The sequence below is a fragment of the Phytoactinopolyspora mesophila genome, assembly GCF_010122465.1.
Taxonomy (GTDB): domain Bacteria; phylum Actinomycetota; class Actinomycetes; order Jiangellales; family Jiangellaceae; genus Phytoactinopolyspora; species Phytoactinopolyspora mesophila.
Genome location: NZ_WLZY01000015.1, coordinates 57,672 through 114,754, shown reverse-complemented (window position 1 = coordinate 114,754; position 57,083 = coordinate 57,672). Strand labels below are relative to the sequence as shown.

Genomic DNA, 57,083 nt, shown 5'->3' with positions numbered 1-57,083 from the left:
GCCGTGGCGCACCAGCCGGTTGAGCACCTTGCCGAACCCGGCGTGGAACCGGAAGCCGCCGATCTCCGCGGCGATCCGGTCCCGTTCTTCCCGGCTGGCGACGTTGACGCTGGTCAGAGACTGCGCTCGTTCGATCGCCGACGCCTGGGTGAAGTGCACGACGTAGACAGGTGCCCGATGCGTCGTCAGCAGCTCGTCCAGCAATTCGTGAATGGTGTCGGTCGAGTACGAGAACGTCAGCGGCACCGGCCTCGTCGTGGACGCGACGACGGCGACATCACGGCCGGTGCGCCGTCGCAGGTCCTCGTCGAAGAAGCTGACGTCGCCCAGCGTCGCCGACATGAGCAGGAACTGCGCCTTCGGCAGCTCGAGCAGTGGAACCTGCCAGGCCCATCCCCGCTGCGGATCGGCGTAGAAGTGGAACTCGTCCATGACGACCTGGCCGACGTCGGCGTCGGCGCCGTCGCGCAGCGCGATGTTGGCCAGGATCTCCGCCGTGCAGCAGATGATCGGCGCTCCTGCGTTGACGCTGGAGTCGCCCGTCATCATCCCGACGTTGTCGGCCCCGAACGTGTCGATCAGGCTGAAGAACTTCTCCGACACCAGCGCTTTCAGCGGGGCGGTGTAGAAAGTTCGCTGACCTTTACTGAGGGCGGCGAAATGGGCGCCGACCGCGACCAGACTCTTACCGGAGCCGGTGGGGGTGTTCAGGATGACGTGGGAACCGGAGACCAGCTCGATCAGCGCTTCCTGCTGGGCCGGATAGAGGTCGAAGCCACGATCCGACGCCCACGTGGTGAAGATGTCGTAGAGCGCGTCCGGATCGGCGTCTCGCGGTGGTGGTTCAAGCCTGCTCCGAGCCGTGAGGGTGGTTCCGTCCGCCGTCATGCGGTGGTCGCCGGTGCCGGCGTGATCGGATCCGATGACGCGCAGCCGGGGTGAATGATGTTCTTCTGCCCGGCCCGGCCGTGCAAGAGTCGCGGCGTGAGGCTCATGCCAGCACCGCCTCGCTGCCACGCGCTCTCTCGTCCTTCTTCCACGCCTGGAAGTCGTCCTCGATCAGCCCGGCCCGCCAGTACCCGGAGAGGGAGAGGAGATCGCGTTCGACGCCGCGTTCGTTGAGAAGGTAGTGACGCAACCCCTTGACCAGGCCGGACTCGCCGTGAATGAAGACGTGTGGCCGGCCGGGCCGCCACGGTACCGCCTTGACGGCCTCGACGAGGCGGCTGACATCACCGGCAGGATGGCCGTCTCGGTGCAGCCAAGTGATGGTGGCGTCGGCCTTCGTGAACAGCGGCTGCTCCTCGTCGGGGCCGGCGACCTCGATGATCGCGGTGACCGGCGCGCCGTCAGGCATTGCCTCGAGTGCGGTGGAGATGGCCGGAAGCGCGGCCTCGTCGCCGGCCAGGAGGTGCCAGTCGGCCTGTGGGCTAGGCGCGTAGGCGCCGCCGGGGCCGAAGAAGCTGATCTGATCGCCCGGCTGCGCTCGGGCAGCCCAGGGCGCGGCGAGGCCGTCGTCGCCGTGGATGACGAAATCGATGGCGATCTCACCCGCGGCCTGGTCCACATATCGCACCGTGTAGGTGCGGGTGACCGGCCAGTGCTCGCGGGGCATGGTGGCCTGGACCTCGGCGATATCCATGGGGTTCGGATACTGGGCGTCGGGATGGAGGAAGAGCAGTTTGACGTAGCTGTCGGTGAACTCGTTGTCGGCGAAGTCCGCGAAACCCGCACCACCGGCGACAATTCTGATCATGTGGGGCGTCAGCTGCTCGGTGCGCACGACCTCCAGCCGGGTGATGCGGCGGGGACGGCGCGCGGGTCGATCGCTCTGGGCCATATCCACCAGATTATCGCGCTGCTCTGAGACATGCCTGATCCCTCAACCACCGGCCCCTAGATCATTTAGGCGAAGCCTATCCGAGGGTGACGCGCAGGATCCGGTCATCCCCCTCGCGCGGATCGCCGCGGCCGTCGGTGTTGTTGGTCAGCACCCACAGGGTTCCGTCCGGGGCGCCGACGACGTCGCGGAGCCGTCCGTAGTCGTCGAGGAACGCCTGGGGCTCACCGGCCTCGCCGTCGGGGATCGGGATCTGCCACAGGCGCTCGCCGCGCAGCGACGCCATGAAGAGTGTGTCGGCGTGATACGCGAGCCCGCTCGGTGATGCTTCCTCGACGGGCCATTCGTGTTCCGGGTCGATGAAGCGCTCGTCGCCCGCGATGCCCTCGACCTCCGGCCACCCATAGTTGCCTCCGGCCTCGATGAGGTTCAGCTCATCCACCGTCGCCGGGCCGAACTCGCTGGACCAGAGCCGCTCGTCGTCGTCGAAGGCCAGGCCCTGAACGTTGCGCAGGCCATAGGCGTAGACCGGGGAGTCGTCGATCGGATTGTCATCGGGGATCTCTCCATCCGGCGTGATCCGCAGAATGGCGCCGGCGGGGGAGTCCGGGTCTTGCGAACTCGGCTCGTTGCCGGCGTCGCCCGTCGAGACGTACAGCATGCCATCCGGCCCGAACGCGATCCGGCCGCCGTTGTGGTAAGGATGCGCCGGGATCCCGTCGAACACGGTCTCGAACTCGCCGAAGCCGTCGCCGTTGTACGTGGTGCGCGAGACGGTGTTCTCGTCGCCCATAGTGGCGTACACGTACAGCGTGTCGGGCGACTCCGGATCGAAGGCGATACCCAGCAGGCCGCCCTCTTCCGCGCCCTCGACATCGGGAACCTCTCCGACCTCCGTCACTTCGCCGGTGTCGGTGACGTGGACGATCGTGGCGTCGTCGCGCTGCGACACCAGGGCTTCGCCGTCGGAGAGGAACGCGATGCTCCAGGGCGCGTCCAGCCCGGTGACGATCTCGTCGACATCGGTGGGCTCGACCGGCCCGGACACCGGCGTGGCCGGAGGGGAGGGCGTGACAGGTGTGTGACCGTTGGTTTCGTCCGGCTCGGCGGTGTCGTTCGTCGGTTCAGGGCTGGGCGGGTCTTCGTTGCCGTCGTCGTTCCCGTCCCCGTTGCAGGCAGCAACCAGCAGGACGACGGCGGCCATTGCTACTAGTGAACGCGAGGATTTCACCCGTTCAATGCTAAGCACAACGCGGCGCCGAATGCCCGAACTGATTCTCTGGGCACGGTTCTCGGCGACCGGCCCGCCGGGGCCGCGGACGCACGCCCCCGGCAGCTGCCGATACGTTGGGATCGTGACCGATGTGCTGATTCCTTCTCTCGCCGAGGACCTCTCGTTCCCCGAAGAGCTCACGATCCACGTGTGGGACAGCGGCGACCCGCTGCCGGCCGACGACATCTTGTCGCGTATCGAGTACTACGTCATGCCGTACACGTTCGCGCCGGACACCGGTGATATCGCCGCCAAGTTGCCGCGGCTGAAGGTGATGCAGACCTTGACCGCCGGCTACGAGCACGCGAAGCCCTATCTGCCGGATGGCGTCACCTTGTGCAACGCCCGCGGTGTGCACGACGCAAGTACGGCGGAGCTGGCCGTCACCCTCACACTGGCGTCTCTGCGCGGCATCCCCACATTCGTCGAGGCACGCCCGCGTGGTGAATGGACGTTCGGCTTCTACGATGCGCTGGCCGACCGGACGGTGCTGATCGTCGGGTACGGCTCTATCGGTCAGGCGATCGAACGACGGCTCGCACCGTTCGAATGTGACGTGTTGCGGGTGGCCCGTACCGCGCGGGACGGCGTCGCCGGTTTCGCATCCCTGCCGGAACTGGTCGGGCGCAGTGACGTCATCATCCTGGTCTGCCCGCTGACCGAAGACACCCGTGGCATGGTCGACGCGGAGTTCCTGGCCGCAATGCGCGACGGAGCGCTGCTGGTCAACGTCGCCCGCGGGCCGATCGTCGACACCGACGCCCTGGTGGCGGAATTGTCGACGGGGCGGATCCGAGCGGCCGTCGACGTCACGGACCCGGAACCACCGCCCGCCGGGCACCCGTTGTGGACCGTGCCGGGGTTGCTGATGTCGCCGCACGTCGGAGGGTCGTCGTCGGCGTTCCGGCCCCGTGCCCGGCGGCTGATCCAGGGGCAGCTGCAGCGTTATGCGGCCGGTGAACCGCTGGAGAACGTCGTGGCGGGGCCGCTGGCCCGGTGACCTGCGCGGTCACGTGTCAGCCTGCGGGCTGACGTCGGGCGCCGGATCGTTGGGCGTACGGCCTATCGACACACCGGCTTCGTCGCTAGTGTCTGATACCAGGATTCACTTGTGGCATGGGACGGTGAGGGCGATGGGTGAGGTTCTGGTAGCGGTCGGGACCCGTAAAGGCCTGTGGCTGCTGCGCAGCTCGGATCGGCGCTCGTGGGAGGTGGACGGTCCGCATCTGCTGATGAAATCGGTGGCGGCGTGCGCCATCGATACTCGCGGGGAGCGTCCCCGGATCCTGGCCGGCGCCAGCTACGACCATTGGGGGCCGGCTGTCTCCTGGTCCGACGACCTCGGCGCCACCTGGAGTGAAGCCCCGGACGGCAGCGGCGTCCGGTTCCCGGCGGACCTCGGAGCCTCGGTCGAGCAGGTGTGGCAGATCCGACCGGACACGGCGCACCGGCCGGGTGTGGTGTGGGCCGGCACCGAGCCGTCGGCCCTGTGGCGATCCGACGACGGTGGCGAGACCTTCAGCCTGTGTGAAGGCCTGTGGAACCATCCGCATCGGCCCACCTGGGAGCCGGGTGGCGGAGGCCAGGCCTTGCACACGATCCTGCCGCATCCGGCTGACGGCGCTCGGTTGATGGTTGCGATGTCGACCGGCGGTGTCTACGTGAGCGACGACGCCGGTCAGCGTTGGAACCCGTCTAACTCCGGCATCGACGCCGGGTTCTTGCCGGGCGAGGAGCCGGAGTATGGGCAGTGCGTACACAAGGTGGCGCGCGATCCGGTGGATCCGGAGCGGCTGTTCGCGCAGAACCACGGCGGCGTGTACCGGTCCGACGACGGCGGCGAGAGCTGGACATCCATCGCCGGCGGACTGCCGTCGGACTTTGGCTTCCCGGTTGTGGCGCACCCGCATCGTGCCCGCACCGCCTGGGTGCTGCCCCTGACGGCAGACGTGGAGCGGATGCCGCCGGAGCGCACCTTGCAGGTATGGCGGACCGACGACGCGGGTGGTTCTTGGAGTGGATCGGCGTTGAGCCGGCCGGGGTCGTTCTACGGGTCGGTGCTGCGTGATGCCATGGCCGCTGACGACGTTCCGGACGCCGCCGGGGTGTATGTCGGCACTCGCGACGGATCGGTCTATGCCAGCGCCGACGAAGGTGAGTCCTGGGCTGAGATCGTGTCTCACCTGCCCGATGTGCTCTGTGTCCGTGCGGCTGCCCTGCCATAGTGCGCATGCGCTGGCGGCGAGGGCCCCTGCCGGGAGAGGATGGGTGAATGGCTGAGATGACGCTGGAGACAATTGGTACCGATCAGTTGGACGCCGCCAGACGCTCGTCGAACGGCCGCGCATCGACGACGCTGCACAGCGGTGCCCGGCTCCGCCAAACTCTGATGGCTCTGACCACCGGCACCAGGCTCGACGAGCACCAGAGCCCGGGCGATGCCACCCTCATGTGCCTGCGCGGAAAGGTCACACTGCACGCGGGAGAGCGCAGCGTCGTCGTCGCGGAGGGCACACTCGTGGACATTCCGCCGCAGCGGCACGACCTTGTCGCGGATGAGGACTCGATCGTTATTCTCACCGTCGGCTTGGGCTGATGCCTGAGCGACGTCAAGCGTGCGCGTACCCCCGGTAGCCGCCGACGAGATCAGGCACCTCCTCCGTCCGGATCACGGACCTGCCGTCTCCGGTACTGGACTCCGGGTTTAGCGTTGGATGCCATGACCGTGACACCGTCCTCGTCTTCTGCATCTGCCACCGGCTCGGCCGACGCCGCGAACTCGTCGAAACCCGACATCAAGCCTCATTCCCGGGCAGTCACCGATGGTTTGGGCCGCGCTGCCGCGCGCGGCATGCTCCGTGCCGTCGGTATGGGAGACGACGACTGGGAGAAGCCGCAGATCGGTGTCGGCTCGTCGTGGAACGAGATCACGCCGTGCAACCTCTCCCTCGACCGGCTGGCCAAGGCCTCCAAAGAAGGCGTGCACGCCGCTGGCGGTTTCCCCCTGGAGTTCGGCACCATCTCGGTGTCCGACGGCATCTCCATGGGCCACGAAGGCATGCACTACTCGCTCGTCTCGCGCGAGGTCATCGCCGACTCCGTCGAGACGGTGTTCGGCGCTGAGCGTCTCGACGGCGCCATCCTGCTGGCCGGCTGCGACAAGTCCGAGCCGGCGATGCTCATGGCCGCAGCCCGGCTCGACGTGGCCGCCGTGTTCCTCTATGCGGGCTCCATCCTGCCGGGCCGGGTCGGCGACCGTGAGGTGACGATCATCGACGCCTTCGAGGCGATCGGCGCCTGCGCCCGTGGGCTGATCACCCGCGAAGAAGTGGACGAGATCGAGCGGGCCATCTGTCCGGGTGAAGGCGCCTGTGGCGGCATGTACACCGCGAACACCATGGCCAGCGCCGCGGAAGCGATGGGGATGTCGCTGCCGGGCAGCGCGGCACCGCCGGCGGTCGACCGCCGGCGCGACGGTTTTGCCCGCCGCTCCGGCGAGGCCGTCGTTGAGCTGCTGCGTCGCGGGATCACCACCCGCGACATCCTCACCAGGGAGGCGTTCGAGAACGCCATCGCCGTCGTCATGGCGCTCGGCGGTTCCACGAACGCGGTTCTGCACTTGATGGCCATCGCGCACGAGGCCGAGGTCAAGCTCGAGCTCGACGACTTCAACCGCATCGGCGACCGCGTCCCGCACTTGGCCGACGTCAAGCCGTTCGGGCGTTACGTGATGACCGACGTGGACCGTATCGGGGGCGTCCCCGTGGTGATGCGGGCGCTGCTCGATGCCGGGCTCCTGCATGGCGATTGCATGACGGTCACCGGCAAGACCATGGCGGAGAACCTGGCGCACATCGCGCCGCCTGACCCCGACGGCAAGATCATCCACGCGCTGGCCAACCCGATCCACGCCACCGGTGGAATCACCGTTCTGCGCGGGTCGCTGGCTCCAGAGGGGGCGGTCGTGAAGTCCGCCGGCTTCGACTCCGACGTCTTCGAGGGCAGCGCTCGGGTGTTCGACGGCGAACAGGCTGCGATGGAGGCCGTCGAGCAGAACACCCTGAAGAAGAATGACGTCATCATCATCCGCTACGAAGGCCCCAAGGGCGGCCCGGGAATGCGTGAGATGCTCGCGGTCACTGGCGCTATCAAGGGCGCCGGGCTCGGCAAGGATGTCCTGCTGGTCACCGATGGTCGCTTCTCGGGCGGTACCACCGGCCCGTGTATCGGGCACGTCGCGCCCGAGGCCGTCGACGGCGGCCCGATCGCGCTGGTGCGGGACGGCGATCCGATCCGGCTGGACATGGCCGCCCGCAGTCTCGAGCTGCTGGTCGACGACGACGAGCTGGCCCGCCGCCGGGACGGGTGGACGCCGCCCGCCCCGAAACACGAGCGTGGCGTGCTCGCGAAGTACGCGAAGCTGGTCGGCTCCGCCGCGAACGGCGCCGTCTGCGACTAGCTTGTGCGTTGCGTCCTGCAGGGTGAGCGCCAGGGGCCTCGGTTGGCAGGACGCAGCGTAGCGTCCTGCAGGGTGAGCGCCAGCGGCCTCGGTTGGCAGGACGCTGCACTACGTCCTGCAGTGTGGGGAAGGAGCCCAGGAGAGTGGGCAAGGTCCACGACAGCATCTCTGGCCGGTTGCGAGAGTTCATCGAGGCGCAGAAGGTGTTCTTTGTTGCCACGGCGCCATCCGATCCGGGCGGTCATGTCAACGTCTCTCCGAAAGGTGTTGGCGGATCGTTCGCCGTGCTTGACGAGCACACGGTCGCCTATCTCGACTACACAACCAGCGGGGCGGAGACGATCGCGCATCTGCGTGAGAACGGCCGGATCACGGTGATGTTCTGTGCGTTCGACGGGCCGCCGAACATCGTCCGGCTGCACGGCACGGGCCGCTTCGTCACGCTTGACGATGACGAATTCGCCGGCCTGACCGCACACTTCACCGACCTGCGGGGAGCGCGGGCGGTGATCGTCGTCGATGTCCGTCGTGTCTCGGATTCGTGCGGGTTCGGGGTGCCATTGATGGACTACACCGGGGAGCGCGATCTGCTACCGGCCTACGCCGACCGCAAAGGTGAGGACGGGCAGGCGCGCTACCGGGCCCAGCGCAATCGCGTCAGCATTGACGGCCTTCCGGCGTTCGACTACGACCCCGCCCCCGCTACGCCGTCTGACGTCTCAAGCTGACTGCGCGCCTCTCGAGTTTGAAGCCTGAATCCACGGGTATCGGCGTGTGGAGAGTCCTACGATGAGAAAGTAGCCGGTCAGCCAGGTCCAGCCCATCGGGCACACACCTCGGGGCCGCACAATCAGGCGGCGTAACAGCCGCCTCGTTGGGAGGAGTGCCACCATGAGCGCACCAGACAGCCCGGTCAACGTTTCCGGACGCGACGTCGCTGAGCAGCTTCAGCCCGTGCTCGTCGATTTGATCGCGTTGGCCATCAACGGCAAGCAGGCACACTGGCACGTCTACGGTCGCCAGTTCATCTCCGTCCATGAACGTCTGGACGTCCTCGTGGCCGATGCCCGTAGCTTCGCCGACGAGATCGCCGAACGGGTCATCGCACTTGGTGTCCAAGTGGACGGCAGGGCGCAGACGGTCGCCGACTCCGGTGCTGACTTCCCGGAGGGGTTCATCCCGGATGACAAAGTGATCGCCTTGATCGTCGAGCAGATCGACGCTCTGGTCGAGCGCGCGCGGCAAACGCTCGGGCCGCTTGAGTCGATCGACCAGGCCAGTCAGGACATCGTGCTCGGCATGCTCCGGACCATGGAGAAGCACCGCTGGATGTTCGCCGCACACACGAAGTCGTAAGGACGTTCCCGCACTCACCCGCCGCGCGCGCCCGCTGCGCGGCTCCGGTACGTCACCGAGAGGAAGCATCAATGGCACGTGTCGCATTCATCGTCGACGATGTATTCGAAGACTCTGAGTTTCAGGAACCGTACGACCACGTGAAAGAAGCCGGGCATGAGGCGGTCATCGTCGGCCTGTCCGCGGGTAAGGAGATCACCGGAAAGAAGGGCAGCAAGGTCACCGTCGAGAAGGGGTCCACCGATGTCAGCGCGGACGAGTTCGATGCCGTGGTCGTCCCGGGTGGATACTCTCCGGACAAAGTCCGTACCGATGCGAACCTCGTGAGTCTCGTACGGCAGGCTTATGAAGACGGCAAACCGGTTGCCGCCATCTGCCACGCGGGCTGGATGCTGGCCGAGGCCGACATCCTCCGCGGCAAGACGGTCACGTCGTACCACTCGATCCGGACCGACCTGATCAACGCGGGCGCCAACTGGGTCGACGAAGAACTGGTCACCGACGGCAATCTGATCACCTCGCGCACCCCGAAAGACCTGCCGGCTTTCAACGCTGCGCTCGTCGCGGCGATCAAATAGCGGCCAGAATTGAATCAGGACGCCGGACGCGGGGGAGGGAGTCAATGGGCGCACGGGTCGTCGCGGTGAGGTCCAACCAGCCGGACGGCCCATCCCGCCAGGAGGCGCCGGTCCACGCGGTCTTGCGGCAGCTGACTCGTCCCGTGTGGCGGTTGGCATCGTCGTTCCGGGCGATCGGCCTGGTCGGCGCGCTGTGCTTTTTGTGCCTCACCTTCCTGCCGGCTTTGATCCCGCGGCCGTTGGTGCACCAAGCCGTCTTCTCCGGGCTCACGGCCGCGCTCGGTTATGGGTTCGGCCTACTGCTGGCCTGGTTCGGCCGTCGTGCGGGCATCCATCCTGATTGGGCGGACCGGACACGGCGCATGGGGTGGTTCATACTGGCCGGAGCGGCCGCTCTGGCGATCACCGGCTTCATGTTCTGGAGTTTCAGCTGGCAGGCCGAAGCACGCCGACTCCTCGGCATGGCGGAGATCGGTCCTTCCTTCATCGCGGCGCTGCCGCTAGCACTGGTAACCGCGTTGATCCTGGTGCTGCTCGCCCGAGCGGTCAGAGTATTCGCCCAACGGTGTCTGACAGTGCTGAAACGGTGGGTGCCGCTCACGGTGTTTCGACTGGTGACATGGGTTGGGGTAGCCGCTGTCGCGGTGCTGGTGCTCAACGGCACGGCCATGAGCTGGCTGATCACCGGCATGGAGAAGATCGCCATCGCGGCGGATCGCAGGGGAGATCCAGATCTTGTCCAGCCGGTTCTGGCCGAGCGGTCGGGTTCACCGGAATCGCTGGTCTCGTGGGACTCGCTCGGGCGATTCGGCCGGCAGTTCGTGTCCGGAGGCCCGTCGACGGCGCAGCTCGCTGACTTCGCGAGTCGCCGGGCGACTCCGCCCGAGGCGGATGTCGAGGTGCCGATCAGGGTCTACGCGCCCCTGGGGGCGGCGGATAGCCCCACCGTGGGTGCGGAGCTGGCAGTCGCAGAGCTCGATCGCACAGGCGCGTGGGACCGCGCGGTGCTTGTTGTCGCCGCGCCGGCCAGCAGCGGCCTGGTTGATCCCGCCGCCGTCGAGACCATCGAGTTGATGCACGGCGGCAATACGGCGGTGGCGGCGCTGCAATATTCGGAGCTGCCCAGCTGGATCGCCTTCCTCGCAGACCGCCACGGCGCGCCCGAGGCCGGTCAGGCGTTGTTCGAAGCGGTGTACGCGGCCTGGTCCGAGCGGCCCGAGGCGGAGCGCCCGTTGCTCCTGATGTACGGCGAGTCGCTGGGCAGCTTCAGTGGCCATGGTGCGTTCAGTGGTTTGCAGGACATGGTTGTCCGCACCGACGGCGCGTTGTGGGTGGCGACCCCTTGGGGTACGGAGATCTTGCGAGACCTCACGGAGAACCGCGATGCGGGATCATATGAGCGCCATCCCGTCTACGAAGACGGCCGTCAGGTCCGATGGGCGAGCGGAACCGGCGCCGCCGATCTCTGGGAGCTGGGGCCGCGGTGGGAGTTCCCGCGGGTCGCGTATATCCAACATGCTTCGGACGCGGTCGTGTGGTGGTCGTCCGATCTCCTGCTGCACGAGCCGGACTGGATGCGCGAACCCGCCGGCGTGGACGTGCTCCCGGGTCTGCAATGGCTTCCCGTGGTGACGTTCTGGCACGTCACTATGGATCTGTTCCTCGCCGGTGACGTCCCCGCCGGGTACGGTCACAATTATCTGCTGGAGTACGTCGACGGTTGGAGCGCGGTTGCGCCTCCGGACGACTGGAGCGACCACGACGCCGGCATGCTTCGCGAGGTCATCGATGAGCGATTCGCCGATATGTACTAGCGCTGCGGCGTTGTGTGGCACCCGATCTCCGGGCGATAGGCATAGAGGAGGCTCGCGGCGGGTAGCTCTAAACATGTCGGCTTCGCGAACCAGCGCGTGGAGGCGGTAGTACATGGAGCCTTGGATGATCGCCCTGAGTATGGCTGCCATACTGACCGCGATGCTGGTCACGGTGCTGTTGGCCGGTATGCATGTCGATCGCCAGCACGCGGATCCGCGGCCCCGCCCGCCGGCTATCGTCGAAGAGGCCGAACAGATCGTTCGCTCGGAGGCGGCGCGGCTGCGTCGTGAAACCGATCATGGGGAATCAGGCGGCGGGGTAACGCCGTAGATGTGCACGTCGGTGTCCTCGTCCTGCAGGCGGGGATGGCGGCGCGCGAAGCCGGTGCATTCCCGGGCCATGCCGCTGCACGATGAGGGCGAACGCTGGCGGTCCCCGAGCCCATGCCCACGGGCGAGACCAGGTCATCCGCCTGGCCGGTATCGCGCGACCAGTCGCCCACGCGGCCAGTGGCACTTTCTTTGCCGAACGGCCGTGTGACCGACTGGTATATGGGTAACGTGATTCAAGTCACTCGCCAAGCGGCGTGACACTCGTGGCGGCGGCGGTGTCTCCCGACTGTGGGCCGCGTTATACGGCTCGGCGAACATTGACGGAGGGAATGGACTCATGGTGGAGAAGACGGCCAGAAATACCCAGTCAGAGGGAGCGTCGCAAAGCGATCCCCAGCAGTCGAAAGAGGTTGCGACCGATGCCGGTGGTCCGCTGCTGACGGCGCAGGGCCGGACCACCATTGCGGACGGGGTTGTCTCCAAGATCGCCGGCATCGCCACCCGAGAGGTAGCCGGCGTTTACGATCTCGGGGGTGGTACGGCCCGAATGGTCGGTGCCCTGCGTGATCGGATCCCCGGTTCGACCACCAACTTTCAGCAGGGAGTCTCTGTTGAGGTCGGAGAGCGGCAGACCGCTATCGACCTTGACATCGTCGCCGAGTACGGGGTGTCCGTCGTCGACCTTGCCGCAGGGATCCGGCGCAACGTCATCACGGCCATCGAGCGGATGACCGGGCTGGAGGTGACAGAGGTGAACATTGTGGTCAACGACGTCCACCTCGAAGGCGAGGACGAGGACCACGAGCCGCAGGCCCACCGGGTCGAATGAGTTCGCCGAACCCGCCCGGCGCGGAGCCTGAGGTCGTCGACGCCCTTGCGGAGGCGGTACTGGCCGTCGACGGCGTCGAAGCCCTGCATCAAGGCATGTTCGGCGAGGTGGGCAGTTATCTACCCGGCCGCCGAGTGCCTGGAATCAGAGTGCACGAGAACAGCACGGAGGTGCATGTGGTTGTGCGCTGGGGATCACCGGTCAGGGGAACCGCCGACGCGATCCGGCGGGCCGCGGCAGAGGTTCGGCCCGGCCAGGTCGACGTGATGATCGCGGACGTGGCTATGCAGTCCGGCAGCGAGCAAGGCCGGACACCGCCGGAGGAGAAAGGCGAGGAGGAGACATCGTGAATGCCATGACCACCGGCATGTTCGCTGGACTGCTGCTGGGAGTCGCTGCCGCTGCAGGCGGGTTCGGCGGTTTTCTGGTCGCACTGGGGCTCGGTGCCTTGGGGTGGCTCGTCGCCGGGCAGCTGGCGGGTGAGCTTGATCTGCGCGCGGCCGTACGGGGCCGGGAGCGGGACTGACCATGACCCGGGAGGGGGAAGAGACCGGCATGCCATCGGCGATGGAAGGCATCGAACCGGAGGTACCGCCGGCGGACGACCACACGGGCGTGCCGGCTTCTCCGCACCGTGGCCGGCTCCATATCGATGACCGCGCCGTGCGGAAAGTGGCTGAGGAGGCCGCCGCCGAGGTCACCGGCAGAACCGTGACCCGGCAGGGTTTCGCGACGCTCGGTGCGCAGTCCTTACCGCGCGCCACCGTCAAGGTGATTGGCAGACACGTCCGGATCAGTCTGGACGTCTCTACGCCGGACGGTCGTTCCCTGCCGGAGTGGGCCGCCCGGACTCGCGAACACGTCAAAGAACGGGTGGCGGCACTAACCGGATTGACCGTCGACGTCACCGACGTTCGCATCGCCCGGCTGGGTTCCCCCGAACTCGAGGAGTCGCAGCGATTACTGCCGCCGGCGCAGCGCCCGGCGAGACCGGGTCCGGCCCGCGCGGCCGGAGTATGCCTGGCCTTGCTGGTCACCGGACTCGGTGCCGTCGCCCTCTACGACGCGCTGGTCGGGCTGGACGTTCTTGATGGCGGCACGGCGATCGACGCGGCGCTGAACCGGCTTGACGGCATGGAGCCGGCAAGCTGGATGCTCGCGGCCGGCCCGGGGATCGCACTCGTCGGCCTCTGGCTGGTACTTGCGGCGTGCTGGCGGCGGCCCCGGCGGTCGCTGCCGGTGACGTCGGACACCGGTGTGTACGCGTCGCGTCCGGCCGTCGAAGGGTTGGCGATCGATACCGTCGCTCAACACCCCGGCGTCGTGAAGGCGCGTGCCAAGGTACGCGCCAAGGCTGTGATCCTTCGGCTCGACACCGACGGAGAGGCGACGGCGGAACAAGAGGTGCGCGACCGCGTCGGTGAGCGCCTGTCCCGTCTCAGCGGTCCGCCCGAGATCCGGACTTCGGTGCGGCGGACGGGGATCTCCAGATGAGACGTCCAGGTGCGGTCCTCGAACGGACGGCGGTATTCGCCGTCGGTGTGGTGCTCATGGCTGCAGGCGCGGCGGCGGTGGCGTGGGAGCTGGACTGGATACCAGATGCGCCCGACCAGCTGGATGTGACCGTCGTCGCCGAGCGGACCGAGGCGGGCTGGTGGCCATGGGCGGCGGGCGGCGCCGGTGTGATCCTGGTCGTCGTCGGGCTGTACTGGTTGTTCGCCCACACCCGGCGGCGCACCATTCACCGGCTCGAGCTCTCCGGATCCGACCCTGGCGGCCGGCTGACGGTGGATAGCTCAGCGGTGGTCGAATCGGCACGCGCGACGCTCGAAGGAGCGGCGGGCCTGCAGTTGCGGTCGGGCCGCATCATCGACGCCGACCACCGGGAACGGTTGGTGGACCTGCGCGTTGGCATCGACCCCGGGGCCGATCTCGGCGAAGCCGCGGATGCGGCTGAGCGAGTGGCCGCGGAGCTCGCTGCCAATCTCGGACCCGACTCGGCTATTCGATACCGGGTGATCCTGGCCGGGCAGGGGAAGAAGTCGAAGGTGAGCCGGGTGCAATGAGGACATCGTCGTCTCGGACGACGGTTCGCGCTGGCTACGGCTGTGCCGAGTGCTGGGCTACAACCACGGAGGGAAGGGGCACTCATGGGTGCTGACGACAAGGTCAAGAACGCCGCCGAAGACCTCACCGGCAAGGCGAAGGAAGCCTGGGGTAAAGCCACCGGCGACGAGGAGAAAGAAGCCGAGGGCAAAACCGACCAGGCCAAATCCGACGTGAAGAAGGCCGGCGAGAACATCAAGGACGCCTTCGACCGCTGAGGTATGGCTAGCGGGGCTACTTCACCCACGAGCGGTGGTCGTCGTCAAACGGGGGCGGCGACCACCGACCCCCCGGTGACCGGGAGGCATCACAGAGGGCGTTCTCGTATTGTGGCGCTGGGAGAATCACCCACAGGCGCGTTCGAAGGATGCTGATGGCAGAAGTCCAGGAATTGCCAAACGTGCCTGCGCGGCGGGTCGGAGGTACAGACCTTCTTGTCGGATTGCTGTGGACGTGGCTCGCGATCGCCGTGGTGCTGGGATTCTGGGGCGCGGTGGGGTTCAACGACGCAGGCGGCTTCGTCGTGGGCGCCGTGATTGGCACCGTGTATTGGGTGCCCGGCGCTGCGGCATGGCTGGTGAGCACGTGGGCGATTGAGCCGTGGCTGGTGCGCGGCGTCGGGCTAGTGCGCATGTTGTGGCCGTACGTCGTGGTCGGCGCGTTGATTGGTATGGGGTACTCCTTGGTCGCAAGCTCCAGCATCAGGGTCATCGCGGTAGCGCTGGGCGTCGTGGTTTCCGTCGTGGCACGTCTCCTGGCGGAGCGTCGAAGCCGGCGGAGGCACGATCGGCGCCCCCGATGGGCAGACAAGTTCGTGTTCTGAGTGGTCATGCCAAACTCTTCCGCTATCCGGGCGCGACCGGAATGCGGACGTCGCGTCCGGATGATGAGAAATCTGGTCGATGCACTTGACGGGTGCTCACACGGTGGGTCACGGTACTTCCGTGCGACTCGACATTCTCGTACTTCACTAGCGCGTTCGACGACGTATCGTCAACGCGCTACCCCTCGTGAGCCTCCGGGCCGAGGGGTTTTTTGTTGCTAGGGGAGTTTCGAACTCAGCGGGGAGCACGTGATGGCACGGGACAACGAGGCAGAAGAGGCCGACATGGTGCAGGAGAACGGTGACGCCGGGGCGCGTGAGCGCCGCGACGACGCGACAACGATGACAGGAGCGGCGAGCCTGATCCGCTCGCTCGAGGAAGCGGGCGTCGACACCGTATTCGGAATTCCCGGTGGCGCGATCCTTCCTGCTTACGACCCCATTTTCGATTCCCAGCAGATCCGGCACATTCTCGTGCGGCACGAGCAAGGCGCCGGGCACGCGGCCGAGGGCTATGCGCTGGCCACGGGCCGGGTGGGTGTGTGCATCGCGACGTCCGGCCCGGGAGCCACCAACCTGGTGACACCGATCGCCGACGCTTACATGGACTCCGTTCCCATGGTGGCGATCACCGGTCAGGTGGCCAGCGCGGCCATCGGGACCGACGCCTTCCAGGAAGCCGACATCCGCGGTATCACCATGCCGATCACCAAGCACAACTACCTGGTGACCGATCCGGCCGAGATTCCCCGCACGGTGGCCGAGGCGTTCCACGTCGCTTCCACCGGCCGGCCCGGCCCGGTACTGGTGGACGTCGCGAAGGATGCCATGCAGGCGACCACCGAATTCGAGTGGCCGGCGATGCTCGACATGCCCGGATATCATCCGACGACACGCCCGCACGCCAAGCAGATTCGCGAGGCGGCCCGGCTGATCGTGACCTCGAAGCGGCCGGTGTTGTACGTCGGTGGCGGTGTGCTGCGGGCCAAGGCATGGGCGGAGTTGCGCCAGCTGGCCGAACTGTCCGGGCTTCCCGTCGTCACGACGCTGACGGCCCGGGGTGCGTTCCCCGATAGTCACCCGCAGCATCTGGGTATGCCCGGCATGCATGGCACCGTCGCCGCCGTCACCTCGTTGCAGAAGTCGGATCTGATCATCGCCCTGGGCGCCCGGTTCGACGATCGCGTGACGGGCAAGTTGTCGTCCTTCGCGCCCGGAGCCACCGTCGTGCACGCTGACATCGACCCCGCCGAGATCTCCAAGAACCGGGTCGCCGACGTGCCTATCGTGGGCGACTGCAAGGAGGTCATCACCGATCTCATCGCCGCGGTGCGCGCCGAGCACGCGGCGGGCCGGCAGGGCGACTACGCCGGCTGGTGGAGTCAGCTCGGCCAGTGGCTCGAGCGGTACCCGCTCGGGTTCACCGCGCCGGACGACGGCTCGCTCTCACCGCAGCACGTCATCCAGCGGCTGGGCCAGATCGCCGGGCCGGACGCCCTGTACGTCGCCGGTGTCGGACAGCACCAGATGTGGGCATCGCAGTTCATCTCATACGAGAACCCAGGCACGTGGCTCAACTCCGGCGGACTCGGCACCATGGGCTTCGCGGTGCCGGCCGCGATGGGCGCCCAGGTCGGCAAACCGGACTCCACGGTGTGGGCCATCGACGGCGACGGCTGCTTCCAGATGACCAACCAGGAGCTGGCCACGTGCGCGATCGAAGGAATCCCGATCAAGGTCGCCGTGATCAACAACGCCAGCCTGGGCATGGTCCGGCAGTGGCAGACGCTGTTCTACAACGCCCGCTACTCCAACACCGACCTGCACAGCCAGCGCATCCCCGACTTCGCCAAGCTCGCCGAGGCCTACGGCTGCGTGGGCCTGCGGTGTGACACCGCCGAAGACGTGGACGCCACGATCGAGAAGGCCATGGCGGTCGACGACCGTCCGGTGGTGGTCGACTTCGGTGTCCACCGCGACGCCATGGTGTGGCCGATGGTGGCGGCCGGTACCAGCAACGACGAGATCCAGATCGCGCGGGGGATGGCGCCCGTTTGGGACAGGAGTGAAGAAGAGTGAGCAAACATACGCTGTCGGTGCTGGTCGAGAACAAGCCCGGCGTGCTGGCGCGGATCGCGTCGTTGTTCTCGCGGCGAGGATTCAACATCGACTCGCTGGCGGTGGGCCCCACCGAGTATCCAGCGGTGTCGCGGATGACCGTCGTCGTCGATGTCGAGGACTCGCCGCTGGAACAGGTGACGAAACAGCTGAACAAGCTGGTGAACGTCATCAAGATCGTGGAGCTGGACTCCACGGCCTCGGTCCAGCGGGAACTGCTGTTGCTGAAGGTTCGCACCGACAACGAAACCCGGCCGCACATCCTGCAGACCGTGGAGCTGTTCCGGGCGAAGGTGGTGGACGTCGCCACCGACGCCGTGACCATCGAGGCAACCGGGTCGCCCGACAAACTCGACGCGTTCCTCCGGGTCCTCGAACCGTACGGGATCCGTGAGCTCGTACAATCCGGCGTGGTGGCTGTTGGGCGCGGTGCACGGTCCATCACCGATCGCACGCTGCGCCCGCTCGATCGCCTCGAACGCACCGCCTAACAAATCGTGATCGTGATCCGATCTGAGCCCTCGGAGGTGGTGATCGTGAGCGCATTCGTGTCGCTATAGCGACCTGATGCCGCACACGATCACCTGGTGCGAGGGCGTGGAAGCGCTCACGATCATCGGAAGACGTGCACCAAACCCAGAGTGAAGGAGAAGCCCAAAGTGGCTGAGATGTTCTACGACAATGACGCCGACATGTCCGTGATCCAGGGCCGGGTGGTCGCCGTCATCGGCTATGGCAGCCAAGGGCACGCCCACGCGCTGAGCCTGCGTGATTCCGGCGTCGATGTCCGCGTCGGCCTGAAAGAAGGATCGAAGAGCCGCGCCAAGGCCGAGGAGGAGGGCCTGCGCGTGGTCACCCCCGCGGAGGCTGCCGCGGAAGCCGACCTGATCATGATCCTCGCGCCGGACCACGTTCAGCGGCACATCTACACCGAGGACATCGAGCCCAACCTGCAGGATGGCGACGCGCTCTTCTTCGGCCACGGCTTCAACATCCGGTTCGGGTACATCAAGCCCCCGGCCGGCGTCGACGTCGCCATGGTCGCGCCGAAGGGCCCCGGCCACCTGGTACGTCGCGAGTTCGTCGACGGCCGCGGGGTGCCGGTGCTCGTCGCCGTCGAGCAGGACGCCACCGGCAGCGCCTGGCCGCTGACTCTCGCCTACGCGAAGGCACTCGGTGGTTTGCGGGCCGGAGGCATCAAGACCACCTTCACCGAGGAGACCGAGACCGACCTGTTCGGCGAGCAGACCGTGCTGTGCGGTGGCGTGTCGCGGCTCATCCAGAGCGGCTTCGAGGTCATGACCGAGGCGGGCTACCAGCCCGAGGTCGCCTACTTCGAGGTGCTGCACGAACTCAAGCTGATCGTCGACCTCATGTACGAAGGCGGCATCGCCAAGCAACGCTGGTCCGTCTCCGACACCGCCGAGTACGGCGACTACACCACCGGCCCGAAGGTGATCGACGAGTCGGTGAAGCAGCGGATGCGCGACGCTCTCACCGCGATCCAGGACGGCTCCTGGGCGGCCGGCTTCATCGCCGACCAGGATGCGGGTGCGCCGGAGTTCAAGCGCCTGCGCGCCGAGGGTGAGTCGCACCCCATCGAGGCCACCGGCCGTGAGCTGCGCCAGCTCATGAGCTGGGTCAAGTCTGACGACGACTACACCGAGGGCACAGCCGCGCGCTAGCCGTCGACGCACGCTCCCGTATCGGTGATCGTCAGTACGCTGTGGTCGTTGAGTCGCGGCCACAGCGCACTGTCGATCACCTGAGCACGACCACAGCGTACTGACGATCACCGAGGGCGGAGCCCCCCACAAGAGGGGCGCCACATCCGCCACCAGCGCTACGTCCGCGCCACATCAACGCCGGATCGGCATCGCTGATGCGTGGGACGACGAGACCAGCCACGGCGTGCGGGGCATGTCACCAATCGGGCGTAGGCTCGGAACTGCCATGGTGACCCTGATGCGTGAGCCGGCGCCGGCTCTAGCGCCGTTCGTCGACGTCCTCTGGTACGTCGATGAGCCGCTGCCGCCTGGCCGGGAGCGGGCCGTGCCCAACGGGTCCATGCAGATCGTCGTCAACCTCGGCGCCGACGTCTTGCGCTGGTACGACGGCGACGGTCTCGCCACCATGCACTCGACTCGCGGCAGCGGGCTCTGCGGCGCCATCGCGCATCCGGTCGGCATCGACACCGCGGACCAGCGAGCCAGCGTCGGTGTGGCATTCCGTCCCGGTGGTGTGGCGCCGTTCTTCCACCCGCCGGCCGACGCCCTGGTGGAGCCGGTGATCGGCCTCGACACCCTTTGGGGCCGCGACGGTGCCTCGCTACGCGAACGCCTGTTGGAACAGCCCACCCCCGAGGCCATGCTGCGGACTCTGGAGAGGCTGCTGCTGGCCCGGGTGATCCGGCCGGAGCTGATGCCGAGGCTCGATCGGTTTCCACCCCCGAGCCGCCGGAGCACACCGGCGCCCCGCGACGGCATGGGTTACGCGATCGGCGCGTTGGGGCAGGGCGCGACCATCGGCGCCGTCGTGGACCGGCTGGGTATGACACCGTCGACGTTCACCCGCCGGTTCCGGGCGGCTGTCGGGCTCAACCCGAAGCCGTTCGCCCGGATCAGGCGACTGCAACGGGTCCTCGGCGGGTTACGCGGCGAGACCGAGCAAGACTGGGCCGCCGTCGCTGCTGATCACGGCTACTTCGATCAAGCACACATGATCAACGAGTTCCGTGCCCTGACCGGCGTGACGCCAGGTCAGTACCGTCCGCGGGCTCCGGGCGAGCAGAACCACATCCCGCTCGGCCCGTAGGTGTCGGCCGGCGGACCGCCGCGAAGGGCGTCGTCGTTCCGCACTTCAATACCGCGAGGTCGTGTTCAAAGCCGTCTCCGGCGCTGAATGAAACCTCGCGGTATTGAAGTCGCGGTCGTCAGCGCGGTGGGATGCAAGAAATTCCAATCACGACGACGTTCCGACGACGCATCCTGGACCCATGAGTGAATCGACCGTTGTACCCAAGCTGGTCGTCGCCGGCGCTGACCACGCGATCGAGTTCTACCAGAAGACCCTCGGCGCGGAGCTGACCGTCCGATATGCCGCGCCAGGCGGCTCAGTCGTCTTCTCCGAGCTGCGGATCGGCAATGCGTCGATCAGCGTCAAGGACGAGGACGGTGTCGACAAGGCGGCTATCACCATTGGCGGGTCACCGATCATCCTGACGCTGAACGTCGACGATCCCGACGCGGTCGCGACGGCGATGCAGGAGGCAGGTGCGAGTGTCGTCTTCCCGGTCGGGGACATGCCGTACGGAATGCGGCAGGGCCGGGTCCAAGACCCGTTCGGCTTCCAGTGGATCGTCTCCCGGCGAACCGAGAACCTGACCCCGGACGAGGTGCAACAGCGCCTTGATGCCGGCACCTGACCGGCGACGACGATCCGGAGCCGGCAGCGCCCGAGGTTCACATGCCGAGCAGACGGCGCAGCTCGCGGGTCTTGCGGCGCGAGACCTCCACCCGGCTGCGCCGTTCGTCGTTCATGACGAGCACCAGCGCGCCCTTGAAATCCGGTATCAATTCGCGGACATGGTCCAGGTTGACCAGATGAGACCGGTGCGCACGGAAGAAGTAGCGTCCGAGCCGCCGCTCGAGCTCGTTGAGTGAGAAGCTGACCAGCACCCGCTCGTTGGCGAGCTGCAGGTAGGAGTAGCCGCGGGCCGCCGTGGCGTAAACGATCGACGACTCGTCGACCAGAACCGTCCGGTCGCCGTGCTGCACCGGGATCCGGCCCAGCGGATCCGATTGGCGCGCACCGGAGGGTGGAGGTTGATCCGGCTCGGAGTCCTCAGGCGGATTCGACAGCGCCCGGTCCAGGGCCCGGCCGAGCCGTTCGGCGTCGAACGGCTTGACCAGGTAGTCCACGGCCTCGAGGTCGAACGCGTCAACGGCGTGGTCCGGATACGCCGTGGTGAAGATGATCTTCGGAGGGTTGGGGGAATCGCGCAGCGCCGCGGCAACCTCGAGGCCGGTGCCGCCAGGCATCCGGATGTCGAGTAGTACGAGGTCGTAGCTCAACGAACGCAGGAGTGTCAGAGCCTCTTCGGCGTTGGTCGCCTCGCCTACGACCTGCACCTGGTCGAACTGGGTCAGCAGGTAGCGCAGCTCCGCACGGGCTGGAGCCTCGTCGTCGACGATCAAACAGCGGGCAGGCACGTCAGCTGGTCACCCCAACGGAATTCGCAGGTCGACGACGGTGCCTTCACCCTCGTCGGACTGGATGTCGAGACGATAGCGGTCTCCGTACAGGGCCGCCAACCGTGCGGAGATGTTCGGCAGGCCAACGCCGCCTTTGGCGACGCCACCCTGGGCAACGCCGTCGTTGGCGGCACTCGCACCGCCGGTGAGTTCTTCGAGTACGTCCTTGGCCATCCCGACGCCGTCGTCGGCGACGCGGATCGACGTCGTGCGCGTCAGCGGGTCCACCCGGGCCTTCAGCGTCACCGTCCCGCCGTCGACCTTGTCCGCCAGCCCATGTTTGACGGCGTTTTCCACCAGCGGCTGGATGGTGAGCACTGGGACGTGTGCGGTGAGCACCTGCGGGTCGACGTCGTAGCGTACGCGTAGCCGGTCGCCATAGCGGGCTTGCTCCAGAGACAAGTACGTGCGCACGAAGAAATACTCCTGGCTGAACTCCGCGAAGTGCCCCTCCTGCCGCACTGCGTATCGGAAGAAATCGGATAGCCGGAGCAGAAGCTGTCGCGCCTCCTCGGGGTCGGTTCGCGCCTTGGACGTGATGGTGTTCAGCGTGTTGAACAGGAAATGTGGGTTGATTTGGGCGCGCAAGGCGTCGAGCTTGGCGTCAACGGCCAGTTTGCGCTCGCGGTCGAACTCGGCGAGCTCCAGATGCAAGGACAAGATCCCCGCCAGACCCTCCACCAGGCTTCGATGCGGCGGATTGTCGTCGAGCCGGTAGACCTTCAGGGTCCCGACGACGCGCTTGCCGTTGGTGAGCGGAGCGACGACGGCCGTCTGCAGCGGGCAGCCCAGTTCGGGGCAGCCCAGCTTGGACTGCTTGCGCACGACGGCGGTCTTGCCGCTGGCCAGGACTCGGGCCGACGACTCGGTCTGCGGCGGATCGCCCACCGTGTGATGGTCCGATCCGGGGCCGACGAACGCCAGCACCTGGTCGCTGTCGGTGATCGCCACGGAATCGCCGCCGAGCAACGGATGCAGCAGCTGAGCCGTACGATGCGCGGCCTCAACGGTGAGGCCCGAGCGCAGCGGGATGGACCGGCCCACGGCAGCGATGGTGCGTCCGTGCCTGCCGGGCTGACGGCGGGCGCTGCGGGTACTACGCGCGCTACGCAGCCCGCGCAGGGCGGACGGGTAGCCCACGGTCAGTACGATGCTGAGCCCGACACCCGCCAGCAGCGTCGGGCCAACGCCGAGCGGCGGGTCGGCGATCACCTGTGTGACCAGGTAGACGACGGCCCAGTTCAACGTGACAGCCCCGGCAAGGGGAAGGCTGCCGTTGCTCATGGCTGCTCCTTCTGAGGGCCGCTCACGCCGTCGATGGTAAGCCGGGCCAGCCTCTCGGCCTGGCGGTCAGCAGCGGTGCCGTGCAGCTTGAGCCACAGCTGATCGAGGTCGGCCGGCGGCCGGGTGCGCAGCGAGACCACGATGGTGACCAGCGCCGCCAGCGGCGCGGCGAGGATCGTCGGCGTCATTAGCATCTCGCCGATCCCGCGACCGCCAACGACGGTCCCGGTGGCGAACATGGTGATGGCCGCGATCGCGCCGGTGATCATGCCGGCTACCGCACCCGGCGCCGTCGTCCCACGCCACCAGATGGTGAGGATGAAGACCGGGGTGAGCGCCGAACCGGCCAGTGCGAAGGCCCAGGTGACCATGGTGGCGACGATGGATGGCAGTAGCGCGGTCATGGTGTCCGGCCGCAACCCGAGCGCGAGCAGCGCGGACAGCAGAGCGACGACGAGCACGGCGGCGCGACCAGCCCAGAGCGCCTGACCCTGGGTGGCGCGCGGGTTGATGTGCCGCTCATAGACATCGTGTCCCCACGACGCCGCCGAAGCGAGCAGGAGTCCGGCGATCGTGGACAGCACAGCGATCAGCGCGCCGGTGGCGACGAACCCGAGTCCGGCCTCGCCGCCGTAGAGGCGGCCGAGCACCAGCAGCGCGTGTTCCGGAACCCGTAGGACGCCGTCGACGGTGAGGTCGTCGAGCCAGGGCTCCTCGGGCGCCGCGGCCTGGATCAGCGAGCGGGCGGCGGTGCCGAGCAGGACCGCCAGGGCGTAGAAGAGGCCAGCCATGCCCAGGACCCACACCGTGGTCATCCGCGCTGCGGTGCCGGTGGGGCTGGTGAAGTAGCGGTTCATGATGTGCGGCAGCCCGGCGGTGCCCATGACCAGCGTCATGATGAGTGCGAACTGTCCGAGGTGGCCGTAGCGGCCTCCGGGCTCGGCGAAATAGATCGGCTGATCGTCGTTGAGCCGGTTGGGTTCGGCTTCCAGCTGCCATTCGCCGCCGACGAGCGACGGGTTGGTGAGCGGCTCGGTGCTCAGCTCGGACACGGCGTCGGGATAGTTGAACCCGGATCCGAGAACGGCGATGGCCAGCCAGACGAACGCGGCGAGCAGCAGGAGGAACTGCACGGCCTGCGTCCACGTGGTGCCGCGCATCCCGCCGAGTGTCACCAACGCGGTGATCAGCGTCGTCGAGATGAGCACACCGGTGGCGTAGGGCGACAGCCCGGCGATCCCACTGCCGACCAGCAGCTCCCAGGTGATGCCGCTGCCTACGGCTTGCGGTACCAGGTAGGAGAGGATGATCAGCTGAACGACGGTGACGGCGGTGAGCCGTACCCGGGATGACTGCAGCCGCCGGGCCAGGAAATCCGGGATCGAAAACTCGCCGAACCGGCGCAGCGGAGCGGCGACGAACAACAGAACCGGGATGAATCCGGCGGCGAAACCGGTGGCGTACCAGACGCCGTCGAGCCCGGAGACGTAGACGGCGGCGGCGACGCCGAGGAAGGATGCCGCCGAGAAGTAGTCGCCGCAGATGGCGCACGCGTTGGTGACTACCCCGACGCGTTGTCCGGCGAGGTAGAAATCGAGCGTCGAGGCCCGCCTCGGCTGAATGAAGATGCCGACGACGACAACCGTGATCAGCAGCGCGACGAGGACTATCACGCTGGCGGTGATCACGGCGAGGCTCCGTCGTTGTCCGACGAACCACCGAGCATGCGATCCTCGACGGCGTTCGAGAGCCGGGCAGCGGCCACCGAGATCACGAAGAAGAAGACGTAAAGTCCGAACGCGGCCATCGCGAAATTCGGGCTCATACCACCCAGCAGCCTGCCCTCGGACCACCAGTCCAGCGCGAGCGTGAGGAATGGGACCAGCAGCACCACGCCCAGGAAGACCGCGCAGTGGCCGATGGCCACCCGGCGCAGGGTGCGCACCGTCGCGTCGACCTCGGCCGGCATGTCGTACTCGTCGGGAGAGTCGAAAACCCAACGCCGCGCCTGGTCAGCGTCGTGAAGCGGGCCGTCGTCCGCGGACGACGACGGCCGCCGCGTCTTTCGCCAGCGCCGTGCCACGCAGGGCACTCTAGCGCCGACGGGCCTAATCAGGCACTTTTCCAGATGCGGATGGCGGCCCGGACGAGCAGGACGGCGCCGCCGCCCACCATCACCAGGCCGATACCGGGCAACAGTTTGCCCCAGGTGTCGGTGGCCGCGGACAGCTCGATGAGCCTCGCCAGCTGCCAGAACACGAAGAAGCCGGCGACGACGCCGGGGACCAGTGCATGCGCCAGCGCTACGCGGCGGTACGGCAGCAGCGCACCGGCGAGGGCGATGGTGCCCATACACAGCGTCCACAAGCCGGCACCGACGGTACCGGACAGACTGCCGGCCGGAGTCTGGACCCACGGCAGCAGCGAGCCGATAGCGACGAGCAGGCCGCCGAACAGCATAGGCGCGCTACCGACGTGCATGATCCGGCGGCGGGCGACGGTGGTACTGGCAGTGGCAGTCACTCGGGGCCTCCCGGGCATTTCCGTCGAGCGTCGGTGGCCGCAGTCGACAGCGGCCCACCGCCTACGCAGGCGATGTAACTGGATGTTCTCGGAGCTTAACCCGGCGTTTACCCCGGGCGGCAGTGTTCATCCGCCAGAGGTCGGTATGCCCCGGCGAGTGGTGTGTCAGCGCTGATGAGCGGCGAGCGCTGCGGGAGCGTGCCCTCCGCCGGCCCCGCTCGGACCGTTCGAAAGCCGAAACCGGCCGCTCGTCCGGGTGGGCCTTGCCGCGCTGGAGGCCGGGGCGATTCCTTATGTCTACCACCGCCGGTGGGTGCGCCGTCGGCGTTGTGCCAAAGGTCTCAGCAATTTTCCGGTCTCAACGAATTCCGGCGCCTCAATGAAGGGAGCTCGGACGTGACACAAACGGAGCTAGCCGGGAAGGATGGTCCACCGCAAGCGCCTGATGATTGGCGACGCCTCTACTGGCGCCGAAACCTGCGGCTGATGGCCATCTTGCTCTTCATCTGGTTCGCCGTGTCCTTCGGATGCGGGATCCTCTTCGTCGAGCAACTGAACGAGTTCACCTTCTTCGACTACCCCCTTGGGTTCTGGTTCGCCCAGCAGGGATCGATCTACACGTTCGTTGTCTTGATCCTCGTCTACGCGCTGCGGATGGACCGGCTCGACAAGGAGTTCGGTGTGGACGAGAACGGCGCCGACGACGACGGCGCTGTTGCGAGTGCGGGTGTCATTCACACGGATGTCGACGGCGACGTTGAAGGGGGACGGCAGTGAGCGAGATTCAGGCCTGGACCACAGTCTTCATCGTCCTGTCCTTCGGCACGTACATCATGATCGCCTGGCGCAGCCGGGTGAAGGAGACAGAAGGCTTCTATGTCGCAGGCCACGGCATCCCCACCGTGGCGAACGGCGCGGCCGTCGCCGCTGACTGGATGTCGGCCGCGTCGTTCATATCCATGGCCGGTCTGATCGCGTTCCTCGGATCCGACGGGTCTATCTACCTGATGGGCTGGACCGGCGGCTACGTGCTGCTGGCTTTGCTGCTTGCGCCATATCTGCGCAAGTGGGGGAAGTTCACCGTCCCGGAGTTCGTCGGCGACCGGTATTCCGAGCTCGTCCGCACCATCGCCGCCGGCGCGGCGATCATCATCTCGTTCACCTATGTCGTCGGTCAGATGAACGGTGGCGGTATCGTCTTCAGCCGCTTCCTGAACATCGGCATCAACGGCGGCGTGGCCATCGCTGCGGCCATCATCTTCATCTACGCCGTGCTGGGCGGGATGAAGGGCATCACGTGGACGCAGGTCGCCCAGTACACCGTGCTGATCACCGCCTACCTGATTCCGGCCGTGGCGGTGGCTCAGACGATCACTGGTATTCCGGTGCCGCAGGTGTCGTTCGGGCAGGTGCTCGACTCGCTGAACTCGCTCGGCACCGAACTCGGCATGAACGAGTACACCCAGGCGTTCACTGAACGGCCGCAGATTGACATCTTCCTGGTGACGATGGCGCTGATGATCGGTACGGCCGGACTGCCGCACGTGATCATCCGGTTCTACACCACGAAGACGGTCCGGGGGGCACGTTACTCGGCGTTCTGGGCCCTGTTCTTCATCGCGCTTCTGTACACAACCGCCCCCGCGGTCGGCGCGTTCACCAAGTTCAACCTTCTCGAGGGCGTGAACAACACCCCGGTGGCCGAACTGCCGCAATGGATCGAGAACTGGGCGGCGACCGGGCTGGTCACCATCGCCGACGACGCCGAAGTCATCCAGTCGGTCGGCAACAACGCGGCCTCCGGTGCGGATCTCATCGTCAACAACGACATTCTGGTCCTTGCATCACCGGAGATCGCCGGGCTCCCGGCACCGATTGTCGGCTTGGTCGCCGCCGGCGGCATGGCCGCCGCGATGTCCACAGCGGCCGGTCTGTTGCTGGTGATCTCGTCGTCGGTGTCGCACGACTTCTACTTCCGCCGGATACGCAAGACCGCGAACGACCGGGAGCGGCTGCTGGTCGGGCGGATCGCCATGGCGGGAGCGGTCGGCATCGCCGTGATCGCGGGAATGAACCCGCCGGCGTTCGTTGCGCAAGTGGTCGCCTTTGCCTTCGGTCTCGCGGCGGCGAGCTTCTTCCCAGCGCTGATACTCGGCATCTTCTGGAAGCGGTGCAACGCTACCGGGGCGGCGTCGGGCATGATCGCGGGTCTGCTGCTGACCATCACGTACATGGTGTACACGCTCGAAGTGTTCGGCACACAGGCGAACGACCACATTTTCGATATCAGCCCGGAGGGTATCGGCGCGATCGGCGCGTTGGTGAACTTCACCGTCGCGATCGTGGTGTCGAAGCTGACGGCGCCGCCCTCGGCGGAACTCACCGAGATGATCGAGCGGATCCGTTACCCGGCGGCCAAGCGTCGGGTGCCCGTGGCGGATGCCCCTGGTCGCACGCAAGACGGGGCGGCCTAGCCCGACCGGGAGGCCTAGCCCCGCCCGCGAGGCCTAGCCCGGCAACGGATGCGGGCGACCGGCAACGGAGAGGCTGACGACACCTGTACCTGTACCTGTACCTGTACCTGTACCTGTACCTGTACCTGTACCTGTACCCCCTCTCCCTCCCGGGTGATCGTCAGTACGTTGTGGTCGCTATGAGGTGATCGTCAGTACGTTGTGGCGGTTGCTCAGCAACCACAACGTACTGACGATCACCGAATCGCGGCCATATTTCCCTGACGATCACCGAGGGTGGGCGGGCGGGAACGGGGGCCACCCCGCAACACGCGGCGATGCCTTGCGAGGCTGTTGAGAGAAGGTCAGGCGTTGGCGAAGGTGTTGATCTGGCCGGGGGAGAGCGCGTGATCGATCACCATGACCGCGGCTCCGACGATGCCCGCGCGTTCCCCGGTCCGTGACTGCACGATCCGCAGATGCTGCGTGGCCAGCGGCAATGAACGCCGGTAGACGACTTCCCGGACACCTGCGATCAGGTGCTCGCCAGCCTGGGACAGCGAGCCGCCGACGACGATCACCGACGGATTGAACAGGCTGACCGCGGCTGCCAGCACACCACCGATGTCGCGCCCGGCCTGCCGCAACAGCTGAAGCGCCTCGAACGAACCACCGCGGGCCAGAGCGACGACCTCGCGGCTGCTCGTGGCATCCAAGCCATGCTCGCGTAGTGCCGTGGCCACGGCCGTGCCGCTGGCCACAGCTTCGAGGCATCCCGTGTTGCCGCAGTGACAGGGGGTATCGTCTCCCAAACCGGTCCACACCGCCTCGTCGGACTCGGAGTGGCGTGGAACCTGAACGTGCCCGAGGTCACCGGCCGCTCCCTGTGCGCCGCGATGCAGGTGCCCATGGCTGATGAGGCCGCATCCGATGCCGGTGGCCACCTTGACGAACATCAGGTGGGGTGCGTCTCGCCAGTGAGAGAAATGCTCGCCCAGAGCCATGATGTTGACGTCGTTGTCCACCAAAGCCACCGTGCCGAGCTGTTCTTCGAGTAACCCCGCGACGTCGAACCCGTCCCAGCCGGGCATGATCGGCGGGCTGACGGGGCGTCCGGTCGAGTGCTCCACCGGACCGGGCAGACCCACACCGATACCGGCCAAACCGGTTGAGGAACGCCCGGTGTCTTTGATCAGCTGCCGTCCGTGCTCGACCACCCAGGCCAGGACCTGCTCGGGTCCGGCCGCGACGGGCAGGTCGACGCCGGTCTCGGTGAGCAGCGCGCCCGCGAGATCGGTGACGGCGAGACGGACATGGGTGGCGCCGATGTCGGCGGCGAGGACGATCCGCGCTTCCGGGTTGAACACGAACTGCGTGGGTGGGCGGCCGCCGCTTGAGGCGGCCTTGTCCGCAGGGCTGATCAGGTTGGCTGCGAGTAGCGCGTCGACGCGCTGGGTGATGGTCGACCGGGCGAGGCCGGTCTCACCCGCCAACTGGGCGCGTGTCCGCGGACGCCCGTCGCGCAGGAGCTGGAAGAGTGCGCCGACGCCGAAGCGCGGATCAGCCCATGCGGCCTCGGGTGCGGGGCGGGTCGTTTTTGCCACACCGGGGGGTTCGGTCAGGTCGGGGCCAGCCGGATGGACATCCTGCCGGCGAACAGCGGTGCGGGCGTTGGAGCCGGTTGCGTCGTCGCTCGATGGATCCCACATCGAACTTTCCTCCTCCGCCCGGCCTGGGTGGGCTGATGGGCGATGTTTGATCTCCGGCAGGTTTCGCACGTCAATCCCAGTCAAACACTAAACCGCGATGTGTGCGTGAGGCCGGATTTGATCGGCATACCCTCTAGATGACGACTATAAAGCAACTTATGCTTGGCCATCAGACATTAGTGGGCGCGCGGTAGCCGAGGACGGGGATACTCACCGTGCGGTCCGCAAGACGTCCGAATGAGGGAGCGAGCATGAGCCGACCGATCACTCTGTTCACTGGGCAGTGGGCAGATTTGCCGTTCGAGGAGGTGGCCCGGCTGGCGTCGGAGTGGGGGTACGACGGGTTGGAGATCGCCTGCTGGGGTGACCATATGGATGTGTGGCAGGCGGTGGAGGACGATTCCTATGTCCGCTCGCGCCTGGACATCCTGGAGAAGTATGGGTTGAAGGTCTGGGCCATCTCGAATCATCTCAAGGGTCAGGCGGTGTGTGACGACCCGATCGATATCCGGCACCGTGGCATTCTTCCGGACCGGATCTGGGGCGACGGCGAGGCTGAGGGGGTGCGGCGGCGGGCGGCTGAGGAGATGAAGCACACGGCCCGGGCGGCGGCGAAACTCGGGGTGGACACGGTGGTGGGGTTCACCGGGTCGGCGATCTGGAAGTATGTGGCGATGTTCCCGCCGGTGTCGCAGGAGGTGATTGATGCTGGTTATCAGGATTTCGCTGATCGGTGGAATCCGATCCTGGATGTCTTCGATGAGGTGGGGGTGCGGTTTGCCCACGAGGTGCATCCGTCGGAGATCGCTTACGACTACTGGTCTACGGTGCGCACGCTGGAGGCGATCGGGCACCGGGAGGCTTTCGGGCTGAACTGGGATCCCAGTCACATGGTGTGGCAGGACATCGACCCGGTCGGGTTCTTGTGGGATTTCCGGGACCGGATCTACCACGTGGATTGCAAGGACACCAAGCTCCAGGTCGGCAACGGCCGCAACGGTCGCCTCGGGTCGCACCTGGCCTGGGCGGACCCGCGGCGGGGCTGGGACTTCGTCTCCACCGGGCACGGCGACGTCCCGTGGGAACAGGCATTCCGGATGCTGAACTCGATTGGCTACGACGGCCCGATCTCCATCGAGTGGGAAGACGCGGGCATGGATCGGCTCCGCGGTGCGGCCGAAGCCATTCAGTACATCCGTGCACAGCTGTTCGACGCACCGACCGATGCTTTCGACGCCGCGTTCTCCTCCGACTCCTGAGTTGCTCCTGACTCCCGCCTGACCCGGCTCGTTCCCACTCACCCGTCACATCCTCAAACCCCTGGCCGATCCCGTCGTCCGCCCCTTTCGTCCAACTCGTCGCCCCTGTCGTCCAGTTGATCATGGGCAGATGTGACCTAAACAAGGTCGAACACCCGACATCCGCCCATGATCAACACGGATCGGCGGCTCTCGTAGGAGGTCCATCGCATGTCCACGCCGTTGGCGGTCCAGCTCTACTCGGTACGTGACCACATCACCAAGGACAGGGATCGGGTGCTGAGCCGCTTGGCCGAGACAGGTTACGGCGCGGTCGAGCCGTTCGCCCCGAGAGATGACCCGTCGGGGTTCCGCACCGTAGCCGACGATCTCGGATTGCAGGTGTGTGCAACGCATGCTTCAGAGTTGGTGCGGGGTGCGGACGCTTCCGAGGTGTTCGACGCGGTGAGCACTCTCGGCACGTCGTTGGTCATCGTTCCCGGTGGCATCCCCAAGGAGGAGTTCACCACGGGCGACGGCCTGAAGCGGGTGGCCGACGTTCTCAACGACCTCTCCGAACGTGCTGCCGCCCACGGGCTGGAGCTCGGTTACCACAATCACGAACACGAGCTGGAGTCCATGTTCGACGGCCGGCATGCGCTCGACGTGCTCGCCGACCTGCTGACACCTGACATCTTCCTCGAGATCGACACGTACTGGGCCGCCGTCGGCGGAGCCGATGTCCCGGCTCTGCTCCAGCGGCACGGGGACCGGGTACGCCTGCTGCATGTGAAAGACGGGCCGGTGGTCCGTGACGAGCCGAACGTCGCCGTCGGCGAAGGAAGGATCCCGGTCGGGGAGTACCTGGCGGCGGCGCCGCACGCATGGCGGGTGGTTGAGTTCGACAAATGCGAGACGGACGTGCTCGACGCGCTCGAGCGGAGCCTGACCTATCTAGCCACGCTCGACTAGATGATCATCTAGTTGGGGCGGTTCGTCGTGAGTGCGGGAGTTGAGGCGGGAATGATCAGCGGGATAGGCAGCGGGCCAGTTGGTGTGGCGATCGTCGGATCGGGCGTGATCAGCAAGGATTACCTGAAGAATCTCACGCAATGTCCGGATGTGGTGGTCGTCGGCGTGGCCGATCTGGACGTGGCCCGAGCCGCCGGCGTCGCGGCAGAGTTCGGCGTGCCGCATGCCGGAGACACTGCGTCTATTCTGGCCCGCGACGACGTGGAGATCGTCGTCAACCTGACCATACCGGCAGCACATGGCGAGGTCGCACGGGCAGCATTGGCTGCTGGGAAGCATGTGTTCGGGGAGAAGCCCCTGGTCACAGAGGTTGAAGACGGCGAAAAGCTGGTCGCCGAAGCAGCTGAACAAGGACTGCGGATAGGGTGCGCGCCGGATACCGTCCTGGGTGCCGGAATCCAGTCGGCGGTTCGGGCCGTGGGCAGTGGCGTGATCGGGACGCCTGTGGCAGCGACCACCGCGATGCAAACGGCCGGACCCGACCTCTGGCACCCTAGCCCCGAGTTCCTGTTCCAGCGGGGCGCCGGCCCGCTGTTCGACATGGGGCCGTATTACCTGACCGCGCTGGTTTCGCTGTTCGGCTCCGCCCGCCGGGTCGCGGCCACCGCGCGCCAAGCCCGGGCCGAACGGGTGGTGGCTACCGGACCCAAAGCCGGTACGCGTTTTGCCGTCGAGGTGCCCACCCACGTCAACGCTTTGATCGAGTTCACGAGTGGACCCAGTGCGTCTTCGACGTTCAGCTTCGACACCACGGCACGCCGGATGCTGGTCGAGATCGCGGGCACAGAAGGCACTCTGAGCGTGCCGAACCCGGGATCCTTCGACGGGGCGCTCAAGGTCTTCGAACCCGGCGCCGACGAGTGGCGTGACCTGCCGGTAGCAGGAACCACTCTCGGGCGGGGAACCGGCGTGGTCGAGATGGCGAGGGCCATCCGGGCCGGCCGGCCGCACCGGGCATCGGGAGATTTGGCCCTGCATGTGCTCGAGATGATGACGGCCATGACGTCGTCGGCCGAGAGCGGCGAATTCGTGACGCTTCGCTCGGACGTGGCACGACCGGAACCGCTGTCCGCGGATTGGGACCCACGAGAGGCCACGCTCTACTGAGTGGGTTTATCGCGGTCAGCGGGTCTGATCGACCAGCCGCTCCATGAGTCCCAGCCCCTGATCGATGTCGCTGCCGAGCGGCCAGAAGATCTCGGTGACACCGAGTTTCTTCAGCCTGGGCAGGATCTCGGCGACCTGATCCGGGGAGCCGACAGGAGTGGCGTCGCCTTCGGCCGGCGCGGCGCTGAGCGGCTGGTTGACCCGTACGACGACCGGCAGTTCCGCGGGATCGATGCCGGCATCGCGGGCGGCGGTGTGGAAGGCGCCGATGGAGCTTTCGAGGCTCTCCCAGCCGAACCAGAGGGGATTCAAGCCCAGCTTCGTCCGGGCGGTGCGCCGAATCGAGGCTGGCGTAGAGGCGCCGACGATGATCGGGGGACCGCCGGGTTGCGCGGGTTTGGGATTCACTTTGGACGGGGTGATCGAGTAGAACTTGCCGTCGAAACTGACGGGATCCGGGCCCCAGACGGCGCGCATGGCCTCGATGAATTCACCGAAGCCCGCGCCTTGCCGGGCCATGTCCACGCCGGCTGCGTCGAACTCCTGCGGCATCCATCCTTGGCCGAGGCCCGCGATGAGCCGGCCGCCGCTTAGTTGGTCGAGCGTAGCCATACTCCGGGCGAGAGCCACCGGGTTGTGCAGGAGCGCGACTATGACACTGGTGCCCAGCCGCACGCGGCTGGTTCGGCCTGCCACGTAGGCCAGGGTCTCCAGCGGCGAATACACAGTGTGGTAGATCTCGGGCATCGGGCCCTTCCGCCCGAACATGTCGACTTCGCCCACGGGACTGAGCAGCCGTTCGAACGACCAGAGCGAGTCGAGGCCGATACGATCCGCGGCTTCGGCGACCGTGGTGATCGCGTCGGACGACGCGTCCGGGCCGGCGGTTGGAAGGGACAGGCCGATTTTCACCATGGTGCTCCTAGACATCGTGGGGCGAGCTGGATGCGGCATGCGCACCCGTAGTCCGGGACTCTACAGCCGTAGCGCGCTTTAGTCACGAGTGGTTGGGCTGGGTGGTCGTCTTGTTAACAGTGGGCATGGTATATGCGATGCGTGCCGCGAGGTCGTTGATTCGTCCAGCGTTGGGCGCATGTGACCGGGAGGATGCCCAGGTCAGCAGTGACTAAGGCCCGTTTCGGCGCGACTTGGGCGCCTGTGGTTCGGTGAGATGTCGCCAGAATTTCGCGACAAGAATCTTGTTTGTAACCATCTGAATAGTTAAAGTTAACGCTATTCATGCGATTCCCTCTCATCGATGCCGTGCTGAGGAGCGTTTATGACCAACCGCCCGCATGCCGACTACTCGAACGACGGCGCCTCGGATGCTGAGTGTCAGCTGCCCGCCCCGTCGGGACAAGGACCAATGAGCCGTCGCCGTCTGTTCCGCATCGGAGGTGCTGCCGCGGCCGCCGTGTCCGGGATCGCGTTCGGAGCAACGGCGGCGCCCGCGGGGGCGACGGCTGCGCCCGCATCGGCCGTCCGAGGCCAGCCGCCGGTATCCAGCTGGTTCGATCTCGACGAGCCGGGCAGCCCGCTCTTCGTCAACCAGCGGCTGCGGGATTTCCGGACGATCATGCAGTCGTTCGCGGTCGACAGTGTTGGTGGGCACGTCTATGTCGTACAGGTCACCCAGGCGGGCACGTCGTTGCCGGGCGACGAACCCGGTGACGAGGAATACGCGCGCCGCGCTGCTCGTGGCGACCTCACGATGACCAAACTCGACATGGCCGGCAACAAACTCGGGCACATGTATCTGAAGCGGTTCGGCCACGGTGTTGCCATCGGCGTCGAACGCAGCGGCGACTCGGTGCATTTGTGGACCGAGATCGACGCCGTCACCGAGGGAGCCAACGGCTGGGGAACACGGCTGGTCCGTTTCCCGTTCGAAGACGGCGGGGTGATCGACGCCGACGTGACTCCGGGCCTGCAGCGGCGGGAGTTGTTGCCGGGGGTCGATCGCACGACGGTGAACGTCGACCCCGCCTACAACACTCTGGTGATGCGTTACCGGCGAGACGGCGGATTCCGCTATGCGCTGTTCCGGCTCAGCCATGTCCGGCAGGCTCGGCCGTCGTATACACCGATTGCCGATGTCGCGCAGCCGGATGAGCTGATCGGCACCGTCTTCCAGGGATTCGCCAGCTTCGGACAGTACCTGTACTTGCTGGACGGGCAGATCTACAGCGACTCGAACCCGCCGGAGGAGAAGGGCAACGTGCACCTGACCCGGGTCAACTGGCACACCGGCGAGACGGAGCAGCGGGTGCACACGATCGACGGTCACGAGCTGCACCGGCGGGAGCCAGAGGGGATGGGTGTGTGGCTGGACGAACCCGGTGATCTGGGCTCCGCCCGGCTCGGTTTCGCCTTCGGCACCAGCCTGAGCGCTGACCCTGCCGAGGACCGGTTGTGCACCATCTTCTACAAGGATTCTCCGCGCCGTTGACGCCCGCGGAAGTGACGACGACGTGATGCGGGGCCGGCCAGCTGATGAGACCTCAGCGGTCGGCCCCGGTCATTGCGAGAGCTCGTCCAGCACGTACTTCTGGATGGCGATGACCGCCGCCCCTCGAGCCCACTCGAGAAAGCCGAACTCCCGGACGTCGATCTCGATCGGGCTCGCCTGTGGGTCGCGTTGTTGTTCGATGCGGCGCTGTATCGCGACGTGGGCGACGTGGGCAAGCCGTACGCCGTCGCCGGCGATGATGACTTTGTGTGGCATCGTCAGATTGCCTACGAGGGCGACCATCTCGCCGAGCGCGCTCCCGGCGTCATCGACCACCCGGCGAGCGGCGGGGTCGCCCGACTCCGCGAGGTCGAGGCATTCGTCGTACGAGAGCTGGCGCTTGTGTGCTACCGAGACCGACGAGCAGATGGCCCCGATCGACAACATCGCGTACGAACAGCCGCGGTGGCCTGAGGGGCACAGGGGGCCCATCGGATCGAGCGGCAGATGGCCAACGAGTCCGATGCCCATGTCAGGGCTGAGAACCAACCGGTCGTGCACCACGAGACCGTAGCCGATGCCCACACCGATGGTGATGACGGCGAATCGCTCGCACTGCCGGCCCGCGCCGAACCAGTGCTCGGCCTCCGTCACCGCCACGACGTCGTTCTCGATGACGACGGGGAGGCCGGTCCGGTCGGTGAGCAACTGGGCCAGCGGCACGTCGCTCCATTCGAGATATGGAGCCGTCGTGACGATGGCGTTGTCCGCCGAGCTGCCCCCGAGACTCACGCCGAGCGCGGCGACGCCACCCACTTGACCTGCCAGATCATCGACGAGTCGCTGGGCCGTCGCGACGACGTCCTCCGGCCGGTGGCTGGTGAGCACCGCTGTGTCACTGGCGACCACTTCGGCCCGCAGCGTGGTGAGCACGGCGTGGGCCTCGTCGCCGGTCAACTTGATGCCGATGAAGTGACGTGAGGACGGCACGACATCGAGCAACACGGCGGGGCGCCCGATGCGGTTCTCGGCGTGTGTGCCGATCTCGGTCAGCACGCCCATGTCAAGTAGCGGTTTGGACAACCTGGTGAGGCTCCCGGCCGACAGGGAAAGCCGCCGGGCGAGCTCTGCGCGTGACAAGGGTCCGTGGTACAGGACCTCCAGTGCCACCGACCGGGCTGGATCCGTGAGCCCGTTCCACAACGGCCGCGCCGCTCTCATCGCAGCCTCCTCACGCGTGTCGGGACGACAGTCTAGCTGTCCGCTTTAATTCTGAGTCAACAAATATTACGGAGACGCAGGTCACGTTTCCCTATCTAATTTCGCCGGCACATGTCCGGCAGGTGAACTATTGACAAGTATAAGTTCCGTAGCAAAACTAATCGGCACTTGAAGGCCACGCCGGGAGAATCCATGACCCTTGACGAAAACGCCGAGCTGATCCACTGCCGGGCGGGCGGTACGAGCCTGCTGCTGTCGTGCCTGGAGCATCGGCTGCCGCATGTCGTGTACTGGGGAGGCGACCTGGGTGAGCTCAGTCCGGCAGAGCTGTCCGCGGTGGCGCTCGCCAGACGGCCGCAGCAGGTGTACAACACGGTGGACGTCGACGTCCCCGTGGGGCTACTTCCCGAACCGGCCTACGGGTGGATGGGAACGCCGGGGCTCGCTGGCCACCGTGACGGCGCGGCCTTTTCGGCGCTCTTCACCGTGGAGTCCGTCGAGAGGGACCGCTACCCGAACAGTTCTGACATGGCTCGCGGTGTGACCGTCGACGCGGTCGACACCGCAGCCCGCCTCCGGTTGAAACTGGAGATCGGCATCACCGCGGCCGGCCTGGTCCGAATGCGGGCGAGCGTACAGAACTCGGGTGACGACGTATATGTGGTCGACGCGTTGACACTGGCGCTTCCGGTTCCGGCGTCGGCGACTGAGATTCTCGACATGACCGGCCGCCACCTGCGAGAACGTAGTCCGCAGCGGTCGCGGTTCACGACGGGAACCTACCTGCGGGAGAACCGTCGCGGCCGCACCGGACTCGACGCGACGCTTCTGCTGGCTGCCGGCGAGCAGGGCTTCGGGTTCCGTTCGGGCGAGGTCTGGGCGATGCACGTCGCGTGGAGTGGAAACCACCGGGTGCTGGCCGAGCGCACTCCGGGCGGCGACGCCGTGCTGGCAGGGGGCGAGTTGCTCCTTCCCGGCGAGGTCCGGCTCGGGCCGGGGCAGTGGTACACCGCACCGTGGATCTATGGCTCGCACGGCACTGGGCTGGACGAGCTGTCGAGCCGATTCCATCGGCACCTGCGTCAACTGCCTGGGCATGCGCGCGCGCCGAGGCCGGTCACGTTGAACACTTGGGAGGCGGTCTACTTCGATCACGACCTGGACCGGCTGACCGAGCTTGCGGATCGGGCTGCCGAGGTCGGGGTGGAACGTTTCGTGCTCGACGACGGTTGGTTCCGCGGCCGTCGCGATGACCGTGCCGGCCTCGGCGACTGGTACGTGGACGCCGACGTCTGGCCCGACGGGTTGCGCCCGCTGATCGACCACGTCACCAAGCTGGACATGCAGTTCGGCCTGTGGGTCGAGCCGGAGATGGTCAACCCGGACTCAGACCTGGCACGGTCCCACCCGGAGTGGATCATGGCGGCCGCGGACCGGCTGCCTCCCGAAGCCAGGCACCAGCAGGTGCTCAACCTCGGCGATCCAGGTGCGTACGCCTACATTCTGGAGCGGTTGGATGCGCTACTCAGCGAGTATCCCATCGGATACCTCAAGTGGGATCACAATCGGGATCTTGTGGACGCCGGCCACCGGCCCGACGGTGCTCCCGCGGTGCATCAGCAGACGCTCGCCACCTACCGGTTGATCGACGAACTCAAAGCCCGGTACCCGGGGCTCGAGATCGAGACGTGCTCCTCCGGTGGCGGCCGGGTTGATCTCGGCATCCTCGAGCGAACCGATCGGATCTGGGCGTCGGACTGTAACGACGCACTCGAGCGGCAGCAGATCCAGCGCTGGACCGCACTGCTGGTGCCCCCAGACATGATCGGGGCACACGTGGGCGCCACGGTGGCGCACACCACCGGCCGCCGGCACCCCTTGGGATTCCGGGCCGGGACCGCACTGTTCGGCCACTTCGGCATCGAGTGGGATCTGACCGCGGCCGCCCCGGAGGAACTGCGTGAACTGGCGGACTGGGTGGATCTGTACAAGCGGATCCGGGAGCTGCTCCATAGCGGCGACGTGGTGCGAGATGACCATTTCGACCCAGCGGTCCTGGTACACGGCGTGGTGGCCACCGACCGCTCCAGAGCGATCTATGCGCTGGCGCAGCTCGCCACGAGTGAGCAGGCACCCACGGGGCTTGTCCGGTTACCCGGGTTGGATCCGGCCGCGCGTTACCGGATCGCACCGCTTCCACCGGGCGATCGCATCGACGGCCCGACCCGTTCGCCGCTTCCGTGGTGGGAGAACGGTGCCGTGATACCCGGCCTGGTCGCCTCCCGCGCCGGGGTGCAGGCGCCGACGCTGTACCCCGAACGGCTCGCCTTGATCGAGGCGGTCCGGGTCGATCCTCTCGACGGTCACCTCGTTGAGGGGAGGTGAAACGGCGTGAGCGCGGACACGGTCTCCGGGAAGATCGCGAGCGGGCGAGCGGCTGGGCAGAGGGGGCGTTACGGCGACCTGCGAATCGCCCTCGCTTTCCTGATCCCCTCGGCCACCGGGTTCGTCGTGTTCTATCTGTGGCCGACCCTGCGGGGCTTCTACCTCAGCTTGACCGACTCCACGCTGCTGGGTGAGGCCTCGTTCATCGGCTTCGACAATTTCGAGCGGCTGGCCAACGATCCGCTGTTCTGGAACTCGCTGCGGGTCACCATGCTCTACGTCGTCATCAACATCGGCGTGCAGACCGTGGTCGCCCTGGGTATGGCAGTCCTGCTGCACCGGCTGACCACGTCGGTCGCCATCCGCGGGCTCGTCCTGCTGCCGTACTTGGTGGCCAACGTCATCGTCGCGCTGGTCTGGTTCTGGGTGCTCGACTACCAACTGGGCATCGTCAACCAGCTGATCGACTGGTTGGGTTTGGGGCGTATCCCGTTCTTCGGCAGCGAGAACTGGGCGATTCCCACGATCGCGCTGATCAACGTGTGGCGGCACATGGGGTACACCGCGCTGTTGATCTTCGCAGGGCTGCAGATGATTCCCAAGTATGTCTACGAGGCGTCGGCCATCGACGGCGCGTCGGAGTGGCGGACGTTCTGGTCGGTCACACTGCCACTGCTGCGTCCGATCATGGCCCTGGTGCTCGTGTTGACCGTCATCGGTTCGTTCCAGATCTTCGACACGGTGGCCGTGACCACGTCGGGCGGGCCGGTCAACGCTACCCGGGTCATCTACTTCTACATCTTCGAGCTGGCCTTCGAGCGCTTCGACTTCGGCTACGCCGCCGCGATGTCCGTCGTCCTGTTCCTGATCCTCGGCGGCGTCGCCATCGCGCAGCTGAAGATGCTGCGCGCCGGCGAATCCGACCTGTCATGAGAGGAGGTGCTTAGCGCATGACCGTGCTGACCGGCACCGACCGCGCGACGCGTGCCAACGACGCCGAGCCGGTAACCCGACGCCAGATCAACTGGGGGAGGGTCGCGGCCTGGACCGCGCTCGTCGTCCTGCTGATCGTGACGATCTTCCCCTTCTACTGGATGTTGCGCACGTCGCTGTCCAACAACCGCTCGCTGGCCGCGGAGGCCGGCTCGTTCCTGCCCGCCGACTTCACGCTCGGCGCCTTCCGGCGGGTGCTCGGCCTGGCGACGACCCAGGAGGCGCTCGCCGAAGGCGGCTCCGGCGCCAGCGTGAACTTCTGGCTGTACCTGCGCAACTCGATCATCGTCGCCACGGTGGTCACGGTGGGCCAGGTGTTCTTCTGCGCGATGGCGGCATACTCCTTCGCGCGGCTGCGCTGGCCCGGCCGGGACCGCGTGTTCTTCGTCTTCCTCACCGCGTTGATGGTGCCGCCGATCTTCACGACCCTGCCGAACTTCATCCTCATTCGCGATCTCGGCCTGCTGAACACGTTCGCCGGGATCGTGCTGCCCACCTTGCTCATGACGCCGTTCGCCATCTTCTTCCTCCGGCAGTTCTTTCTTGGTCTGAGCCGGGAGATCGAGGAAGCCGCGATGATCGACGGCGCGGGGCATGTCCGTATCTTCTTCCGGCTCATCATCCCGATGTCGTCGGCGCCGATCACGACGCTGGCGATCCTCACCTATATCAACGCCTGGAACGACTACATGTGGCCGTTGCTGGTCGGTCAGGACGAGAGCGTCCGTGTCCTGACCGTCGCCTTGGGTGTGTTCCGTTCCCAGACCCCGCAAGGCAGCCCGGACTGGGCCGGGCTGATGGCGGCCACGTTGATCGCGGCCTTGCCCATCGTCGTCCTGTTCGCGGTGCTGGGGCGCCGAGTGGTCAACTCCATCGGTTTCTCCGCAGGCAAGTGACGTCACACGACTCCATAAGACTCTCGAACGCCTTTCGAAGAAGGGACCCACCTGATGAAGACAACGGTTCGAATCGCCGCCGGGCTGGTGGCCATACCTCTGGTGGTCGCCGCGTGCGGTGGCGATGACAGTACGGCCGAGGGGAGCGGCGGGCAGATTTCCTACTGGCTGTGGGACGCCAACCAGTTGCCCGCCTACCAGGAGTGCGCGGAAGCTTTCCACGAGTCCGGCACCGACGTGCAGGTCACGATCGAGCAGTACGGCTGGGACGACTACTGGAACCAGATCACCACGGGCTTCGTGGGTGGGACGGCGCCGGACGTCTTCACCAACCACTTGGCCAGGTATCCACAATTCGTGGCGCAGGATCAGTTGCTCGCGCTGGACGAGTATGTCGAGCGCGACGGCGTCGACACGTCGATCTATCACGAAGGGCTGACGCAGCTCTGGGTCGGCCAGGACGAGCAGAGATACGGACTGCCGAAGGACTGGGACACGGTAGCGATCTTCTACAACTCCGAGATGGTGGACGAGGCCGGCCTCTCGCCGGAGGACATGGCGAACCTGGAGTGGAATCCTGACGACGGTGGCAGCTACGAAGCCGCGATCGCGCGCCTGACGGTCGACGCGAACGGTGTCCGGGGTGACGAACCGGGTTTCGACAGCAACAACGTGGACGTCTACGGCCTCGGCCTGGCCGGCGCCGGTGAGGGCTTCGGGCAGACCGAGTGGAGTATGTACGCGTTCAGCAACGGCTGGACGCATACCGACGAGAACCCGTGGGGATCGCAGTTCAACTACGACGACCCGGCCTTCACCGAGATGGTTGACTGGTGGCGCGGACTGATCGAGAAGGGGTACATGCCGAGCTTCGCGATCGCCGACGCGGGGGTCAGCATGATGGAGAGCTATGGCGCGGGCAACTACGCGATGGTGACCGAAGGCAGCTGGAACACCGGCGCTTACATCGAGCTCACCGGCGTGGAGACAGCGTTGGCTCCTACACCGGTCGGTCCGGCGGGGGAACGGGCGAGCATGTTCAACGGCCTGGCCGATTCCATCTGGGCCGGAACCGACAACCCGGACGGTGCCTGGGAGTGGGTGCGGTTCCTCGCATCCGCCGAGTGCCAGGACATCGTGGCCTCACACGCCGTCGTCTTCCCGGCGATCGAGGAGTCGACCGAATTGGCTGAGGCAGCATTCAGCGAGCGAGGCATCGACGTGTCACCGTTCACCGTGCACGTCGAGGAAGGCACGACGTACCTTGCCCCGATCGCTGACAAATGGGCGGAGGTGACCGCGATCATGGGACCGACGATGGATTCGATCATGTCGTTCTCCGCGGACACGACGGCGCTCTCGGACGCCAACGCTCAGGTCAACGCTCTCTTCCAGTGACTCCCGCCCATGATCATTGGCTTTTACACCACGGATAGCGTGGGGTAAAAGCCAATGATCATGGGCGGACGAGGCGGCCGTCGCGAATCTCGTAGCCGTTCTCGAACAGCAACGGCGGGTGATCGGTGGTGAAGCCGTCAACGCCGAGTTCGACCGCGTCGTTCAGCTGCCCGGCGGTGTTGACCGGCCACACGTTGAAGTGGAGTCCGCGCTCTTGTGCGGCCCGGGCCAGCTCACGGTCGGTACCGGTCCAGCCGACCAGTACTCGCTGGGCTCCGAGTTGATCAGCGCGGTCCAGAAGCTCGGGTGAGCCGGTCTTGCTGATCAGCCCGACGACGGTCGACGGCAGCTCGCGCGCCAGGATTGCGACGATCTCCTCGTCGAAGCAGCACGGCGACAGCCGCTGGATCTCCTCTGGGCGCTGAGCCAGCAAAGCCACCAAGGGCTCGATGACAGCCGGATCCTTGATCTCGATCTGGAGGCGCACGTCGGTGCCGTCGAGGACCTCCTCGAAGGTCGGAATGCTCTGCCCGTTCCCCGCATCGAGAGCGCGGAGCTCCTCTGCGGTGAAATCAGCGACCGCGCCGGAGCCATCGGTGGTCCGGTCGACGGTGGTGTCGTGGATGACGACGATCTCCCCGTCTTTGGACAGCCGGAGATCCAGCTCGATCTCATTGGCTCCTTGCTCGGCGGCGAGCCGGAACGACGCCATGGTGTTCTCCGGGGACACGCTCATTGCGCCGCGGTGCCCGCAGTTGGTGAAGTCCATTCATCCTCCATGTCTCATGTTGCGTCCTGCAAAGCGAGCCCTCCGGCGCCCGGTCTGCCGGACGCAACACGCAGTCCGGGTGCGGCACCCTAGAAAGTTCCATTGCCCGGATCTTCACCGGACCCTCTAGCCGAAGTACCGTTCGTAGCTTTCCTGAATGCCTTCGGCGCCACGCTCGAGTTCTTCGGCTACGCCGTCGAAGACGCTCTGCACATCGGCGCCACCGCTGCTGAAGATCTCCTGCAGGCCACTGATGATGATGTCGGTGCCATTCGGTAGGTAGGAGCGGATCGCGTCGCTGCCCTGGGCCATCGGCAGCTGTTCGATCGCCGTGCTGCGGTTGGGGTCCTCCGCGATTTGCTCGGCCAGTTCGGGTTCGTCGACGGCGGCCTTGATGATGGGTAGGTACCCGGACGCCAGCGTCCATTCCGCGGCATTCTCAGGCTGGCCGAGGAACTTCATCAGCTCGAAGGCGGCGTCTTTGCGCTCCTGCGGGACGTCGCGAATCAGGGAGAAACCCATACCGCCCGTGGGCACGCCCGTGTCTACCTGTGCCGGCAAGAACGAGGTCCCTACCTCGAAGTCGGCGTTCTCGTAGATGCCGCGCAATGCTCCGGTGGAGGTGATCGTGGTGGCCACCACGCCGGTGCCGAAGTCGGTGGCCGAACTCTCGGCCATGTAACCCATGTCGTCTTCGAAGATGAACCGTTGCTGCCACTCGGCGGCATCGACGGCACCGCCGGTGTTGATAGTGACATCGAGGCCATCGGAGAGGCTGCCGCCGAACTGCCAGGCCGCGGACATGAATTGCCAGTCGTCGTCGCCGGTGAAGGCGTGCACCTTCAACGGCTGGCCCTGGACGGTCAGCTTGGACAACTCCTGACCCCACTCGCGCAGCTCGGTCCAGGTCTCCGGGCCGCGATCCGGCAGGCCGACCTCATCGAAGGCGTCTTTGTTGTAGTAGAACAGCGGCGTGCTCCGCCCATAGGACAACCAGTACAGCTCGTCGCCCACCAGGCCTTCGTCGAACAACGCCTCGATGTAGTTGTCGCGATTGAAGTCGTCGGTCAGGTAGCCGTTCAACGGCTCCAGGACGTCGTTGAGGAGGAACCGGCCCCAGAAGGTGTCGGCCAGCATCATGATGTCCGGCACGGCGCCGGCCCGCAAAGCTGCCGTCAGCTTGGGCGAGGACTCATGGTAGTTCCCCTGGAACTGCACCTCGGCGTAGATCGAGTCTTGCGACTGATTGAACTTGTCCACCAGTGCGTCGAGGGCCTCGCCGTTGACGCCGCCCATGGCGCTCCACATCACCACGTTGACATCACGCCCGCGGTACTCGCTGGGTGGGCTGATGTCGACTTGACCGAGCTCGTTGCCGCCGTTGCCGTTACCGTCGTCGGAGGTGACGCCTCCCGCACACGACCCCAGGATCGGCACGCTCAGGCCGGCGGCGGTCATCCCGAGGAAGGACCGGCGACTCGGCCGGCGGAAGTCATTGTGGCGTGGAAGTCTGTTTCTCATGGTGGTACACGTCCTTTCAATCGAACGTCGAGTGATACACGAGTTGGCTTAGCCCTTGACGGCTCCGCCGGTCAGACCGCGGACGATGTGCCGCTGAGCGAAGAGGAACAGGATGAGCATGGGGAGCGCCACCATCACGGTGCCGGCCATGATCGCTCCCCAGTTGGAGTAGCCCTCGGTGGTGCGCAGGTAGAGCAGGCCGATCGGCAAGGTACGCATCTCCACCGTGTTGGTGACGATCAACGGCCAGATGAAGTCGTTCCACATATCGACGACGGCGATGATCCCGACGGTCACCAGCATGGGCTTGCACATGGGAAGCACTACCTGCCAGAGCGTGCGCAGGTGCCCGGCGCCGTCGACCTTGGCCGCTTCCACGATGTCTCTGGGCAGCGTCATCATGTACTGCCGGAGCAGGAACATGCCGAAGATCGAGCCGGCGCTGGGGATGATCAGTCCGAGGTAGGTGTTGACCCAGCCCAGGTTGGACACCGTGATGTAGTTGACGATCAGCGTCACATTGTTCGGCACCATCAGCGCGCCGAGCATGGCCAGGAACAGCACGTTCTTGAACGGGAAGCGCAGGAACACGAAGGCGTACGCGGTCAGCGTGGCGTTGACCAGCTTGATAGCCGCGCCCCCGCCGGTGACGATGATCGAGTTGATGAAGAAGTTGCCGAACGGCGCCGCCTGCCAGGCGTTGGAGAAGTTCTCCACGTGTGGGCGCAGCGGCACCCACTGCGGAGGGTACTGGTAGATGTCGCCGGGCTCTTTGAGCGCGGAGGAGAACAGCCAGTACAGCGGGCCGATGAACAGCAGCGCGACCGCTGCCAGGGCGGCGTAGACGAGGACCCGGCGTACGACGGTCTCGCCGACGCGGATGTTGATGCCCTTGCGCCTCGATCGGGCTTCCCGCGTCGCGTTCCGCTCGCCGGTGGCCAATTGTCGGCTCATTGGTAGTGGACCTTCCGCTGCGCGTATTTCGTCTGCAGCCCGGTGACGATCAGCAGGATGACGAAGAGGATCATCGCGCTGGCGGCCGCTCGGCCGGCGTCAGAAGCCTGGAATCCCTGCTCGTAGATGTACCAGGACAACGTGGTGGTGGCGTTGCCCGGCCCGCCGCCGGTCATGACGGCGATCATGTCGTAGGCCTGGAAGGTTCCGATGATGGTGATCACCAAGACGAAGAACGTGACCGGGGACAGCAGCGGAAGGGTGATCCGACGGAACGTCGTCCAGGCCCGCGCGCCATCGAGTTTGGCCGCCTCGTAGACGTCTTCGGGCAGACTCTGCAGCCCGGCGAGGTACACGATGGCGACGAATCCCACGCCCTTCCACAGGAACACGATGATCAGGCTGGCGAGCGCCCAGTCGCTGTCGGTGACCCAACGCGGCGAGGAGAGTCCGACCTGGTTGAGGACGAACCGGGACAGCCCGTAGTCCGGATTGAAGATGAACAGCCAGAGTGTGGCCACCGCCGCGCCGCTGACGATATGCGGTGCGAACGCGACGGTCCGGACGAAGCCGCGTCCGCGGGCCCTCTGATTGAACAGCACTGCCAGCGCGAGCCCGAGAACGACACTGCCCACGACGACGGTTCCGGTGAAGACCAGCGTGTTCCACATGACGGTGTGGAAGTTCGAGCTGGTCAACAGGCTCTGATAATTGTCGAGCCCGACCCATTGGGGCACCCCCGACAGCATGTTCCACCGGGTCATGCTCAGATAGGCGTTGTAGATGACCGGCCAGTACTCGAAGGTGGCGATCAGCAGCAGGTTCGGGGAGATCAGCAGGAGGAACAGCAGGTACTCGCCGCGATTTCGGCGCCGTCGGCGCCGCGTTCCGAGCCGGCCTCCGCCGTCGGCCGGCCCGGCTCCCCGCCCGGTGACCGACGGCGTCGATGCCGTGATGTGAGACGTCAACGAATGTGCCTTCCGCGTGTCTGACAGGTCAGTACTGCCGGCTCCGATCGCCGTGCACAGCACCGATCGGAGCCGACAGTAACAGAATTAACATCACAGACGATAGATGTAACGGGAAATAGAGAGCGAAATGTGAGTGTCCTGGTCGCGACTCCCGGTTGAAGACGATCATGCGCGAAGGTTGGCTGGGTGCGCCACACACCTTCTATGCTGGGTTTTCATCCTGGCAAACGCTGTGAGACGTGCCACTGGCGGTATGTGTGCGCGATCGACGCGGCCCGCCCACGGTGCGTGATCACAATGTGGTAGCTCACCAGATCAACTGTTATCTCGTTGTCCAGAGCCGCTCGAGAATGCTGGTCGCGGGTCGCCGTCGACTCTGGGCCGTTGGCCGGGGCCGGGGTGGCGGCGGTCAGGTGTGCCTGGGCGCTGCCATCACTTGGGTGAGCGTGACGTCCAGGGTTTCGCTGATCTCGCGGATGATGCCCTGATCGGCGGCGGCGTCGACGATCAGCTGGTGAAAGTCGGTGGTGGGCCCTAGGCGGTGCAGGGCGGTCCTGCCGATTTTGGTGTGATCCATGAGCAGTACCCGGCGTCTTCCCGCTTCCATCATCGCGCGCTTGACCATGACGATCTCGGGCTCTTGGTGGTAGGTCGTGTCCGCCGTCATCGCGGACGTGCTGAGGAAGGCCAGGTCGACGTTCAGGGTATTGATCGCCTCGATGGCGCCCATGCCCAGAAATGCGTCATGGGTGCTGTTGTAGTCGCCGCCGATGCCGATCAGATGGACGTCCGGCACCGAGCGAAGGGTCTCCATGATGGGCAGGTAGTTCGTGGCCACAGTCAGTGGGCCGTGGTTGAGGCTGCCCAGCCGCCGGGCGACGAAGAGGTTGGTGGTGGAGGTGTCGAGCATGATGGACATGCCGGGTTCTATGGTCGACAACGCGGCCTCGGCCAGGGCTGTCTTCTCGCGCACCTGCACGCGCAGCCGGTATTCGGAGCTGCTCTCGAACACGGTGGAGGGTTGTGCTGAGACGCCACCGTGGAACTTCCGTACTACGCCGCGCCTGGCGAGCTCGTCCAGGTCTCGGTGGACTGTCATCAGGCTGGCGCCGGTCAGCTCGGTCAACTCGCCGGCCGTCGCGACACCGTTGGCCAGAACGTGCGCGATGATGTTCTGTTGCCGCACTTCGCGGGCTTGCGTGCGTTTCGACGGCGCGCCCTTGCCGCCACTGTTGGCCGTCATGTCACAAGTCTGTCCTAAATGAGCCCGTCGTGGGCGTGCGCCGTGGGGCTTGATGGTCGATTCTTCATGGGCTTCCCTCCACTCTCTATCGATCTGTAGTGTATCTTAACAGCGAACACTGTTATCAACCCAGCACGCAAACGTTAAATATGTGCGTGGGTGGGCCCGTGAATGTAGCGATTCCAGTTCGTGCGGTCGCGAGGTGCCGACTGCGCAGGACGACCACTGGAGGTCCGGATGGAGGCGGTGAAGGCGGAGCGGACGTGGGTCGGTATCGACCTGGGTACCCAAAGCGTCCGCGTAACCGTGGCCGCCGACGACGGCAGAGTGCTGGCGTTCGGCTCCGCGCCGCTGGACAGCCTGCGCCGTGCTGCGCAGGAGCGCCAGCACGAGCAGGATCCACGGCAATGGTGGGCCGCTGTCGGCCAGGCATCGAGGCAGGCCTTCGCCGCGTTGGCGCCTGCCTCCCGGCGGCTTCCCGTCGGAGCCGCCGCAATCTGCAGCACTTCCGGAACTGTGCTGCTCGTCGACGGCGGTGGAACGCCGCTGACAACGGCGCTGATGTACGACGACACTCGCGCCGCGGACGAGCTGACCACTATCCACGCCGTGGCCGACGCCATTCCCGAGAGCGCGGATGTCCAGGTGTCCTGGGCGCTGCCGAAGATCGGCTGGCTCTTCCGCCACCATCCGGTGAGCGCCGGCGCCTATGTCGCCCACAGTGCAGACGCGGTTGCCGCGAGGCTGGTCGGCCACCGGGTGCACACCGACACCAGCCACGCCCTCAAGTCCGGGTACGACGTCGTGGACAACCAGTGGAACGATGCACTGATCACGGCAAGCGGGATAGACCCCGGGGCGCTGCCCGAAGTGGTCCCGCCTGGCACCGTTCTCGGCACCGTCGAGCCCGCCGCCGCCCAGCACACCGGCATCCCCGCCGGGACACCCGTCGTCGCCGGAATGACCGACGGCTGCGCGGCGCAGATCGCGGCCGGTGCCCTGAGTCCCGGCGCGTGGAACTCCGTGCTGGGGACCACCCTGGTGCTCAAAGGTGTATCGACCCAGCTGATCGAAGATCCCGATGGGGCCGTTTACAGCCACCGGCATCCCGACGGCGGCTGGCTGCCGGGCGGTGCCTCGAACGTCGGCGCGGGAGTCATCAGCGAAGAGTTCGGTGGTCAGGATCTCGACGGGCTCAGCGCGGCGGCCGAGGCGTTCGAGCCGGCTGGTGCCGTCGTCTACCCGCTGACAGCGCGCGGCGAGCGGTTTCCGTTCGTCGATCCGGACGCGGTGCGTTTCGAGATCGGCACCGTGCGTGGCATGGCCGAGAGGTATGCGGCGGTCTTGCAGGGTGTGGCGTACGTCGAACGGCTGTGTTTCGAACATCTCGCCGCCATTGGTGCCGACACCACTGGGGAGATCAGCATCACTGGCGGCGCCACGAGAAGCAGCTATTGGAATCAGCTCCGGGCCGATGTGCTCGGCAGGCCGCTGGCGCTGCCGGCCACTCCCGAACCGTCGTTCGGAATGGCCGTCCTGGCGGCCGCCGACGGTGGGAGTGTCGCGGCGAGCGCGGCGGGGATGGTGTCGCGGCGAGACGTCGTCGAACCACGGCCCGGTGCTTACGAGCGCTTTGCGGACGGTTATGTAAGGCTCTGCCAGGAACTCCTTCGCCGTGGATACATCAAGGACACGTTCACCACCAATCTCTCGCGGAGTACGTCATGACAGCCCTGACGACGATCACCCTCGCCCGCCACGGGCGCACCCCCTGGCACGAAGGCAACCGTTACACCGGATCCAGCGACATCGGCATCGACGACGAAGGGCGGCGCCAAGCGCGCGCACTGGCTGCCTGGGCGCGTGAAGCCAAACCAGATGTCCTCTACGCCTCCACCATGCTGCGGGCCCGCCAGACCGCCGAGCCCATAGCCGAAGCACTGGGCCTACCGGTGCAGACCGACGAGCGCTTGCGCGAACTGGACTTCGGGGACGCCGAAGGGCTCACCCTGGCCGAGCTGCGACAGACGCATCCGCGGGCCGTCGAACTCTTCCTGACCGACGCCGCTGTACATCACCTGCCCGGTGGCGAGCACCCGGAGCGGGCCGCGGACCGCGCCACCGAGGCGCTGACCGAGATCGCCGCCCGGCACGCCGGCCAGGAGATCTTCGCGATCTGTCACAACACCATCCTCCGGCTGATCGTCTGCCGGTTCACCGGGATCCCGCTCGGGACCTACCGCACGGCTCTGCGCGGGATGGCGCCGACGGCCACCATGCAGCTCTCGTTCCGGGCCGACGGCGCCGTCACGCTCGAGTACTACAACCGGATACCCGCACTCGCTGCCGCCGCGCCGGCGTCGTCGTCGGAAGAGAAGGAGACGGCCGATGTCCAAGGCTCCTGACCCGGCGCCGGGGCGCAACTCGCGGACGAACCGGCAGAGCCGGATCGCCGACTACGTCCTACGCGAAGGGTCCGTCTCCGCCAGCCAGCTCGCCGAGCTCTTCGACGTCAGCCTCATGACCGTGCACCGTGACCTCGACGAGCTGGAACGCCAGGGCGTCGTGCGCAAATACCGGGGCGGTGTGAGCGCGCAGCCGTCGAGTGTGTTCGAGAGCAACGTCGCCTACCGGCTGCGGACCGCCAAGGCGGAGAAGGCGGCCATCGCGCGTTACGCCCGCACCATGATCGAGCCCGGTATGGCCGTCATGCTCGACGACTCGACGACCACGCTCGAAGTGGCCCACCTCCTGCCGGACACCACCCCTCTGACCGTCATCACGAACTTCCTCGAGGTGATCAAATCGGTCAGCCAGGTACCGGGTGTCCGGTTGATCTCGCTCGGGGGCGAGTATTACCCGACGCACGACTCTTTTCTGGGGGTGCCCTGCATCGAGGCGATCGGCTCGCTACGGGCCGACGTGCTGTTCACCTCGACCTCCGCCGTGTCGGCGACTCATGCGTTTCATCAGGAGCAGGAGATCGTGCTGGTCAAGCGCGCCATGATGCGCTCCGCGGTGCGCAAGGTGCTGCTGATCGACCATACGAAGCTCGGTGGCACTGCGCTGCACCAGCTGGCTCCGTTGACCGATTTCGACGATGTCGTCGTGGACGACGGTGCGCCTGCCGACGTCATCCGGGCGCTGCGAGATCGCGGCGTCAACGTACACGTCGCCGACTACCCCCCGTGATCATGAGCAGCTCCGCGCCCCACACCCCCGTGATCATGAGCAGGATCGTGACGCTATGGCGACGCAGATCTGCTCATGATCACCGGGAGCGGAGGCGCGGAGCTGCTCATGATCACGGGACGAGTCGCGCGCGTTGCCGCCAACGATCAGGAAGGAGCGCTCATGTACATCGGGGTCGACATCGGGACGTCGGTGACCAAGGCCGTCGGGTACGACGAGTCCGGCGCTGAACTGTGTGTGCACGGCGTGCCGACCGAGCTGCTCTATCCGGGCGACGGGCGGGTGGAGCAGGACATCGACGCGGTGGTCGACTCGGTGGCCGAAGTCGTTCGGGCCGTGGTCGGTCAATTGCCGTCGGCGCCGGCGTTGGTAGCACTGACCGGACAGGGCGACGGCTGCTGGCTGCACGACGACGACGGTGCTCCGGTCCGCCCGGCCGCGTCCTGGCTGGACGGTCGCGCGGCGGACGTCGTGCGGCGATGGGACCGGGACGGCACCGCCGACCTCATCCTCGAACGAAACGGCGGCATGGTTTTCCCCGGGGCATCCGGGGCGATCCTGGCCGCGCTGGACCGGCAGGAGCCCGATGTGCTCGATCGGGCGACGACGGCTACCCACTGCGTGGGCATGGTCTTCCGGCGCTTGACAGGTGAGCGGCTCGTCGATGTCTCGGATGCCTCCTACCCCTTTCTCAACCCGCACCGTCGCGAATACGACGACGAGATCCTGCGCGCTTGCGGGCTGGCACACCGAGCGGACCTGCTGCCACCGGTGGTGACCTCCGGTGGTCCGGCAGCGCCGCTGTCCGGTGAGGGCGCGGCCCTGCTGGGACTCCCGGCCGGGACGATGGTGAGCGCCGGACCGTACGACCTGCTGGCCTCGGCGCGGGGCAGCGGCGTCGTCGACCCCGGCGACGGGCTGCTGATCATCGGCACGACGCTGGCCTGCCAGGTGGTGACCGCCGACCCGTCACCCATCCCACATCGGGCCGGGCTGCTGCTGGGTATGTGGAACGAGGGCCGGTGGATGCGAGCGATGCCGGCCATGGTGGGGACTGCGTCGCTGGGCTGGCTGCTGGACATCACGGGTTCGTCGGTCGCCGAATTGACCGACCTGCTCGACGGGTCGCCACCTGGTGCACGGGGCGTCCGGGTGCTGCCGTACTGGTCGGAGTCGGGCGAGCGAGCACCATTCGTGGAGGCGTCGGCACGTGGGCGTTTCGACGGGTTGCACCTCTCCACCTCGCGCGCGGATCTCGTGCGCGGTCTCTGTGAGGGCTTGGCGTTCGCGGCCCGGCATTGCTTTGACGCCGCCGGACTGGGTGACCGGCTGGCGGTCTGCGGTGGCGGGGCCCAGAGCGCGACGTGGACGCAGTTGTTCGCCGACGTGCTTGGCCGGCCGCTGGAGGTGGTGGATGTGCCGCAGGCTGGAGCCTACGGCGCGGTGCTCTCTGCCTTGGAGTCACGCGGCGAGACACCGGACTGGCCGATTCCGCGCCGTACCGTCGAGCCGGCCGCGGCGCACCGCCAGCACTATGACGACGCTTTCGGCGACTACCTGGACCGGGTCGACCACGCTCGCGCTCACTGGTCCCGGTGATCGTCAGTGCGTTGTGGTCGCGAAACAACCACCGCACCGCACTGTTGATCACCAACTTGCGACCACAACGCACTGACGATCACCGATAAGGGGTGGGAGAGCGAGTGCGAGGACGAGAACGATGAGGAGTGAGATGAACGAACAGTGGCCGATCCTGCTGGCCGGGGATCATTTCGTGCGCAACGACATCCTTGAGGACCGGTTGCGCCGTGAGGTACCGCGGCAGCACGAGCTGGACATCCGCACGATGACCCTGCCGTGGCCTCTCGTGCCGTTCGGCAAGGTGGGTGAGGTGGATGAGGCGTCCGACGTGGAGGAGAGCCTGACTGAGCTGGTGGGGGACGCCCAGATCGTCGTCACTCAGATGGCGCCGTTCACCACCCGGGTGCTCGACGCCGCCACGGCGCTGAAGCTGATCGTTTGCACCCGCGGCGGCCCGGTCAACGTGAACGTCGAGGCGGCCACGGAGCGGGGAGTGCTCGTGTGCAATACGGCCGGGCGCAACGCGGTAGCCGCGGCCGAGCACGCCGTGACCCTGATGCTGAGCACGTTGCGGGCCATCCCACGGATTCACAACGGGGTGGCGGCCGGTCAGTGGCGCAGCGATCTCTACGCGTACGACGAGTGCGGTTCGGAGCTGTCCGGCTCGACCGTCGGGCTCATCGGCTACGGCGCGATCGGTCGCCGAGTAGCCCGGATCCTGCAGGCGTTCGACGCCACCGTGATCGTGAGCGACCCGTTCGTCGATCCCGCGGACCTGCCGCCCGGTGTCGAGCTCGTGGACCTACCCGCACTGCTGTCGCGTAGCGACGTCGTCACCTTGCACTCCCGGCTGACGCCTGAGACGGCGAACATGATCAACCGGGAGACGCTAGGTGCCATGCGCCCCGGCAGCTACCTGGTCAACACCGCACGTGGCGGACTGGTCGACTACGAGGCACTTGCCGACGCTCTGGAGACCGGGCAGGTGGCCGGTGCCGGGCTCGATGTCTTCCCTGCTGAGCCGCTACCCGAGGGATGGCCGCTACTGTCCTCCGACCGAGTGGTCATGACGCCGCATCTGGCCGGCGCGACCCGGCAGACCGCACATCGCGCCGCCGATCTGGCGGCGGCTGCCGTGGCCGCGTTCGTCGAGGATCGAGAACTTCCTGGCGTCGTTAATCCCAAAGCCGGGCGAACTGGGTAAAGGGACGGTTAAACCTCCCGAGCCGGGAACGTGAGACAATGGGGAGTGGACGTAAGGTAAACACAAGGTGAACGGAAGATGAATGGCTATTGAAGAGAGGTCGACGATGAAGGCACCCTGGCGGCGTTTGAAGACGTCGTGGCGTGCCCGCGGAGACTCGAACCTGTCTGCCGCGCTGACCGGACAGGTGCGCGCCGCCCGTGAAGGCGCCGCTCTGACGAAGGCCATGGTGAGCAAGAAGATCGATCCGGCCGAAGCGCGCGCCCAGATCGCCGAAATCGAGCATCGCGGCGACGAGCAGCGCGCGGAACTGGTCGAACAGTTGTCTCGGACGCTCGTCGCGCCGCTGGACCGCGAGGACCTGTTCCGGCTGTCGCGGTCCATCGACGACATTTTGGACACCATCCGCGACTTCGTCCGGGAAGCAGACCTTTACCAGATCGAGAAGCGCCGGACCTACCGGCCGTTCCTGGACAGCGTGGTCGCGGCGATCGAATCTCTCGACGACGCGGTCGAGTCGCTCTGGACGAAGCCACAGCGGGTGCCGCTCAAGGCGCTGGAGGCGAAGAAGGCCGCTCGGATGATCGGCCGCGCTTACCAGGACGAATTCGCGAAGATCATCGATGGTGGTGTCTCGCCGCGGGCGCTCAAGCACCGGGAACTGATCAAGCGCTTGGACATGGTCGGAATCCGGATCAACGAGGCTGCCGACGTTCTCACCGATGGCGCGCTCAAGCGCGGCTACTAGGGGTAACAGAGCACCAGCGCGTGTTGGCCACCAGGCGGTGGGCGACACGCATTGATGACACGCGCGCCTCAGCGGCGTCGGGACAGGTGAAGGAGGACAGTGGCGCCTGAGGTGCTGATCGCCGTCGCGATCGCGTTTGCCATCGTGACCGGTGCGAACGACGGCGGCGCATTGATCGCCCCTGGTCTGCGGGTCCCCGGCCTGTCGGTGACCATCAGCCTGCTGATGCTGACCGCGGCGCTCGTCGCCTACCCGTTGTTGATCAGCACGGCGGTCGCGCGCACCATGCTCAGCTCTATCGTCCCGGCCGACCCTGACGGCGCGACGGCGCTGGCCGTCGGGTTCCTCGCTGCCGTAAGTGTGGTGACCGCGCTGGCCTGGTTCGGCCTGCCGACCAGCCTGACGCTCGCCGTGATCGGTGGCATCGCCGGAGGAGGTATCGGAGCCGGGCTGGCCGTCGGGTGGAGCACGGTCCTGCGGGTGCTGGGCATCGGGCTTGCCGCGCCGGTGGTGGGTATGCTTCTGGCGTTGCTCGGTGCATGGGTATGGCGCTCGCTGCGCGGTGGGACCTATTTGTCGACGGTGCGCCGGGCCCACATCGCCGCGTTCGCCGCGCAATGCGCCGCCTACGGCGCCAACGACGGCCAGAAGATCCTCGTGCTGTTCTTCGCTGCCAGCGTCGCCGGCGGGCACGGCGTGTCGCTGGCCTGGTGGGTATACCTGGTGGTGGCTGTCGCGTTCGTCGTCGGCGCGCTGCTCGGACTGCCCAAGGTGGCCCGGACCGTCGGCAACGGCATTCTGAGCACCCGTGCCACGCATACCGTCACCGCCGAGTTTTCCGCTGCCGCGGCGGTCCTGGGCAGCGCAGCTGTGGGGACACCGGTGAGCATGACGCAATCCATCGCCGGAGGTTTGCTCGGTGCTGGAGTACACGACAGTATCCGGCGGGTGCGCTGGCGCGTGGTGCGCAATCTGGGGATGGCATGGGTGGTGACGCTTCCGGCGAGCTTCGGCCTCGCCGCTCTCGCCGGGCTGGCCGTGGCGGCGCTGACGAGCTGAGCGCGAGCCTGGGCAGCGCGCCAGACTCTTCATCTGACGAATCCTGCGAATGTTGTGCAGAATGTTGGCATGTCCGTGCGCGAGTTCGAGGCGGCCCTGGTGGGCCAGGACGCCGGGCCGGGATGCGGTTTCAAGCTGCCGTTCGACCCGAAAGGCGCGTTCGGCAAAGCGCGTGCTCCGGTGCGTGTCTCTGTCAATGGCGGGCCGTGGTTCCGGACCACGGTTGCGGTCTACGGCGGCGCGGGGTGGGTGGGGCTCCGAAAGGACCAGCGCGCCGAGCTGGGGGTGGATGTAGGCGATACCGTGCAGGTACGGATCGGGTACGACGACGCGCCGCGGGAGGTCGAGACTCCGACAGAACTGGCCGACGCGCTCGCCACCGATCCCGAGGCACGAGCTGCGTACAACTCGCTCTCCTACTCGCGCCAGAAGGAGTATGCGGCCTGGGTGGCCGGGGCCAAGCGCCAGGAGACACGCGACGCCCGGGCGGTCAAAGCGCTCCAGCAGCTTCGCGGCGCATGACACTCGGCCTGCTCGATTGACCCGATGGTCTCGTTTCCCTCAGCGTGTTACGTGGTGCTGCTTCGGTCGACGTTCCGCTTGGCTTCCTCGGCGCCCAGCATGAGGCCCCATTCGGCAGCGCGCTCCATCTCCCCGTCCACTGTCGGTCCGGTCATTTCGGTGACGCGGAAGCTCTGCGGGCGCGCGATGATGTCGAAACCGAGCCGGCGAAGTCGCCGTGCCGCGGCCCGTGCCGCGGAGCCCGGGACGCGAAGGCGGTTCACTCGCGTGTCGAATGTGGCGGCGGCGGTGCGTGGCGAGACGTGCGACATGGCCTCGAGCCATTCACGGATGCCTCCACCTGGCGAGACCAGCTCGTTCTCCGTCTTGTCAGCAGCCGTCCGCCGGGTGTCGGGCCGCGACATGCCGAAGGCGTGGGTGGGGCCACCGACGACGATGAGCTGGAAATCAGGCCCGAGCTCGGTCGGCGCTTCACTCACTTCCACGACCTCCACCGTCATGTGGGGCGCGAGGCCCTCGGCAATCGATGTGGCGATGGCGAAGGTGTTGCCGAACATGGATTCGTAGACGATGAGTGCGCGCATGGGCCGGCTCCTCGGATGGGTGGTCACTTAGAGGATGCGGCCGCGGGGCCGGTCCCGGGCAGGGCCGAAAGTCCCGACTTGCGCGGACGTTTGCGGCATCCCGCCGCTTCCCGATGATCGTTGGCGGTTTGCTTATGTGGGGGTGGACGTACGGCCTCAACGATGTCGTCTACGTGACGTCCACCTGTGAACCGCGCGTCGTCGCTTCAATGCCGGCCCGGCGCTTCACCGACGACAACGCCGGACTGGCGGTCGCTGTCGGGGC

General features: G+C 66.6%; 55 protein-coding genes and 1 pseudogene (1 of these 56 only partly in view). 39 read left to right on the top strand and 17 right to left on the bottom strand.

Going from position 1 to position 57,083, the window contains the following annotated elements; translation table 11 throughout:
* From F7O44_RS28035 to F7O44_RS28025, 3 genes are all read right to left on the bottom strand, one after another.
* Positions 1-888: the 5' portion of a DEAD/DEAH box helicase gene (locus F7O44_RS28035; protein WP_162453630.1), read on the bottom strand. The gene continues 1,656 nt to the left of window position 1, outside the view; only the first 888 of its 2,544 coding nucleotides appear in the window; its start codon is at positions 886-888; its stop codon lies off the left edge, out of view.
* Between the two features lie 103 nt (positions 889-991).
* Entirely contained in the window at positions 992-1,840 is an 849-nt protein-coding gene (locus tag F7O44_RS28030; protein ID WP_162453629.1) for a siderophore-interacting protein, read from the bottom strand.
* A 76-nt stretch (positions 1,841-1,916) separates the two neighbouring features.
* On the bottom strand, positions 1,917-3,071 hold the full coding sequence (locus F7O44_RS28025) for a PQQ-dependent sugar dehydrogenase (protein WP_222851777.1): 1,155 nt from the start codon (positions 3,069-3,071) through the stop codon (positions 1,917-1,919).
* A 121-nt stretch (positions 3,072-3,192) separates the two neighbouring features.
* Between F7O44_RS28025 and F7O44_RS28020 the strand changes: the two genes are divergently transcribed.
* The 21 genes from F7O44_RS28020 to F7O44_RS27920 all read left to right on the top strand — a co-directional run bounded on the left by F7O44_RS28020 (position 3,193) and on the right by F7O44_RS27920 (position 20,953).
* On the top strand, positions 3,193-4,113 hold the full coding sequence (locus F7O44_RS28020; RefSeq protein WP_425501453.1) for a 2-hydroxyacid dehydrogenase: 921 nt from the start codon (positions 3,193-3,195) through the stop codon (positions 4,111-4,113).
* Positions 4,114-4,246: 133 nt separating this feature from the next.
* Entirely contained in the window at positions 4,247-5,338 is a 1,092-nt protein-coding gene (locus F7O44_RS28015; protein WP_162453627.1) for a sialidase family protein, read from the top strand.
* A gap of 47 nt (positions 5,339-5,385) precedes the next feature.
* Positions 5,386-5,709 (top strand): cupin domain-containing protein, encoded by a 324-nt coding sequence (locus F7O44_RS28010; RefSeq protein ID WP_162453626.1) that lies wholly within the window; start codon positions 5,386-5,388, stop codon positions 5,707-5,709.
* A 123-nt stretch (positions 5,710-5,832) separates the two neighbouring features.
* Entirely contained in the window at positions 5,833-7,572 is a 1,740-nt protein-coding gene (ilvD, locus tag F7O44_RS28005) for a dihydroxy-acid dehydratase (RefSeq protein ID WP_162453625.1), read from the top strand.
* A 143-nt stretch (positions 7,573-7,715) separates the two neighbouring features.
* Positions 7,716-8,300, top strand: a complete 585-nt coding sequence (locus F7O44_RS28000) for a pyridoxamine 5'-phosphate oxidase family protein (RefSeq protein WP_162453624.1) — start codon at positions 7,716-7,718, stop codon at positions 8,298-8,300.
* A 163-nt stretch (positions 8,301-8,463) separates the two neighbouring features.
* Entirely contained in the window at positions 8,464-8,928 is a 465-nt protein-coding gene (locus F7O44_RS27995; RefSeq protein ID WP_162453623.1) for a Dps family protein, read from the top strand.
* A 71-nt stretch (positions 8,929-8,999) separates the two neighbouring features.
* Positions 9,000-9,506, top strand: a complete 507-nt coding sequence (locus tag F7O44_RS27990) for a type 1 glutamine amidotransferase domain-containing protein (protein WP_162453622.1) — start codon at positions 9,000-9,002, stop codon at positions 9,504-9,506.
* A 44-nt stretch (positions 9,507-9,550) separates the two neighbouring features.
* Complete coding sequence (locus tag F7O44_RS27985) at positions 9,551-11,320, top strand: alpha/beta hydrolase (protein WP_162453621.1); 1,770 nt, start codon at positions 9,551-9,553, stop codon at positions 11,318-11,320.
* A gap of 124 nt (positions 11,321-11,444) precedes the next feature.
* Positions 11,445-11,651, top strand: a complete 207-nt coding sequence (locus F7O44_RS27980; RefSeq protein WP_162453620.1) for a hypothetical protein — start codon at positions 11,445-11,447, stop codon at positions 11,649-11,651.
* Between the two features lie 339 nt (positions 11,652-11,990).
* Positions 11,991-12,482, top strand: coding sequence for an Asp23/Gls24 family envelope stress response protein (locus F7O44_RS27975; RefSeq protein WP_162453619.1), 492 nt, complete (start codon positions 11,991-11,993; stop codon positions 12,480-12,482).
* Positions 12,479-12,832, top strand: coding sequence for a cation diffusion facilitator family transporter (locus F7O44_RS27970; protein WP_222851775.1), 354 nt, complete (start codon positions 12,479-12,481; stop codon positions 12,830-12,832). The genes F7O44_RS27975 and F7O44_RS27970 overlap by 4 nt, the downstream gene beginning before the upstream one ends.
* A gap of 5 nt (positions 12,833-12,837) precedes the next feature.
* A complete protein-coding gene (locus F7O44_RS27965) occupies positions 12,838-13,008 on the top strand; it encodes a DUF2273 domain-containing protein (protein ID WP_187361696.1) in 171 nt (56 codons plus the stop codon).
* A gap of 2 nt (positions 13,009-13,010) precedes the next feature.
* Positions 13,011-13,976: a DUF6286 domain-containing protein gene (locus F7O44_RS27960; RefSeq protein ID WP_162453617.1), complete on the top strand. Its 966-nt coding sequence runs from the start codon at positions 13,011-13,013 to the stop codon at positions 13,974-13,976.
* Positions 13,973-14,548: an Asp23/Gls24 family envelope stress response protein gene (locus F7O44_RS27955; protein WP_162453616.1), complete on the top strand. Its 576-nt coding sequence runs from the start codon at positions 13,973-13,975 to the stop codon at positions 14,546-14,548. Before F7O44_RS27960 ends, F7O44_RS27955 begins: the two co-directional genes overlap by 4 nt.
* A gap of 84 nt (positions 14,549-14,632) precedes the next feature.
* Positions 14,633-14,806 carry a CsbD family protein gene (locus F7O44_RS27950; protein ID WP_162453615.1) on the top strand — a complete coding sequence of 58 codons (174 nt, stop codon included), beginning with the start codon at positions 14,633-14,635 and terminating at the stop codon, positions 14,804-14,806.
* Positions 14,807-14,961: 155 nt separating this feature from the next.
* Positions 14,962-15,411 carry a hypothetical protein gene (locus F7O44_RS27945; protein ID WP_162453614.1) on the top strand — a complete coding sequence of 150 codons (450 nt, stop codon included), beginning with the start codon at positions 14,962-14,964 and terminating at the stop codon, positions 15,409-15,411.
* 252 nt (positions 15,412-15,663) lie between these two features.
* Complete coding sequence (locus F7O44_RS27940; RefSeq protein ID WP_162453613.1) at positions 15,664-17,490, top strand: acetolactate synthase large subunit; 1,827 nt, start codon at positions 15,664-15,666, stop codon at positions 17,488-17,490.
* Entirely contained in the window at positions 17,487-18,020 is a 534-nt protein-coding gene (ilvN, locus tag F7O44_RS27935; RefSeq protein WP_162453612.1) for an acetolactate synthase small subunit, read from the top strand. The genes F7O44_RS27940 and ilvN overlap by 4 nt, the downstream gene beginning before the upstream one ends.
* A 177-nt stretch (positions 18,021-18,197) precedes the next feature.
* Positions 18,198-19,214: a ketol-acid reductoisomerase gene (ilvC, locus tag F7O44_RS27930; RefSeq protein WP_162453653.1), complete on the top strand. Its 1,017-nt coding sequence runs from the start codon at positions 18,198-18,200 to the stop codon at positions 19,212-19,214.
* Positions 19,215-19,494: 280 nt separating this feature from the next.
* Positions 19,495-20,343: a helix-turn-helix domain-containing protein gene (locus F7O44_RS27925; protein ID WP_162453611.1), complete on the top strand. Its 849-nt coding sequence runs from the start codon at positions 19,495-19,497 to the stop codon at positions 20,341-20,343.
* 181 nt (positions 20,344-20,524) lie between these two features.
* Complete coding sequence (locus tag F7O44_RS27920; RefSeq protein ID WP_162453610.1) at positions 20,525-20,953, top strand: VOC family protein; 429 nt, start codon at positions 20,525-20,527, stop codon at positions 20,951-20,953.
* A 37-nt stretch (positions 20,954-20,990) separates the two neighbouring features.
* Here the strand turns inward: F7O44_RS27920 and F7O44_RS27915 are convergent, their stop codons facing one another.
* From F7O44_RS27915 to F7O44_RS27895, 5 genes are read right to left on the bottom strand one after another with little or no spacing between them, the layout of a single operon-like run.
* Entirely contained in the window at positions 20,991-21,740 is a 750-nt protein-coding gene (locus F7O44_RS27915) for a response regulator (protein ID WP_162453609.1), read from the bottom strand.
* A 9-nt stretch (positions 21,741-21,749) separates the two neighbouring features.
* The gene (locus F7O44_RS27910) at positions 21,750-23,066 is read right to left on the bottom strand and encodes a histidine kinase (protein WP_162453608.1); all 1,317 of its coding nucleotides are present in this window, start codon (positions 23,064-23,066) and stop codon (positions 21,750-21,752) included.
* Positions 23,063-24,754, bottom strand: coding sequence for a sodium:solute symporter family transporter (locus F7O44_RS27905; protein WP_162453607.1), 1,692 nt, complete (start codon positions 24,752-24,754; stop codon positions 23,063-23,065). The genes F7O44_RS27910 and F7O44_RS27905 overlap by 4 nt, the downstream gene beginning before the upstream one ends.
* Positions 24,751-25,149 (bottom strand): hypothetical protein, encoded by a 399-nt coding sequence (locus tag F7O44_RS32170; protein ID WP_222851774.1) that lies wholly within the window; start codon positions 25,147-25,149, stop codon positions 24,751-24,753. Before F7O44_RS32170 ends, F7O44_RS27905 begins: the two co-directional genes overlap by 4 nt.
* Positions 25,150-25,178: 29 nt before the next feature.
* Positions 25,179-25,589 (bottom strand): hypothetical protein, encoded by a 411-nt coding sequence (locus tag F7O44_RS27895; RefSeq protein ID WP_222851773.1) that lies wholly within the window; start codon positions 25,587-25,589, stop codon positions 25,179-25,181.
* Positions 25,590-25,985: 396 nt separating this feature from the next.
* On the opposite strand from F7O44_RS27895, the pseudogene F7O44_RS32165 reads away from it, so the two are divergent.
* Positions 25,986-26,282 (top strand): annotated as a pseudogene (locus F7O44_RS32165) (DUF4212 domain-containing protein); the annotation flags it as partial.
* 80 nt (positions 26,283-26,362) lie between these two features.
* Entirely contained in the window at positions 26,363-28,063 is a 1,701-nt protein-coding gene (locus tag F7O44_RS27885; RefSeq protein ID WP_162453605.1) for a VC_2705 family sodium/solute symporter, read from the top strand.
* 344 nt (positions 28,064-28,407) lie between these two features.
* On the opposite strand, the gene F7O44_RS27880 is transcribed toward F7O44_RS27885, so the two are convergent.
* Complete coding sequence (locus F7O44_RS27880; RefSeq protein ID WP_425501452.1) at positions 28,408-29,664, bottom strand: ROK family transcriptional regulator; 1,257 nt, start codon at positions 29,662-29,664, stop codon at positions 28,408-28,410.
* Positions 29,665-30,002: 338 nt separating this feature from the next.
* Between F7O44_RS27880 and F7O44_RS27875 the strand changes: the two genes are divergently transcribed.
* From F7O44_RS27875 to F7O44_RS27865, 3 genes are all read left to right on the top strand, one after another.
* Positions 30,003-31,010, top strand: a complete 1,008-nt coding sequence (locus F7O44_RS27875; protein ID WP_162453603.1) for a sugar phosphate isomerase/epimerase family protein — start codon at positions 30,003-30,005, stop codon at positions 31,008-31,010.
* A 210-nt stretch (positions 31,011-31,220) separates the two neighbouring features.
* The gene (locus F7O44_RS27870) at positions 31,221-31,961 is read left to right on the top strand and encodes a sugar phosphate isomerase/epimerase family protein (RefSeq protein ID WP_162453602.1); all 741 of its coding nucleotides are present in this window, start codon (positions 31,221-31,223) and stop codon (positions 31,959-31,961) included.
* A gap of 51 nt (positions 31,962-32,012) precedes the next feature.
* Positions 32,013-33,128 (top strand): Gfo/Idh/MocA family protein, encoded by a 1,116-nt coding sequence (locus F7O44_RS27865; RefSeq protein WP_174256004.1) that lies wholly within the window; start codon positions 32,013-32,015, stop codon positions 33,126-33,128.
* Between the two features lie 15 nt (positions 33,129-33,143).
* Here the strand turns inward: F7O44_RS27865 and F7O44_RS27860 are convergent, their stop codons facing one another.
* The gene (locus F7O44_RS27860; protein ID WP_162453601.1) at positions 33,144-34,043 is read right to left on the bottom strand and encodes a TIGR03619 family F420-dependent LLM class oxidoreductase; all 900 of its coding nucleotides are present in this window, start codon (positions 34,041-34,043) and stop codon (positions 33,144-33,146) included.
* A gap of 364 nt (positions 34,044-34,407) precedes the next feature.
* On the opposite strand from F7O44_RS27860, the gene F7O44_RS27855 reads away from it, so the two are divergent.
* Positions 34,408-35,577 carry a phage baseplate protein gene (locus F7O44_RS27855; protein WP_162453600.1) on the top strand — a complete coding sequence of 390 codons (1,170 nt, stop codon included), beginning with the start codon at positions 34,408-34,410 and terminating at the stop codon, positions 35,575-35,577.
* 69 nt (positions 35,578-35,646) lie between these two features.
* Here the strand turns inward: F7O44_RS27855 and F7O44_RS27850 are convergent, their stop codons facing one another.
* Positions 35,647-36,798 (bottom strand): ROK family transcriptional regulator, encoded by a 1,152-nt coding sequence (locus F7O44_RS27850; protein WP_162453599.1) that lies wholly within the window; start codon positions 36,796-36,798, stop codon positions 35,647-35,649.
* A 192-nt stretch (positions 36,799-36,990) separates the two neighbouring features.
* On the opposite strand from F7O44_RS27850, the gene F7O44_RS27845 reads away from it, so the two are divergent.
* From F7O44_RS27845 to F7O44_RS27830, 4 genes are read left to right on the top strand one after another with little or no spacing between them, the layout of a single operon-like run.
* Entirely contained in the window at positions 36,991-39,183 is a 2,193-nt protein-coding gene (locus F7O44_RS27845) for an alpha-galactosidase (RefSeq protein WP_162453598.1), read from the top strand.
* A 6-nt stretch (positions 39,184-39,189) separates the two neighbouring features.
* On the top strand, positions 39,190-40,116 hold the full coding sequence (locus F7O44_RS27840) for an ABC transporter permease subunit (protein WP_162453597.1): 927 nt from the start codon (positions 39,190-39,192) through the stop codon (positions 40,114-40,116).
* A 17-nt stretch (positions 40,117-40,133) separates the two neighbouring features.
* On the top strand, positions 40,134-41,072 hold the full coding sequence (locus tag F7O44_RS27835; protein WP_162453596.1) for a carbohydrate ABC transporter permease: 939 nt from the start codon (positions 40,134-40,136) through the stop codon (positions 41,070-41,072).
* A gap of 54 nt (positions 41,073-41,126) precedes the next feature.
* On the top strand, positions 41,127-42,470 hold the full coding sequence (locus F7O44_RS27830) for an ABC transporter substrate-binding protein (RefSeq protein ID WP_162453595.1): 1,344 nt from the start codon (positions 41,127-41,129) through the stop codon (positions 42,468-42,470).
* Positions 42,471-42,528: 58 nt separating this feature from the next.
* On the opposite strand, the gene F7O44_RS27825 is transcribed toward F7O44_RS27830, so the two are convergent.
* From F7O44_RS27825 to F7O44_RS27805, 5 genes are all read right to left on the bottom strand, one after another.
* Complete coding sequence (locus tag F7O44_RS27825; protein ID WP_162453594.1) at positions 42,529-43,239, bottom strand: glycerophosphodiester phosphodiesterase; 711 nt, start codon at positions 43,237-43,239, stop codon at positions 42,529-42,531.
* Positions 43,240-43,365: 126 nt separating this feature from the next.
* The gene (locus F7O44_RS27820; protein WP_162453593.1) at positions 43,366-44,760 is read right to left on the bottom strand and encodes an ABC transporter substrate-binding protein; all 1,395 of its coding nucleotides are present in this window, start codon (positions 44,758-44,760) and stop codon (positions 43,366-43,368) included.
* 48 nt (positions 44,761-44,808) lie between these two features.
* The gene (locus F7O44_RS27815) at positions 44,809-45,714 is read right to left on the bottom strand and encodes a carbohydrate ABC transporter permease (RefSeq protein WP_162453592.1); all 906 of its coding nucleotides are present in this window, start codon (positions 45,712-45,714) and stop codon (positions 44,809-44,811) included.
* Positions 45,711-46,682, bottom strand: a complete 972-nt coding sequence (locus F7O44_RS27810; protein WP_187361685.1) for a carbohydrate ABC transporter permease — start codon at positions 46,680-46,682, stop codon at positions 45,711-45,713. Before F7O44_RS27810 ends, F7O44_RS27815 begins: the two co-directional genes overlap by 4 nt.
* Positions 46,683-47,094: 412 nt before the next feature.
* Entirely contained in the window at positions 47,095-47,928 is an 834-nt protein-coding gene (locus F7O44_RS27805; protein WP_162453591.1) for a DeoR/GlpR family DNA-binding transcription regulator, read from the bottom strand.
* Between the two features lie 237 nt (positions 47,929-48,165).
* On the opposite strand from F7O44_RS27805, the gene F7O44_RS27800 reads away from it, so the two are divergent.
* The 8 genes from F7O44_RS27800 (at position 48,166) to F7O44_RS27765 (ending at position 56,234) form a co-directional block, all read left to right on the top strand.
* The gene (locus tag F7O44_RS27800) at positions 48,166-49,656 is read left to right on the top strand and encodes an FGGY-family carbohydrate kinase (protein WP_162453590.1); all 1,491 of its coding nucleotides are present in this window, start codon (positions 48,166-48,168) and stop codon (positions 49,654-49,656) included.
* Positions 49,653-50,333: a histidine phosphatase family protein gene (locus F7O44_RS27795; protein ID WP_162453589.1), complete on the top strand. Its 681-nt coding sequence runs from the start codon at positions 49,653-49,655 to the stop codon at positions 50,331-50,333. The genes F7O44_RS27800 and F7O44_RS27795 overlap by 4 nt, the downstream gene beginning before the upstream one ends.
* Complete coding sequence (locus F7O44_RS27790) at positions 50,317-51,120, top strand: DeoR/GlpR family DNA-binding transcription regulator (RefSeq protein WP_162453588.1); 804 nt, start codon at positions 50,317-50,319, stop codon at positions 51,118-51,120. The genes F7O44_RS27795 and F7O44_RS27790 overlap by 17 nt, the downstream gene beginning before the upstream one ends.
* Positions 51,121-51,228: 108 nt before the next feature.
* Positions 51,229-52,719 (top strand): FGGY-family carbohydrate kinase, encoded by a 1,491-nt coding sequence (locus F7O44_RS27785; RefSeq protein WP_222851771.1) that lies wholly within the window; start codon positions 51,229-51,231, stop codon positions 52,717-52,719.
* 133 nt (positions 52,720-52,852) lie between these two features.
* Positions 52,853-53,905, top strand: a complete 1,053-nt coding sequence (locus F7O44_RS27780) for a 2-hydroxyacid dehydrogenase (RefSeq protein ID WP_162453587.1) — start codon at positions 52,853-52,855, stop codon at positions 53,903-53,905.
* A gap of 82 nt (positions 53,906-53,987) precedes the next feature.
* Positions 53,988-54,653: a DUF47 domain-containing protein gene (locus F7O44_RS27775; protein WP_162453586.1), complete on the top strand. Its 666-nt coding sequence runs from the start codon at positions 53,988-53,990 to the stop codon at positions 54,651-54,653.
* A 99-nt stretch (positions 54,654-54,752) separates the two neighbouring features.
* Positions 54,753-55,712, top strand: coding sequence for an inorganic phosphate transporter (locus F7O44_RS32160; RefSeq protein WP_162453585.1), 960 nt, complete (start codon positions 54,753-54,755; stop codon positions 55,710-55,712).
* 69 nt (positions 55,713-55,781) lie between these two features.
* Positions 55,782-56,234 (top strand): YdeI/OmpD-associated family protein, encoded by a 453-nt coding sequence (locus F7O44_RS27765; protein ID WP_162453584.1) that lies wholly within the window; start codon positions 55,782-55,784, stop codon positions 56,232-56,234.
* 47 nt (positions 56,235-56,281) lie between these two features.
* Here F7O44_RS27765 and F7O44_RS27760 read toward each other — a convergent pair whose 3' ends face one another.
* Positions 56,282-56,818, bottom strand: coding sequence for a flavodoxin family protein (locus tag F7O44_RS27760; protein WP_162453583.1), 537 nt, complete (start codon positions 56,816-56,818; stop codon positions 56,282-56,284).
* Positions 56,819-57,083: the final 265 nt, after the last annotated feature.

What these genes read in the sequence shown, in the direction of transcription:
- F7O44_RS28030 (WP_162453629.1), bottom strand. Translation starts at nt 1,840, where the DNA reads ATGGCCCAGAGCGATCGACCCGCGCGCCGTCCCCGCCGCATCACCCGG.
- F7O44_RS28015 (WP_162453627.1), top strand. Translation starts at nt 4,247, where the DNA reads ATGGGTGAGGTTCTGGTAGCGGTCGGGACCCGTAAAGGCCTGTGGCTG.
- F7O44_RS28010 (WP_162453626.1), top strand. Translation starts at nt 5,386, where the DNA reads ATGGCTGAGATGACGCTGGAGACAATTGGTACCGATCAGTTGGACGCC.
- ilvD (WP_162453625.1), top strand. Translation starts at nt 5,833, where the DNA reads ATGACCGTGACACCGTCCTCGTCTTCTGCATCTGCCACCGGCTCGGCC.
- F7O44_RS27995 (WP_162453623.1), top strand. Translation starts at nt 8,464, where the DNA reads ATGAGCGCACCAGACAGCCCGGTCAACGTTTCCGGACGCGACGTCGCT.
- F7O44_RS27990 (WP_162453622.1), top strand. Translation starts at nt 9,000, where the DNA reads ATGGCACGTGTCGCATTCATCGTCGACGATGTATTCGAAGACTCTGAG.
- F7O44_RS27985 (WP_162453621.1), top strand. Translation starts at nt 9,551, where the DNA reads ATGGGCGCACGGGTCGTCGCGGTGAGGTCCAACCAGCCGGACGGCCCA.
- F7O44_RS27980 (WP_162453620.1), top strand. Translation starts at nt 11,445, where the DNA reads ATGATCGCCCTGAGTATGGCTGCCATACTGACCGCGATGCTGGTCACG.
- F7O44_RS27975 (WP_162453619.1), top strand. Translation starts at nt 11,991, where the DNA reads ATGGTGGAGAAGACGGCCAGAAATACCCAGTCAGAGGGAGCGTCGCAA.
- F7O44_RS27970 (WP_222851775.1), top strand. Translation starts at nt 12,479, where the DNA reads ATGAGTTCGCCGAACCCGCCCGGCGCGGAGCCTGAGGTCGTCGACGCC.
- F7O44_RS27965 (WP_187361696.1), top strand. Translation starts at nt 12,838, where the DNA reads ATGACCACCGGCATGTTCGCTGGACTGCTGCTGGGAGTCGCTGCCGCT.
- F7O44_RS27960 (WP_162453617.1), top strand. Translation starts at nt 13,011, where the DNA reads ATGACCCGGGAGGGGGAAGAGACCGGCATGCCATCGGCGATGGAAGGC.
- F7O44_RS27955 (WP_162453616.1), top strand. Translation starts at nt 13,973, where the DNA reads ATGAGACGTCCAGGTGCGGTCCTCGAACGGACGGCGGTATTCGCCGTC.
- F7O44_RS27950 (WP_162453615.1), top strand. Translation starts at nt 14,633, where the DNA reads ATGGGTGCTGACGACAAGGTCAAGAACGCCGCCGAAGACCTCACCGGC.
- F7O44_RS27945 (WP_162453614.1), top strand. Translation starts at nt 14,962, where the DNA reads ATGGCAGAAGTCCAGGAATTGCCAAACGTGCCTGCGCGGCGGGTCGGA.
- F7O44_RS27940 (WP_162453613.1), top strand. Translation starts at nt 15,664, where the DNA reads ATGGCACGGGACAACGAGGCAGAAGAGGCCGACATGGTGCAGGAGAAC.
- ilvC (WP_162453653.1), top strand. Translation starts at nt 18,198, where the DNA reads ATGTTCTACGACAATGACGCCGACATGTCCGTGATCCAGGGCCGGGTG.
- F7O44_RS27925 (WP_162453611.1), top strand. Translation starts at nt 19,495, where the DNA reads ATGCGTGAGCCGGCGCCGGCTCTAGCGCCGTTCGTCGACGTCCTCTGG.
- F7O44_RS27920 (WP_162453610.1), top strand. Translation starts at nt 20,525, where the DNA reads ATGAGTGAATCGACCGTTGTACCCAAGCTGGTCGTCGCCGGCGCTGAC.
- F7O44_RS27910 (WP_162453608.1), bottom strand. Translation starts at nt 23,066, where the DNA reads ATGAGCAACGGCAGCCTTCCCCTTGCCGGGGCTGTCACGTTGAACTGG.
- F7O44_RS27875 (WP_162453603.1), top strand. Translation starts at nt 30,003, where the DNA reads ATGAGCCGACCGATCACTCTGTTCACTGGGCAGTGGGCAGATTTGCCG.
- F7O44_RS27870 (WP_162453602.1), top strand. Translation starts at nt 31,221, where the DNA reads ATGTCCACGCCGTTGGCGGTCCAGCTCTACTCGGTACGTGACCACATC.
- F7O44_RS27865 (WP_174256004.1), top strand. Translation starts at nt 32,013, where the DNA reads ATGATCAGCGGGATAGGCAGCGGGCCAGTTGGTGTGGCGATCGTCGGA.
- F7O44_RS27860 (WP_162453601.1), bottom strand. Translation starts at nt 34,043, where the DNA reads ATGGTGAAAATCGGCCTGTCCCTTCCAACCGCCGGCCCGGACGCGTCG.
- F7O44_RS27855 (WP_162453600.1), top strand. Translation starts at nt 34,408, where the DNA reads ATGACCAACCGCCCGCATGCCGACTACTCGAACGACGGCGCCTCGGAT.
- F7O44_RS27850 (WP_162453599.1), bottom strand. Translation starts at nt 36,798, where the DNA reads ATGAGAGCGGCGCGGCCGTTGTGGAACGGGCTCACGGATCCAGCCCGG.
- F7O44_RS27845 (WP_162453598.1), top strand. Translation starts at nt 36,991, where the DNA reads ATGACCCTTGACGAAAACGCCGAGCTGATCCACTGCCGGGCGGGCGGT.
- F7O44_RS27835 (WP_162453596.1), top strand. Translation starts at nt 40,134, where the DNA reads ATGACCGTGCTGACCGGCACCGACCGCGCGACGCGTGCCAACGACGCC.
- F7O44_RS27830 (WP_162453595.1), top strand. Translation starts at nt 41,127, where the DNA reads ATGAAGACAACGGTTCGAATCGCCGCCGGGCTGGTGGCCATACCTCTG.
- F7O44_RS27825 (WP_162453594.1), bottom strand. Translation starts at nt 43,239, where the DNA reads ATGGACTTCACCAACTGCGGGCACCGCGGCGCAATGAGCGTGTCCCCG.
- F7O44_RS27820 (WP_162453593.1), bottom strand. Translation starts at nt 44,760, where the DNA reads ATGAGAAACAGACTTCCACGCCACAATGACTTCCGCCGGCCGAGTCGC.
- F7O44_RS27815 (WP_162453592.1), bottom strand. Translation starts at nt 45,714, where the DNA reads ATGAGCCGACAATTGGCCACCGGCGAGCGGAACGCGACGCGGGAAGCC.
- F7O44_RS27805 (WP_162453591.1), bottom strand. Translation starts at nt 47,928, where the DNA reads ATGACGGCCAACAGTGGCGGCAAGGGCGCGCCGTCGAAACGCACGCAA.
- F7O44_RS27800 (WP_162453590.1), top strand. Translation starts at nt 48,166, where the DNA reads ATGGAGGCGGTGAAGGCGGAGCGGACGTGGGTCGGTATCGACCTGGGT.
- F7O44_RS27795 (WP_162453589.1), top strand. Translation starts at nt 49,653, where the DNA reads ATGACAGCCCTGACGACGATCACCCTCGCCCGCCACGGGCGCACCCCC.
- F7O44_RS27790 (WP_162453588.1), top strand. Translation starts at nt 50,317, where the DNA reads ATGTCCAAGGCTCCTGACCCGGCGCCGGGGCGCAACTCGCGGACGAAC.
- F7O44_RS27785 (WP_222851771.1), top strand. Translation starts at nt 51,229, where the DNA reads ATGATCACGGGACGAGTCGCGCGCGTTGCCGCCAACGATCAGGAAGGA.
- F7O44_RS27780 (WP_162453587.1), top strand. Translation starts at nt 52,853, where the DNA reads ATGAACGAACAGTGGCCGATCCTGCTGGCCGGGGATCATTTCGTGCGC.
- F7O44_RS27775 (WP_162453586.1), top strand. Translation starts at nt 53,988, where the DNA reads ATGGCTATTGAAGAGAGGTCGACGATGAAGGCACCCTGGCGGCGTTTG.
- F7O44_RS27765 (WP_162453584.1), top strand. Translation starts at nt 55,782, where the DNA reads ATGTCCGTGCGCGAGTTCGAGGCGGCCCTGGTGGGCCAGGACGCCGGG.
- F7O44_RS27760 (WP_162453583.1), bottom strand. Translation starts at nt 56,818, where the DNA reads ATGCGCGCACTCATCGTCTACGAATCCATGTTCGGCAACACCTTCGCC.